At 53.0% G+C, this 57671-nt stretch carries 51 protein-coding genes and 1 pseudogene (1 of these 52 cut by a window edge); 31 read left to right on the forward strand and 21 right to left on the reverse strand.

The annotated features are described in order from the left end of the window. Positions 1-72: 72 nt before the first annotated feature. Complete coding sequence (locus AC6EMZ_RS20165; RefSeq protein ID WP_498404562.1) at positions 73-705, reverse strand: TetR/AcrR family transcriptional regulator; 633 nt, start codon at positions 703-705, stop codon at positions 73-75. 246 nt (positions 706-951) lie between these two features. Here AC6EMZ_RS20165 and AC6EMZ_RS20170 point away from each other — a divergent pair, with 246 nt between their 5' ends. Both AC6EMZ_RS20170 and AC6EMZ_RS20175 read left to right on the forward strand, forming a co-directional pair. After that, a complete protein-coding gene (locus AC6EMZ_RS20170) occupies positions 952-1335 on the forward strand; it encodes a nuclear transport factor 2 family protein (RefSeq protein ID WP_498404565.1) in 384 nt (127 codons plus the stop codon). Positions 1336-1433: 98 nt separating this feature from the next. Beyond that, a complete protein-coding gene (locus AC6EMZ_RS20175) occupies positions 1434-2093 on the forward strand; it encodes an SDR family oxidoreductase (RefSeq protein ID WP_498404567.1) in 660 nt (219 codons plus the stop codon). Between the two features lie 59 nt (positions 2094-2152). Here the strand turns inward: AC6EMZ_RS20175 and AC6EMZ_RS20180 are convergent, their stop codons facing one another. Both AC6EMZ_RS20180 and AC6EMZ_RS20185 read right to left on the reverse strand, forming a co-directional pair. Further along, the gene (locus tag AC6EMZ_RS20180) at positions 2153-2341 is read right to left on the reverse strand and encodes a hypothetical protein (RefSeq protein WP_498404569.1); all 189 of its coding nucleotides are present in this window, start codon (positions 2339-2341) and stop codon (positions 2153-2155) included. A gap of 58 nt (positions 2342-2399) precedes the next feature. Continuing rightward, a complete protein-coding gene (locus tag AC6EMZ_RS20185; protein WP_498404570.1) occupies positions 2400-3389 on the reverse strand; it encodes a 2-hydroxyacid dehydrogenase in 990 nt (329 codons plus the stop codon). A gap of 210 nt (positions 3390-3599) precedes the next feature. Here AC6EMZ_RS20185 and AC6EMZ_RS20190 point away from each other — a divergent pair, with 210 nt between their 5' ends. The 3 genes from AC6EMZ_RS20190 to AC6EMZ_RS20200 are packed head-to-tail and all read left to right on the forward strand — an operon-like array spanning position 3600 to position 6755. Then, positions 3600-6233, forward strand: a complete 2634-nt coding sequence (locus AC6EMZ_RS20190; protein ID WP_498404572.1) for a YdbH family protein — start codon at positions 3600-3602, stop codon at positions 6231-6233. 2 nt (positions 6234-6235) lie between these two features. After that, positions 6236-6427 (forward strand): YnbE family lipoprotein, encoded by a 192-nt coding sequence (locus tag AC6EMZ_RS20195; protein ID WP_498404573.1) that lies wholly within the window; start codon positions 6236-6238, stop codon positions 6425-6427. Positions 6428-6434: 7 nt separating this feature from the next. Next, on the forward strand, positions 6435-6755 hold the full coding sequence (locus AC6EMZ_RS20200; RefSeq protein WP_498404575.1) for a YdbL family probable chaperone protein: 321 nt from the start codon (positions 6435-6437) through the stop codon (positions 6753-6755). A 54-nt stretch (positions 6756-6809) separates the two neighbouring features. Here AC6EMZ_RS20200 and AC6EMZ_RS20205 read toward each other — a convergent pair whose 3' ends face one another. From AC6EMZ_RS20205 to azoR, 3 genes are all read right to left on the reverse strand, one after another. Beyond that, a complete protein-coding gene (locus AC6EMZ_RS20205) occupies positions 6810-7916 on the reverse strand; it encodes a GGDEF domain-containing protein (RefSeq protein ID WP_498404576.1) in 1107 nt (368 codons plus the stop codon). A gap of 252 nt (positions 7917-8168) precedes the next feature. Then, positions 8169-8321: a Hok/Gef family protein gene (locus tag AC6EMZ_RS20210; protein WP_498404578.1), complete on the reverse strand. Its 153-nt coding sequence runs from the start codon at positions 8319-8321 to the stop codon at positions 8169-8171. A 274-nt stretch (positions 8322-8595) separates the two neighbouring features. Continuing rightward, on the reverse strand, positions 8596-9201 hold the full coding sequence (gene azoR / locus AC6EMZ_RS20215) for an FMN-dependent NADH-azoreductase (protein ID WP_498404580.1): 606 nt from the start codon (positions 9199-9201) through the stop codon (positions 8596-8598). Between the two features lie 204 nt (positions 9202-9405). On the opposite strand from azoR, the gene hrpA reads away from it, so the two are divergent. Next, the gene (gene hrpA / locus AC6EMZ_RS20220) at positions 9406-13308 is read left to right on the forward strand and encodes an ATP-dependent RNA helicase HrpA (protein WP_498404582.1); all 3903 of its coding nucleotides are present in this window, start codon (positions 9406-9408) and stop codon (positions 13306-13308) included. Between the two features lie 35 nt (positions 13309-13343). On the opposite strand, the pseudogene AC6EMZ_RS20225 reads toward hrpA, so the two are convergent. From AC6EMZ_RS20225 to AC6EMZ_RS20235, 3 genes and pseudogenes are all read right to left on the reverse strand, one after another. Beyond that, positions 13344-14723, reverse strand: a pseudogene (locus AC6EMZ_RS20225) (efflux transporter outer membrane subunit). Further along, complete coding sequence (locus AC6EMZ_RS20230) at positions 14720-15802, reverse strand: HlyD family secretion protein (RefSeq protein WP_498404585.1); 1083 nt, start codon at positions 15800-15802, stop codon at positions 14720-14722. Before AC6EMZ_RS20230 ends, AC6EMZ_RS20225 begins: the two are co-directional and overlap by 4 nt. Positions 15803-15848: 46 nt before the next feature. Beyond that, entirely contained in the window at positions 15849-17501 is a 1653-nt protein-coding gene (locus AC6EMZ_RS20235; protein ID WP_498404586.1) for an MFS transporter, read from the reverse strand. A gap of 203 nt (positions 17502-17704) precedes the next feature. Between AC6EMZ_RS20235 and AC6EMZ_RS20240 the strand changes: the two genes are divergently transcribed. Both AC6EMZ_RS20240 and aldA read left to right on the forward strand, forming a co-directional pair. Next, the gene (locus AC6EMZ_RS20240; RefSeq protein WP_498404587.1) at positions 17705-18499 is read left to right on the forward strand and encodes a YdcF family protein; all 795 of its coding nucleotides are present in this window, start codon (positions 17705-17707) and stop codon (positions 18497-18499) included. 197 nt (positions 18500-18696) lie between these two features. Further along, entirely contained in the window at positions 18697-20136 is a 1440-nt protein-coding gene (gene aldA, locus AC6EMZ_RS20245; RefSeq protein WP_498404588.1) for an aldehyde dehydrogenase, read from the forward strand. 40 nt (positions 20137-20176) lie between these two features. On the opposite strand, the gene AC6EMZ_RS20250 is transcribed toward aldA, so the two are convergent. Beyond that, positions 20177-21103, reverse strand: coding sequence for an alpha/beta hydrolase (locus AC6EMZ_RS20250; protein WP_498404590.1), 927 nt, complete (start codon positions 21101-21103; stop codon positions 20177-20179). A 170-nt stretch (positions 21104-21273) separates the two neighbouring features. Here AC6EMZ_RS20250 and cybB point away from each other — a divergent pair, with 170 nt between their 5' ends. From cybB to AC6EMZ_RS20270, 4 genes are all read left to right on the forward strand, one after another. Beyond that, positions 21274-21804 (forward strand): cytochrome b561, encoded by a 531-nt coding sequence (cybB, locus tag AC6EMZ_RS20255; protein ID WP_498404591.1) that lies wholly within the window; start codon positions 21274-21276, stop codon positions 21802-21804. 220 nt (positions 21805-22024) lie between these two features. Then, entirely contained in the window at positions 22025-23350 is a 1326-nt protein-coding gene (locus tag AC6EMZ_RS20260; RefSeq protein ID WP_498404592.1) for an MFS transporter, read from the forward strand. Between the two features lie 143 nt (positions 23351-23493). After that, entirely contained in the window at positions 23494-23913 is a 420-nt protein-coding gene (locus AC6EMZ_RS20265; RefSeq protein ID WP_498404593.1) for a translesion error-prone DNA polymerase V autoproteolytic subunit, read from the forward strand. A 2-nt stretch (positions 23914-23915) separates the two neighbouring features. Further along, positions 23916-25181: a Y-family DNA polymerase gene (locus AC6EMZ_RS20270; protein ID WP_498404594.1), complete on the forward strand. Its 1266-nt coding sequence runs from the start codon at positions 23916-23918 to the stop codon at positions 25179-25181. Positions 25182-25225: 44 nt separating this feature from the next. Here the strand turns inward: AC6EMZ_RS20270 and AC6EMZ_RS20275 are convergent, their stop codons facing one another. Next, the gene (locus AC6EMZ_RS20275) at positions 25226-26317 is read right to left on the reverse strand and encodes a glycosyltransferase family 9 protein (protein ID WP_498404595.1); all 1092 of its coding nucleotides are present in this window, start codon (positions 26315-26317) and stop codon (positions 25226-25228) included. Between the two features lie 210 nt (positions 26318-26527). Here AC6EMZ_RS20275 and AC6EMZ_RS20280 point away from each other — a divergent pair, with 210 nt between their 5' ends. Then, entirely contained in the window at positions 26528-26782 is a 255-nt protein-coding gene (locus AC6EMZ_RS20280) for a DUF6246 family protein (protein ID WP_498404596.1), read from the forward strand. A 136-nt stretch (positions 26783-26918) separates the two neighbouring features. Continuing rightward, positions 26919-27200: a hypothetical protein gene (locus AC6EMZ_RS20285; protein ID WP_498404597.1), complete on the forward strand. Its 282-nt coding sequence runs from the start codon at positions 26919-26921 to the stop codon at positions 27198-27200. Positions 27201-27475: 275 nt separating this feature from the next. Here the strand turns inward: AC6EMZ_RS20285 and AC6EMZ_RS20290 are convergent, their stop codons facing one another. Together AC6EMZ_RS20290 and AC6EMZ_RS20295 are read right to left on the reverse strand one after the other, a co-directional pair. Then, positions 27476-27976: a DUF2778 domain-containing protein gene (locus tag AC6EMZ_RS20290; RefSeq protein ID WP_498404598.1), complete on the reverse strand. Its 501-nt coding sequence runs from the start codon at positions 27974-27976 to the stop codon at positions 27476-27478. Next, entirely contained in the window at positions 27952-28443 is a 492-nt protein-coding gene (locus AC6EMZ_RS20295) for an Hcp family type VI secretion system effector (RefSeq protein WP_498404599.1), read from the reverse strand. Before AC6EMZ_RS20295 ends, AC6EMZ_RS20290 begins: the two co-directional genes overlap by 25 nt. Before the next feature lie 196 nt (positions 28444-28639). Between AC6EMZ_RS20295 and AC6EMZ_RS20300 the strand changes: the two genes are divergently transcribed. The 5 genes from AC6EMZ_RS20300 to AC6EMZ_RS20320 all read left to right on the forward strand — a co-directional run bounded on the left by AC6EMZ_RS20300 (position 28640) and on the right by AC6EMZ_RS20320 (position 32997). Further along, positions 28640-28879 carry a DNA polymerase V gene (locus tag AC6EMZ_RS20300; protein WP_498404601.1) on the forward strand — a complete coding sequence of 80 codons (240 nt, stop codon included), beginning with the start codon at positions 28640-28642 and terminating at the stop codon, positions 28877-28879. A gap of 308 nt (positions 28880-29187) precedes the next feature. Next, the gene (locus AC6EMZ_RS20305) at positions 29188-29463 is read left to right on the forward strand and encodes a metal/formaldehyde-sensitive transcriptional repressor (protein WP_150871062.1); all 276 of its coding nucleotides are present in this window, start codon (positions 29188-29190) and stop codon (positions 29461-29463) included. A 28-nt stretch (positions 29464-29491) separates the two neighbouring features. Then, on the forward strand, positions 29492-30610 hold the full coding sequence (locus AC6EMZ_RS20310; protein ID WP_498404602.1) for an S-(hydroxymethyl)glutathione dehydrogenase/class III alcohol dehydrogenase: 1119 nt from the start codon (positions 29492-29494) through the stop codon (positions 30608-30610). Between the two features lie 158 nt (positions 30611-30768). Then, complete coding sequence (locus tag AC6EMZ_RS20315; protein ID WP_498404604.1) at positions 30769-32460, forward strand: methyl-accepting chemotaxis protein; 1692 nt, start codon at positions 30769-30771, stop codon at positions 32458-32460. Positions 32461-32547: 87 nt separating this feature from the next. Next, positions 32548-32997, forward strand: coding sequence for an energy transducer TonB (locus AC6EMZ_RS20320; protein WP_498404605.1), 450 nt, complete (start codon positions 32548-32550; stop codon positions 32995-32997). Positions 32998-33045: 48 nt separating this feature from the next. Here AC6EMZ_RS20320 and AC6EMZ_RS20325 read toward each other — a convergent pair whose 3' ends face one another. Continuing rightward, entirely contained in the window at positions 33046-35430 is a 2385-nt protein-coding gene (locus AC6EMZ_RS20325; RefSeq protein ID WP_498404606.1) for a glucose/quinate/shikimate family membrane-bound PQQ-dependent dehydrogenase, read from the reverse strand. 289 nt (positions 35431-35719) lie between these two features. Beyond that, complete coding sequence (locus tag AC6EMZ_RS20330) at positions 35720-36643, reverse strand: LysR substrate-binding domain-containing protein (RefSeq protein ID WP_498404657.1); 924 nt, start codon at positions 36641-36643, stop codon at positions 35720-35722. A gap of 276 nt (positions 36644-36919) precedes the next feature. On the opposite strand from AC6EMZ_RS20330, the gene hglS reads away from it, so the two are divergent. Both hglS and AC6EMZ_RS20340 read left to right on the forward strand, forming a co-directional pair. Beyond that, positions 36920-38263 carry a 2-oxoadipate dioxygenase/decarboxylase HglS gene (gene hglS / locus AC6EMZ_RS20335; RefSeq protein ID WP_498404608.1) on the forward strand — a complete coding sequence of 448 codons (1344 nt, stop codon included), beginning with the start codon at positions 36920-36922 and terminating at the stop codon, positions 38261-38263. Between the two features lie 42 nt (positions 38264-38305). Continuing rightward, complete coding sequence (locus tag AC6EMZ_RS20340; protein WP_498404609.1) at positions 38306-39814, forward strand: carboxylesterase/lipase family protein; 1509 nt, start codon at positions 38306-38308, stop codon at positions 39812-39814. Here AC6EMZ_RS20340 and AC6EMZ_RS20345 read toward each other — a convergent pair. Together AC6EMZ_RS20345 and ompC are read right to left on the reverse strand one after the other, a co-directional pair. Beyond that, the gene (locus AC6EMZ_RS20345; protein ID WP_498404610.1) at positions 39801-40643 is read right to left on the reverse strand and encodes a LysR substrate-binding domain-containing protein; all 843 of its coding nucleotides are present in this window, start codon (positions 40641-40643) and stop codon (positions 39801-39803) included. The two genes, AC6EMZ_RS20340 and AC6EMZ_RS20345, sit on opposite strands and share 14 nt — an antisense overlap. 112 nt (positions 40644-40755) lie before the next feature. Next, a complete protein-coding gene (ompC, locus tag AC6EMZ_RS20350; RefSeq protein WP_498404611.1) occupies positions 40756-41892 on the reverse strand; it encodes a porin OmpC in 1137 nt (378 codons plus the stop codon). A gap of 348 nt (positions 41893-42240) precedes the next feature. Here ompC and AC6EMZ_RS20355 point away from each other — a divergent pair, with 348 nt between their 5' ends. The 3 genes from AC6EMZ_RS20355 to AC6EMZ_RS20365 all read left to right on the forward strand — a co-directional run bounded on the left by AC6EMZ_RS20355 (position 42241) and on the right by AC6EMZ_RS20365 (position 46098). Then, positions 42241-43410 (forward strand): pyridoxal phosphate-dependent aminotransferase, encoded by a 1170-nt coding sequence (locus tag AC6EMZ_RS20355; protein WP_498404658.1) that lies wholly within the window; start codon positions 42241-42243, stop codon positions 43408-43410. A gap of 11 nt (positions 43411-43421) precedes the next feature. Beyond that, positions 43422-44195, forward strand: coding sequence for an ABC transporter substrate-binding protein (locus AC6EMZ_RS20360; RefSeq protein ID WP_498404613.1), 774 nt, complete (start codon positions 43422-43424; stop codon positions 44193-44195). Between the two features lie 247 nt (positions 44196-44442). Further along, positions 44443-46098 (forward strand): glucan biosynthesis protein D, encoded by a 1656-nt coding sequence (locus tag AC6EMZ_RS20365; RefSeq protein WP_498404615.1) that lies wholly within the window; start codon positions 44443-44445, stop codon positions 46096-46098. Positions 46099-46131: 33 nt separating this feature from the next. Here AC6EMZ_RS20365 and ydcK read toward each other — a convergent pair whose 3' ends face one another. Then, positions 46132-47112 carry a YdcK family protein gene (gene ydcK / locus AC6EMZ_RS20370; RefSeq protein WP_498404616.1) on the reverse strand — a complete coding sequence of 327 codons (981 nt, stop codon included), beginning with the start codon at positions 47110-47112 and terminating at the stop codon, positions 46132-46134. A gap of 122 nt (positions 47113-47234) precedes the next feature. Between ydcK and tehA the strand changes: the two genes are divergently transcribed. Together tehA and tehB are read left to right on the forward strand one after the other, a co-directional pair. After that, complete coding sequence (gene tehA, locus AC6EMZ_RS20375; RefSeq protein WP_498404617.1) at positions 47235-48239, forward strand: dicarboxylate transporter/tellurite-resistance protein TehA; 1005 nt, start codon at positions 47235-47237, stop codon at positions 48237-48239. Beyond that, positions 48236-48832, forward strand: coding sequence for a tellurite resistance methyltransferase TehB (gene tehB, locus AC6EMZ_RS20380; RefSeq protein ID WP_498404619.1), 597 nt, complete (start codon positions 48236-48238; stop codon positions 48830-48832). The genes tehA and tehB overlap by 4 nt, the downstream gene beginning before the upstream one ends. Here tehB and pepT read toward each other — a convergent pair. Then, positions 48829-50058 carry a peptidase T gene (gene pepT / locus AC6EMZ_RS20385; protein WP_498404621.1) on the reverse strand — a complete coding sequence of 410 codons (1230 nt, stop codon included), beginning with the start codon at positions 50056-50058 and terminating at the stop codon, positions 48829-48831. The two genes, tehB and pepT, sit on opposite strands and share 4 nt — an antisense overlap. 112 nt (positions 50059-50170) lie before the next feature. On the opposite strand from pepT, the gene AC6EMZ_RS20390 reads away from it, so the two are divergent. Together AC6EMZ_RS20390 and AC6EMZ_RS20395 are read left to right on the forward strand one after the other, a co-directional pair. After that, complete coding sequence (locus AC6EMZ_RS20390; RefSeq protein WP_498404622.1) at positions 50171-51763, forward strand: ABC transporter substrate-binding protein; 1593 nt, start codon at positions 50171-50173, stop codon at positions 51761-51763. A 138-nt stretch (positions 51764-51901) separates the two neighbouring features. Beyond that, positions 51902-52576, forward strand: a complete 675-nt coding sequence (locus tag AC6EMZ_RS20395; protein WP_498404623.1) for a DUF3313 domain-containing protein — start codon at positions 51902-51904, stop codon at positions 52574-52576. A gap of 43 nt (positions 52577-52619) precedes the next feature. Here the strand turns inward: AC6EMZ_RS20395 and AC6EMZ_RS20400 are convergent, their stop codons facing one another. Then, entirely contained in the window at positions 52620-53516 is an 897-nt protein-coding gene (locus AC6EMZ_RS20400) for a DMT family transporter (protein WP_498404625.1), read from the reverse strand. Positions 53517-53690: 174 nt separating this feature from the next. On the opposite strand from AC6EMZ_RS20400, the gene AC6EMZ_RS20405 reads away from it, so the two are divergent. Further along, positions 53691-54563 carry a helix-turn-helix domain-containing protein gene (locus tag AC6EMZ_RS20405; RefSeq protein WP_498404626.1) on the forward strand — a complete coding sequence of 291 codons (873 nt, stop codon included), beginning with the start codon at positions 53691-53693 and terminating at the stop codon, positions 54561-54563. Here the strand turns inward: AC6EMZ_RS20405 and AC6EMZ_RS20410 are convergent. Then, a complete protein-coding gene (locus tag AC6EMZ_RS20410; RefSeq protein ID WP_498404628.1) occupies positions 54543-55709 on the reverse strand; it encodes a benzoate/H(+) symporter BenE family transporter in 1167 nt (388 codons plus the stop codon). The two genes, AC6EMZ_RS20405 and AC6EMZ_RS20410, sit on opposite strands and share 21 nt — an antisense overlap. Before the next feature lie 91 nt (positions 55710-55800). Here AC6EMZ_RS20410 and AC6EMZ_RS20415 point away from each other — a divergent pair, with 91 nt between their 5' ends. Together AC6EMZ_RS20415 and AC6EMZ_RS20420 are read left to right on the forward strand one after the other, a co-directional pair. After that, positions 55801-56328 (forward strand): helix-turn-helix domain-containing protein, encoded by a 528-nt coding sequence (locus AC6EMZ_RS20415; protein WP_498404630.1) that lies wholly within the window; start codon positions 55801-55803, stop codon positions 56326-56328. A gap of 80 nt (positions 56329-56408) precedes the next feature. Then, positions 56409-57671, forward strand: the 5' portion of a protein-coding gene (locus AC6EMZ_RS20420) for a peptidase U32 family protein (RefSeq protein WP_498404631.1). 702 nt of this gene lie beyond the right edge of the window; only the first 1263 of its 1965 coding nucleotides appear in the window; its start codon is at positions 56409-56411; its stop codon lies beyond the right edge, outside the window.

Consider the following 57671-nt stretch of genomic DNA (forward strand, 5'->3'; position numbering starts at 1 on the left):
TCCATATACTGTAATCAAAAAAACTGACCGGTCGTCTAGTTGTTTCGGTAATTACCTGTGCGACAGTAGCCATCATCGGGGCAACAACCTGACTGCATGTTGTCCAATCATATGCAGGCTCCCCGGTACTGCGCCATCCTTTGCTTCAATCGACATCCCCTCCAGCAGCGTATTCAAAACGGTAGCCAGACCGACGGTGTTCGTATCTTCAGGGAGCTGATTTTCCGTTACTGCCCTGGCAAGCCGCTTTTCAAACAAGTCTTTGCCTTCCTGTCGCAGAATACTCACTGCCCTGACGACGTCTGCCGATTCTGCCGAAACATTAATGGCGGCCAGTACCACCATACAGCCACACGGGGCTGATGGAGAAAGCAGTATATCCGCAGCCTCTCGGAAAAACGCATCAATTGCCTTAGCAATATCCTGCTCTTCTTCAAGTCGCTCCCAGGTCGCTTTCCAGTACGTACGCTCATAGTAGGTTACGGCTTCAATGAACAGTTTTGCCTTGTTTCCGAATGCTGCATACAGGCTCGGAGGATTAATTCCCATTGCCGCACAGAGCTCGGCAACCGAGGAGGGTTCATAGCCTTTACGCCAGAAGAGGTCCAGCGCCTTCAGCAAAGCCTGGTCACGGTCAAAGCTTCTCGGCCTGCCTTTCGGCTTTTCCGCAACGGCATTTAATTCATGACTTTTCATATCTGACATTCAATCATTCTCTTGACAACTTATATAGCGATCACTATACAATGATATCATTATTTAGTGGTCACTACATAAATTGGTGGGTGAATGGCTGAGATCTTCTCATCCCTGAGTTTGTATATGCAGTCAGGAGGCTGGAGAGGAACCGCCATCTAAACAGTGGCTTTCTGTGACACACCAAAACAGCTTTAATACGAAAAAAAACGGGGACCTGAACGGATCCCTGTTTACTTAAACGGAGATAAAGACATGACAAATACTACTTACGTAAAGGATTACAACGCTATTATCGCTGTACTTAATCTGTACAACGAAGGCGGTAAACAGGCGAAGAGTGAGCTGATGAAACCCGCCTTCAGCGATCAGGCCACCATTTTCGGCGTGGATGGAGACGGCAAGCTCACCGGGGGGCCAATCCAGGGACTTTTTGACGTCATTGATACCGCCTTCCGTCCTTCTCCAGACGCTAAAGCTGCCATCGTTCACGTTGATATTGTGGGCACGGCTGCCAGCGCTCGTATCGATACGGACGACATTTCAGGCTTCCGCTTTACCGACTTCTTTAACCTACTGAAAGTTAACGGCCAGTGGATAGTGGTAAGCAAAATTTATCACACCCACGTCGCTCCTTGAGTGAGCTTCCTCGTCAAATAATTTAATCAGCCTGCGTCGCAGCCTGTACGTTTTTGCTGATGTCATCCAGGGCATCATAATTTGAGAAGGAGTCGTTGATGAGCCGTATTTTCATTATCGGTGGCGCAGGCCAGATAGGCCGACGTTTGAGCAAAATTCTGTCCGGGAAAAACCATACTGTCCGTGCCCTGAACCGTAAACCGGAGCAGGAAGACCTTTTACGTAAGCTGGGTGCGGACCCTGTATCGGGGAGTCTGACAGAACTCGGCTCAACCTCTCTCGCTTCGCACATGAAAGGCAGCGATGTAGTGGTATTCACGGCCGGCGCAGGGGGCAAGGGTGGAGCGGAAATGACAAATGCCGTAGACGGCGAGGGCCTGAAAACTGCCGTTGCAGCTGCCCTTCAGGCTGGCGTGTCGCGCTTTCTGCTGGTCTCTGTATTCCCGGAGGCGTTACGGGGAGAGCAGGTATCTGACACCTTTGAAAACTATATGCGCGTCAAAAAGATGGCCGACGTGGCACTGGTACAAAGCGAACTGGACTGGGTGATTTTGCGCCCAGGTACGCTTCGGGACGAGAATGGCACCGGTCTTATCCGGGCAGGCCTTGCCATCCCTTATGGTGATGTTCCCCGCGATGACGTGGCGGCCATTCTGGCAGAAATCATTGAACAACCGGCGGTTAGCCGTGTCATTATTGAGCTAACCGCAGGCGATATTCCAGTACGTGAGGCTGTACAGAAAATAGCAGGGCGCTGACGTGACTTCGTTATTAACACAAAAAACTGAAATCCTGATGTATGGGTCACCGGGCGGATTTAATCAATGGTGAGTTGACTTTTTCTGAGCTTTTTAACTAATAAATAATTGGTAATAGAAGCAAGAGAAACCCCAATAACCCACGGAATGGCGGAGTCAAACATCAGCGATTTATTCACGTTAATGCTGAATGTGATGCAGGCAAAAGAATTTGTTAATACAAACCATGCAAAGAGCATCTTTTTCATTTGGATTTCTCCTGAACGACTTTTTACCGGGTGAACACAGCTTCACCCGGTAAAACCATTACACCAGGGCGTTAGGGCAGTCTTCGCCTTTTTCGATCTGTTGCAGGTTGCCCAGTGTGGTTTCCGAAATGCTGATCAGCGCTTCTGCGGTCAGGAAAGCCTGATGCCCGGTAAACAATACGTTGTGGCATGCAGACAGACGACGGAAAACGTCATCCTGGATAACGTCGTTAGATTTATCTTCAAAGAACAGATCGCGCTCGTTCTCGTACACATCCATTCCCAGGGCTCCAATCTTCTGCGTTTTCAGCGCTTCGATTGCGGCCTGTGAATCCACCAACGCACCACGACTGGTATTGATGATCATCACGCCGTCTTTCATCTGTTCAAACGCCGACTGGTTCAGCAGATGATAGTTTTCTGGCGTCAGTGGGCAGTGCAACGAAATCACGTCGGACTGAGAAAACAGCGACGGCAAATCGACATACTCCACGCCCATCTCCAGCGCGGCGGCGCTTGGATAAGGATCGAATGCCAGCAGACGCATACCAAAGCCCTTCAGAATACGCAGCGTGGCAATCCCGATTTTACCGGTACCAATGACACCAGCGGTCTTGCCATACATGGTGAATCCGGTCAGACCTTCCAGCGAAAAGTTTGCATCACGCGTACGTTGATAGGCGCGGTGAATGCGACGATTCAACGACATCATCATACCTATCGCATGTTCTGCGACGGCCTCCGGCGAATAGGCCGGGACGCGCACGACTTTCAGACCCAGTTCTTTGGCCGCATCCAGATCGACGTTATTAAAGCCCGCGCAGCGCAGCGCGATATATTTAACGCCGTGTTTTTTTAGCTCTTCCAGAACCGGACGACTACCGTCATCGTTCACAAAGATGCAGACAGCTTCGCATCCGTTAGCTGTTTTAGCGGTTCTTTCAGTGAGTAGAAAGTCGAAAAATTCAAGTTCGAATCCGTAAGCCTCGTTAACATGTTGCAGATACTTTTTGTCGTACTGCTTTGTGCTATATACCGCGAGTTTCATAAGACTTTCTCCAATGATGATGCAATCACGTTAGCATGATTAAAATAATCTTACAATTTATAAAATATTATTGAATTCAATAAGTTCCATGAATAATTTTAGAGCAACTATCCTTAAAAAAGGCGTTCTCTTCAACTGAATGGTTAAACATGCCACAATGACGGGCAATGCAGGCTTATTTTTTTCGCTAAATCAGGATATTAACTGCCCATGAAGGGTAAATTCAAAGCCGCACTTGCGCTACTTCTGCTTATTATACTGTTGCCGCTGACGCTGCTGATGACGCTCGCCCAGTGGGTACCAACGCTCGCAGGAATTTGGTTGCCCGCGGGAACGCGAATCGCTTTCGAAAAAAGCCCGCGCCTGTCACGTCACGCGATTGTGATTCCCGATCTTCGCTATCTTGTCGAGGACTGCGAAATTGCGCGAATCGAGAATGCCACGCTGTCGCACCCGAGCCGCTGGAATTTCGCTATCGGCGCGCTGGATCTTAATACCGCGTGTTTGAGCAAATTGCCGCAGACGCAGCCATCAAGCGCAGCACCGAAGACCCTCGCTGAATGGCAATCTCTTCTCCCGAATACCTGGCTGACCATCGACAGGTTAACCTTATCGCCGTGGCAGCAATGGCAGGGCAAATTGACCGCATCGTTAACGCCAGCGATTCAGGACATCACCTATCAGGGCGATCAGGTAAAAGTGCGCGGCAAGCTAAGTGGGCAAAATCTTACCTTCAGCGAATTTGAAATCCAACTTCCCGATCGTCCACAGCCCATTAAACTGGTGGGCGAATTTACGCTGCCGCTGGTATTAGATGGCGCACCTGTTAAAGGCCATGCGCAGGCTACGTTGAACGTCCCACAGATCGAGTCCTTGGTGGATGCCGATCTCGACTGGCAAGACAACCAGGGTCAACTCGTTGTGATGGCGCGCGACAATCCGGAACCGTTGCTGGATTTGCCGTGGACGATCAGCGCTGAACGCCTGACCGTGAGCGACGGACGCTGGAGCTGGCAACAGTCAGGCGTGCCGTTGAGCGGTCGCGTCAGCGCGAAAATCGATAACTGGCAGCAGGGGCCTGAAAAGGCAATCATTGCCGGTCGTCTGAATGTGTTAACCCAAGGGGATGCCGGAAAGGGTAATGCGGTGCTGACCATCGGGCCGGGGAAACTGAGCATGGATCAAAGCGATATGCCGCTTCAGCTAACCGGTGAGGCAAAGGAAAACGATCTGATTCTTTACGCGATACTCCCGGCGCGCCTGACAGGCAGCCTTCTCGATCCCCAGTTGACCTTTGAACCGGGCGCGTTGCTACGCTCGCGCGGTCGGCTGATTGATTCACTCAATATTGACGAAATCCGCTGGCCGCTGGCAGGAGTCAAACTGTCGCAAAAAGGCGTCGACGGGCGTTTGCAGGCAATTTTGAAAGCGCATGAAAACGAAATGGGTGATTTTGTTCTCCATCTGGATGGTCAGGCGAACGACTTCTTGCCCGATAACGGATTATGGCAGTGGCGGTACTGGGGTGAAGGGCATTTTACGCCAATGAGTGCCCGCTGGGATGTGGCCGGAAAAGGAGAGTGGCGCGACAGCGCTATCGAACTGACCTCGCTCTCTACCGGCTTTGATAAATTACAGTACGGCACCATGCTGGTCAGTAAGCCGCGACTGATCCTGGATAAGCCGGTGCGCTGGCAACGCGACTCAGCGCATCCGCATTTTAGCGGTGCGTTATCGCTGGACGCCGGGCAAACCGCGTTTTCAGGCGGAAGCGTACTACCCCCATCGACGCTCAAATTCAGCGTTGACGGCGTCGATCCGACGCTGTTTCAGTTCAAAGGCGATCTTCATGCAGAAGAGATCGGGCCGGTGCAGGTCAATGGACGCTGGGACGGTGAGCGCCTGCGCGGTCAGGCCTGGTGGCCTAAACAGTCGCTTACGGTGTTTCAACCTTTAGTTCCGTCAGACTGGAAGATGAATCTGCGCGAGGGCGATCTTTATGCGCAGATCGCGTTTTCTGCCGCCGCAGGCCAGGGTTTTGAAGCTGGTGGTCATGGCGTTGTCAAAAGCGGCAGCGTCTGGATGCCGGATAACCAGATAAACGGCGTCGATTTTGTTCTGCCATTCCGCTTTAGTGAGGGAACCTGGTCACTCGGCACGCGCGGGCCTGTGACCTTGCGCATCGCGGAAGTGATAAACCTGGTCACGGCGCGAAATATTACGGCCGATCTGAAAGGGGAATATCCCTGGAGCGAAGCCCGTCCTTTGCTGTTAACCAACGTCAGCACCGATGTTTTGGGCGGCAAAATCACGATGCAGCAATTGCGCATGCCCCAGCACGACCCCGCCTTGCTGCGCGTGCAGAATATCTCGGCGAGCGAACTGATCGGTGCCGTTAATCCGAAACAGTTCGCCATGTCCGGCCCGGTGAGCGGGGCGTTGCCGTTCTGGCTGGATAACGAAAAGTGGATCATTAAAGACGGCTGGTTAACCAACCCTGGCCCGATGACGCTGCGTATCGATAAAGACACGGCGGATGCGATCGTTAAAGACAATATGGTCGCTGGCGTGGCGATTAACTGGCTTCGCTATATGGAAATTTCCCGCTCGTGGACGAAAATCAATGTAGATAATCTGGGCGTGCTGACGATGCAGTCGGCGATCACGGGCATCAGCCGAGCTGATGGAAAAAGTAGTACCGTCAACCTGAACTACACCCACGAAGAAAACCTTTTCACCCTGTGGCGCAGCTTGCGCTTTGGGGATAATTTACAGGTATGGCTTGAGCAACACGCGGCGTTACCGCAAGCCCGCTGTCCGACAGGCAAGGAATGTGAGGAATAACGATGAAAAACCTGGCAGGCGCAATCGGTGTGGTCATAGCCGCGATGCTGACAGGCTGTACGCCACGTATCGAAGTGGCGGCACCGAAAGAGCCCATCACCATCAATATGAACGTAAAAATAGAGCACGAGATCCACATCAAAGTGGATAAAGACGTGGAAACACTGCTCAAATCGCGCAGCGACCTGTTCTGAGGATCTCATGAAACGACTCTTTGCAATTTGGCTGTTAACGCTTGGGATCAGTGCGCAGGTTCAGGCGATCACACTAAATGAAGCGCGAACTCAGGGGCGAGTGGGGGAAACCCTGAGCGGCTACATTGCGCCGCTGCGTCAGGATGCCGACACGCTGGCGCTGGTTAACGATATCAACGCAGCGCGTAGCGAAAGCTATCAAAAACTGGCAGACAGCAACAATCTGCCGGTGGATGAAGTGGCAAAAATGGCGGGACAAAAACTGGTCACGCGCGCGCAGCCGGGCGAGTACGTGAAAGGCCTGAACGGCAAATGGTTTAAAAAGTGACCAGCGGTACGGTCACAAGGTTGCGCGACAATTTCTGAGCGCCACTCACTTCCATTAACTTAACCATCGGTTTCGCCCAGTCTCTTTAGCGCGATACAACGCGGCATCTGCCTGGGCAATGATCTGGCTGGCGGACATGCCCGGCGCGAAACCGGCAATTCCCATGCTCACCGTCACGTATTCGCTTACCGTTGAGGCCTCGTGCGCAATCGCTGCGGTACGCAGGCTTTCCTGAATACGCGCCGCCACCTGCGTCGCTAATTTCTCTGGGCAATCAAAGAGGATCACCACGAACTCCTCGCCGCCGTAACGTGACACCACATCCTCGGGCGTGCGCACCGATTGTTTAAGCACCTGCGCGACGCGGGTTAAACAGTCATCGCCCGCCTGATGGCCGTAACTGTCGTTGTAGCGCTTGAAAAAATCGACGTCCAGCATGATGACGGTGAAGGTTTTTTTCTGCTGAATCGCGCTCACAAGCACGTTTTCCATTGCCCGACGGTTGGCAGTTTCGGTCATGGGATCCGTGTGGGCGAGCGCGTCAAGACGGGCAATCAGCAGCTGATTTTGTTGGTTTCGCTGCCAGGCCTCGTTAAACCAGCGCAGCAGAATGAAACGTCCGCAAATCAGGATCAGCGTAAAGACAAGCCAGACGACGGCGAAACGAATATTGATGCCCTGATTCAGTACCACACTCGCCATCGGCAGCGTGAGCCAGAGCGGTAAAACGAAGGCTAACAGACCCGCTGGGTGGAAATAGAGTGCGGCCATTGCCGACAGCAGCAGGATGACGCATAACGGCCAGGCATGCGGCAACTGCCAGTCGGTGATAAACCAGTAGCAGGATATCGACCACAGCAGGCCGGTGATGAAAAGGACGAAACCGATACCGTGCTTTTGTCTCCACGCCATCAGCGTGAAAACCGCCGAGAAAAGAATAATGCCCAGCATCAAGGCATCAATCATCTGCGTGAGGCGTAAACCCGCATGATAAATATTGTCGATATTATGAAACAGCACGTTACGCAGCAAAATCATCAGCGCAAAGCTGACGTTGACGAAAGCCAGCCAGGGCAGGTTGATAGCCAACCCGTGGGAAACCATGGCTTCACGAGTGGGCCATGACGTTAATTCGAAGCGGGGTAACTGCCTGTTATCCATTAACGGGACGTCTTCATTCTGGGGCGCGGATGCGCAGAAAATAAAGGGCGGACATTCCACCCACGATGTACCAATATCATGACATCATTATTTTAAACCAGAATAAAAACTTAACCATATGCGCTATCAGCTGATGATGGCGCATATAGTTGACAATTAGCGTTAGCCCTCTCTGGCGAGAGGGCTAAACAAGGTGCATTGAGATCCATTACCTTTCTGCCAGATACGCGGGGATTGCTCCCCGCGTTTTAGCTACTTCTTCGATTCGTAGGCGAGAACAGCTTTAAACTCCATACCCCTTTCCTTCAGGCTCAATTCGCATAGCGTCTCGCGCACTAAAAGCGTGAATCCCAGTACTGTAAAACACAGCACTACAATGGCCACCAGGGCGTACTTTGTCAGCATGTTATTGCCTCCTTGCTCAGAAGGGGCTAACATCCAACTTGTGAGGTTTTTGGATGGTAGCCCCAGGTTGATAGAAATATCTCCTGGGGCTTTTCACTTTCCAGCCTCCTGCAAGTTTGCCTGAAACTGGTCAGTCTCAAGCACCCGCCGGCATCATAGGGATTTCTTTCTGGACATGCTGGTTTCGTAGCAGATTTTACGAGGAATCTCGTAAAGTTGTGACGTGAGCGGGGAAAGGAAAACCCCTCCCACCGGGCGGTGAGAGGGGGAAATCTTATGCAGCCACCAGGCTGTCGATTGCCGCTTTCGCGTCAGTCTGTGCTTTGGTCGCCACTTCCGGACCGTAAGCGATACCTTCAGCGAAGACAAAGTTCACATCGGTGATACCAATGAAGCCCAGGAACAGGCTCATGTATGGGGCAATCAGGTCGGTTGGGGTATCTTTGTGAATACCGCCACGGCTTGACAGCACGATAGCGCGTTTACCCTTCACCAGACCTTCTGGACCATTTTCGGTGTAACGGAACGTTACGCCAGCACGCGCCACCAGGTCGAAGTAGTTTTTCAACTGAGTAGGGATGTTGAAGTTATACATCGGGGCGTTAATCACGATAATGTCGTGGGCCTGCAGTTCAGCAATCAGCTCATCGGACAGCGCCAGTGCTTCTTGCTGACGTGGCGTCAACGGTGCATCGCTTGGACGCAGCGCACCCACCAGCTCACCATCCAGTACTGGAATAGGCTGGGCCGCCAGATCGCGTACGGTGATTTCGTCAGCGGAATGCTGTTCACGCCACTGCTCAACGAAATAATCAGACAGCTGACCAGACTGAGAGTACCCTGCCAGAATACTGGATTTGAGAACTAATACTTTGCTCATGGGTGATTCCTTAATTAATTGTATTTGATTGGGGTTGCCCCGTTGCTTGATGACACTCTATTCACAATCCTGTCGCAGGGATAGCGCAATATATCGAATCCAATGTTCGAAATTTTTGAATAAGGCAGGAGAAGTGCCGTTGTGGTACTCTACACCTATCATTAAAACGAGATTTCACCCGGCAGAGCACTGCCCGCTAACGCTATGACAGAACAACAAAAACTCACCTTCCCGATGCTGCAACGCCAGCTTGATTCGCTGATGCTGCGCGACAAACAACGCTTTGCGCGCCGCCTGCAGGGTATTAAGAAGGTTAAAAATCCTGAATCACAACAGGCCATTTATCAGGAGATGGCGAAAGAGATTGAACAGGCCGCAGGTAAGGTCGTGCTGCGCGAAGCCGCACGTCCGGACATTACCTATCCGGAAAACCTGCCCGTCAGTCAGAAAAAACAGGAAATTTTGGAAGCCGTACGCGACCACCAGGTGGTGATCGTGGCGGGGGAAACTGGCTCGGGTAAAACCACGCAGTTACCCAAAATCTGCATGGAGCTGGGGCGCGGAATCAAAGGTTTGATCGGCCATACCCAGCCGCGTCGTCTGGCGGCGCGAACGGTCGCCAACCGTATTGCCGAAGAATTGCAAACCGAGCCGGGTGGTTGTATCGGGTATAAGGTGCGATTCAGCGATCACGTTAGCGATAACACCATGGTCAAGCTGATGACCGACGGTATATTGCTGGCGGAGATCCAACAGGATCGTCTGCTGATGCAGTACGACACCATCATCATTGATGAAGCGCACGAGCGCAGCCTGAACATTGATTTCCTGCTCGGTTACCTGCGGGAACTTCTACCGCGTCGCCCGGATCTGAAAATCATTATTACCTCGGCAACTATCGATCCCGAGCGTTTTTCACGCCATTTCAACAATGCTCCGATTATTGAAGTGTCGGGCCGAACTTACCCTGTCGAAGTGCGTTATCGCCCGATTGTGGAAGAGGCAGATGATACCGATCGCGATCAGCTGCAGGCTATTTTCGATGCGGTCGATGAACTCGGACGCGAAAGTCCAGGCGATATTCTGATCTTTATGAGCGGCGAGCGCGAGATCCGCGACACCGCCGATGCGCTCAACAAGCGTGACTTACGCCTTACCGAGGTGCTTCCTCTGTATGCGCGACTGTCGAACAGCGAGCAAAACCGCGTGTTCCAGTCACATAGCGGGCGACGCATCGTTCTCGCGACCAACGTCGCGGAAACCTCGCTCACCGTGCCTGGCATTAAATACGTTATCGATCCGGGTACGGCGCGCATCAGTCGCTACAGCTATCGTACCAAGGTCCAGCGTTTGCCGATTGAGCCGGTGTCTCAGGCCTCGGCTAACCAGCGTAAGGGCCGCTGCGGGCGTGTCTCGGAAGGTATCTGCATTCGTCTGTATTCCGAAGACGATTTCCTGTCGCGTCCAGAATTTACCGATCCAGAAATTCTGCGAACTAACCTGGCATCGGTCATTCTGCAAATGACCGCCCTGGGCCTGGGTGATATCGCGGCGTTCCCGTTCGTTGAAGCGCCGGATAAACGTAACATTCAGGACGGGGTGCGCCTGCTTGAAGAGCTGGGTGCGATCACCACCGATGAGCAGGTGACCGCCTATAAGCTGACGCCACAGGGCCGCCAGCTTAGCCAGTTGCCGGTGGATCCGCGTCTGGCGCGTATGGTGCTGGAAGCGCAAAAACACGGCTGCGTGCGCGAAGCGATGATTATCACCTCGGCGCTTTCTATCCAGGATCCGCGTGAGCGTCCGATGGACAAAAAGCAGGCGTCGGACGAAATGCACCGTCGTTTCCAGGATAAAGAGTCTGACTTCCTGGCGTTTGTGAACCTGTGGAATTACCTCGGCGAGCAGCAAAAAGCGCTGACTTCGAATGCCTTCCGCCGACTGTGCCGCACCGAATATCTCAATTACCTGCGCGTGCGTGAATGGCAGGATATTTACACTCAGCTTCGTCAGGTGGTGAAAGAACTCGGCATTCCGGTGAACAGTGAACCGGCAGAATACCGGGAGATCCACGTCGCCTTGCTGACCGGGCTGCTGTCCCATATCGGCATGAAAGACGCCGATAAGCAGGAGTATACCGGCGCGCGCAACGCCCGTTTCTCGATCTTCCCAGGGTCTGGTTTATTCAAGAAACCGCCCAAATGGACCATCGTGGCGGAGCTGGTTGAGACCAGCCGCCTGTGGGGTCGCATTGCCGCGCGGATCGATCCGGAATGGGTTGAGCCGGTAGCGCAGCATCTGCTTAAGCGCTCCTACAGCGAACCGCATTGGGAACGCGCGCAGGGTGCGGTGATGGCGACGGAAAAAGTGACCGTCTACGGCCTGCCGGTTGTTGCCGCGCGCAAGGTCAATTACAGCCAGATTGACCCGGCGCTCTCTCGCGAGCTGTTTATTCGTCACGCGCTGGTGGAAGGCGACTGGCAGACGCGTCATGCGTTCTTCCGCGAAAATCTTAAGCTCCGGGCAGAAGTCGAAGAGCTGGAGCACAAGTCTCGCCGCCGCGACATTTTGGTGGACGACGAGGCGCTGTTCGAGTTCTACGATCAACGCATTAGCCATGATGTGGTATCGGGCCGTCACTTTGATAACTGGTGGAAACAGGCCAGTAAAGAGACGCCAGATCTGCTCAATTTTGAAAAGAGCATGCTGATCAAAGAGGGAGCGGAGCAGGTCAGCAAGCTGGACTACCCGAACTTCTGGCATCAGGGCAATCTTAAGCTGCGTCTGACCTATCAGTTTGAGCCGGGCACGGATGCGGATGGCGTTACCGTCCATATCCCGCTGCCGCTGCTGAACCAGGTGGAAGAGGCGGGCTTTGAATGGCAAATCCCAGGCCTGCGCCGCGAGCTGGTGATTGCGCTGATCAAATCGCTGCCAAAGCCGGTGCGTCGCAACTTTGTCCCGGCACCGAACTATGCCGAGGCGTTCTTAGGCCGCGTGACCCCGCTGGAAATGCCGCTGCTGGACGCGCTGGAGCGTGAATTACGCCGCATGACGGGTGTCACCATCGACCGTGAATCCTGGCACTGGGATCAGGTACCCGATCACCTGAAAATCACCTTCCGGGTGGTGGACGATAAAAACAAGAAGCTGAACGAAGGCCGTTCGCTGACCGAACTGAAAGACGCGCTGAAGGGCAAAGTGCAAGAGACGCTCTCGGCGGTGGCAGATGACGGTATCGAACAGAGCGGGCTGCATATCTGGAGCTTCGGTAATCTGCCCGATCACTACGAGCAAAAGCGCGGCAACTATAAGATGAAAGCGTGGCCAGCGCTGGTGGACGAACGCGACAGCGTGGCGATCAAGCTGTTTGATAATCCGTTGGAGCAGCAACAGGCGATGTGGCGCGGTCTGCGCCGATTACTGCTGCTGAATATCCCGTCGCCCATCAAATATTTGCACGAAAAGCTGCCGAACAAAGCCAAGCTCGGGCTGTACTTCAACCCGTACGGCAAGGTGCTGGACCTGATTGACGACTGCATCTCCTGCGGCGTCGATAAGCTTATAGACGAAGCGGGTGGTCCGGTCTGGACGGAGGAGGGCTTTGCGAAGCTGCACGAGAAGGTGCGCGCCGAGCTTAATGACACCGTGGTGGTCATTGCGAAGCAGGTCGAGCAGATCCTGACCGCGGTGTTCAATATCAACAAACGCCTGAAAGGGCGCGTGGATATGACCATGGCGTTGGGCCTGTCGGATGTGAAGGCGCAAATGGGCGGCCTGGTGTATCGCGGGTTTGTCACCGGTAACAGTTTCAAACGTCTGGGCGATACGCTGCGTTATTTGCAGGCGATTGAAAAACGCCTCGAGAAACTGGCTATCGATCCGCATCGCGATCGCGTGCAAATGCTGAAGGTCGAGAGCGTCCAGCAGGCGTGGCAGCAGTGGCTAAACAAGCTGCCGCCCGCGCGCCGTGACGATGAAGACGTGCAGGAGATCCGCTGGATGATTGAAGAGCTGCGCGTCAGCTTCTTCGCACAGCAGTTAGGTACACCGTATCCGATTTCGGATAAACGTATCTTGCAGGCCATGGATCAGATTTCCGCCTGACGACCCTGCCGGGCGGAGAATACTTCGCCCGGCGCTTACCCTTCAGACCACCCGCCACCTAGCGCTTTATACAAATCTATCTGCGCCAGCAGCAGGTTATTTTTCACCTGAACCACGCTGGTTTGCACCGAGTACAGCGTGCGTCGAGCGTCCAGCTCATCCAGATAAGACGAATAGCCGTTACGATAGCGATTTTGCGCGATACGCAGGGTTTCCTGCGCTACATCCTGCTGAGCCCGAAGTTCGTTTAACTACTCCTGATAGCGCGTGATCGCGTCCAGGCTGTCGTTCACTTCTCTAAACGCATTGCGCACGGTTTTCTCATAACCGTACAAAGCCTGATTGCGCTGTGACTGCGAAATATCCACCTGTGCGTTTAGCGCCTGGCGATTAAGCAACGGTGCAAGAATGCTGCCGCCAACGCTCCAGAGCTGCAATGGGTTATCCAGCAGGCCGGGAAGCGTGCGATCCTGTATCGATCCGCTGGCCGTCAGGTTGATCGACGGCAACAGGCTGGCGCGGGAGGCGGCAAGTGTGGCGTCCGTTGCAATGAGCTGACGCTCTGCCTGCACAATATCTGGACGTCGATTGAGCAGCGAGGAGGGCAGTTGCGACGGCAGCTTTAGCGGCGTAAGCGTATCAAAGTTTGCACTGCGCACGACGGCACCAGGGTTATCTCCCAGCAGGATGCTGAGCGCGTTTTCCTGCTGGGCAATCTGGTGCTGGATCAGCGGGATTTGCGCGCGGGTGGCGCGCAAATCGGAATCAGACTGCATCAGTTCCAGACGCGAGCTGTATCCGGTTTCAAACTGACGCTTTGCCAGTTTCCATGCCTCTTCGCGTGAGGCGAGCGTCGATTGCGTTACGCGCAGCTGTTCATCCAGCGACAGTAGCGTGATGTAGCCCGACGCGACCGACGACGCGACGGTCAAATCCGCGGCGGCGGCGGCTGCTTTTTGCGCCTCAAGCGATGCCTGTGCCGCGTTGGCAGTGCTGCGATTGACGCCCCAGATATCGACATCGTAACTCGCGGTCAGGCTGCCTTTGTACAGTGAACCATAGACTGGCAGGCCGGTGGCGGCCGACTGAGAGCGCGCGCGCGTACCGCCGACGCTGGCATCGAGCGTGGGGAAAAGGCTGCCGTCAGCGGCATAAACTCGCGCCTGATATTCGTTAACTTGCTCGCGAGCGATGAGCACGTCGCTGTTATTTTGCAGTGCCCGCTCGACGTAGCGGTTGAGGTTATTGTCGTGAAAATTACGCCACCAGACCTGCTCCGTTGGGCTAATGGGGCCGGATGCTTCGCGCCACTGCGCGGGGATTTGCAGCGTCGGTTTAGCCGGGGCGATATCCGCGGACTGACACCCTGTCAGCAGCGCCGCGATCGTAAACCCCGCTACGGCGCAAAGCCTCATTGTTTGGCCTCCCGCGTATCAATATTCACCTGAACCGACATGCCCGGACGCAGCAGCGCGGCGTCCTCCGGCTTGCCGAGCACTTCGATACGCACCGGAATGCGCTGGGCGATTTTCACAAAGTTACCCGTGGCGTTGTCCGGCGTAATGGCGCTGAACTCCACACCAGTGGCGGGAGAAATGCTCTCCACACGGCCTTCAAAGGCTCTGTTGTTCAGGGCATCCACCGTGAATTTAACCGGCTGGCCGACGCGCAGATTCGCGAGCTGCGTCTCTTTGATATTGGCGATGACCCAGTGCTGTGGCGGAACCAGCGTGGTGAGATGGGTGCCCGCGGTAACATAAGCGCCTAACCGCACGGCAATTTGTCCCAGTTGACCGTCGCGCGGGGCGACGATGCGGGTATTTTGCAAATCGATCTGCGCCAGTTCCAGTGCTGCTTTGGCGCTTTCAACGTCGGCCTCCAGCGAGCCGCGATTCACAATCACGGTTTGCAGATCCTGGCGCGACATCTCAAGTGTGGCTTTGGCCTGGTCGATATCCGCGCTGCCCTGAGCGGCGCTCGCCAGTGCCGCGTCGCGCTCGCGAATCGAAAGCGATCCGTCGGTGGTCAAATCCTTCACGCGTTTCAGGTCGGCCTGGGTTTTCAGGTTTTGCGCCCGAGCGTTTTTCAGCGCCGCATCGTTACGGGCTATCACCGCTTCGGCGCTTTTACGCTGCTGTAGGTTATTGTTCAGCGCGGCAATTTTCATTGCCAGCTGTGCTTCGGCCTGATGAACGCGCTGGCGATAAATACGATCGTCGATTTGCAGCAGCAGCTCGCCTTTTTTCACCTGCACAAAATCTTGCACTTTCACGTCGGTAATATAGCCATTCACCTGCGGGCTGATAAACGTAGTCTGGCCGCGCACGTAGGCGTTATCGGTGAACTGCGTATGGCGAGTGAACGGTGGTAACTGCCAGGCGTAGAGGATCACCAGGACCCCGACAATCCCAATCGCCGCGGCGGCAAATAGTGAAACCACGCGCAAATTATTGCGGGTGTGGGCCTGCTCTTTGGCGGCATCCTGCTGACTCATAACGTCTCCTGGGGTAACGCGATAACCATTAGTGTTTCGATATCCATTATTTTATGCCGGTGGCCTTTTTAAGTGCCAAATGGGCGGTGATTCTCAGCCGTAACAGACGCCATAAAATCCACACCAGCGTGGCGGTCGCAATGCTCGCCGTCAGCAGATAGGTATCATTGTATGCCAGAATATTGGCCTCAAGCGTGGTGACCGTTTGCAACTGCGTGACGGCCTGGGTACCCAGCAGTGCGCTATCGCCAATCAGACTCCGGTACATCTGGGTATAGAGCTGTATCCGCTCATTCACCAGCGGATTGAGCGTAGTGATCTGGTCGGCCAGCATGCTGGAGTGATATTTCTCCCGCCAGGTCTGAAAAGTACCCAAAATAGCTGAACCCATCAGCCCGCCAATATTCTGGCTCATACCAAACAGCACCGAGAAACTCACCAGATTGCGCGGGTCAGCGATCACGCCACCAATCCCCGCCAGCATGGCAGGCGCCAGGAAAAAGGCGCTACCGAATCCGAGCAAAAACTGGCTCAGCATCAACTGGTCAGGGCGGGTGAGGTTGTTGGACTGGCTGTCCAGCAGCGAGGCGACAATCATCAGTACCAGCGAGGTGACAATCGGCCAGGCCAGTTTTGTCGGCTTGATGGTCAGACAGCTGGCGACAATCCCGCAGACGATACCGGCGAAAATTGACCATGCCAGATGTGTCATCTGTTCGTTCTGTAATCCAACGTATTGTAACCAGCCAATCACCCCGGTGTTTTGTTCCGCCAGCACGATACGGATCAGCAACATGATCAGCCCCAGACGCAGGATGCTGCCGCTGGAGAGCCAGCGGGTGTTGAGCAGCGGGTTGTTCCGATTATGCTCAAAGACGATGGCCGAGACGATCAGCACCAGTGATAATGCCAGCGACCAGCCAATCCACGGTGCTTCAAACCACCAGTCCAGACGCCCGAGCGACAACACTGCGCAAAGCAGCGCCATCCCCGGAGCCAGTAAAAAGAAGGTGATGAAATCCTTTTTTTCAAACACTTTTCGTCTGTCACCGGGCGGGAGTTTTAGCGCAATCACGCAGCCGAGTGATATCAGCGCCAGGCCAAGCTCGAAGAAGTACAGCCCCCGCCACTCGTCCAACTGGAGCAGTTCGGTAGAGAACAGACGCGCAATGGGAATAGCCAGCGATGAACCGGTGATCCCAATGGTCAGCGCTTTTAGACGATGCTTCGCGGGCCACGCCTGAATCTGATAGTAAATGCCCAGCGAGCTTAACGCTGCGGCCACCATGCCGTGTGCGGCGCGGACCATCAACGCCGAGCTGAGATCGTTGACGAACAGGTGGAAAAAGGTGACCAGCACGTAAAGCACCAGAAAACCTTCGGTAAATGCCCGCAGACCATACTGCTGGCGAAACTTTACCAGCAACAGGTTAATCGAGACGTTGGTCATGACATAAACGGCGGGCAGCCAGGCGATTTCAGTCGACCAGACCGCAAAGGTACCCTGCAAATTTTGCAGGTTGGCGGCAACCATCGCGTTACCGAGCGCGCCGGTCAGGCACACTAATAAGCCGACAATGCCGTAGGCAAAACGTTTAGGTGTACTATGCAGCGGCGTTGACGGTGAGCCCAGCAGCGCGGGTTTTTCGTGTGGCTGCCACTCGCGAGGAGCATAAGGATCGCGTTGGGGCAGGCGCATATCGTCGGTTACCTTGGAAAAATCTAATAATTAGTGGGCTAAGGATTTTACGTCTGACGCAATTCATAATTCAAGTGAATATGAAATGCGTCGTTAAATCAAATATGAATGTCGGGTAATGGGCGAATCGGCTTTCGGAGAGATCCTCTGTTTTGTCATGATGCACGCGTTACTCTGAATGGACTCGATGGAGGGAGGTACTGATGACAATGACAATCTTTCCGTGTTTGCCGGAAACCACGCTGGTGGCAATGAATACCGTAGGCGAATGGTTGGCGCAGGATGATTACCAGCCTGCCCAACCGGTTGATGCTGTCGTACTGGCCGGAAATGCAGTGATCCCAAGCATTGATGCCGCCTGCCGCGTAGCGTCTGAAGAGGGCGTCCCGCTATTGATTAGTGGGGGTATCGGCCACTCGACCACGTTCCTGTATGCTGCCATCGCGCGTCATCCACGTTACAACACCGTGCCGACGACGGGGCGTGCTGAAGCGACCATTCTCGCGGCTATTGCACGACAGTTCTGGAACATTCCAGAAGAACGCCTGCTAATTGAAGACCAGTCAACCCACTGCGGTGCCAACGCGCGCTTTAGCTGGGAGATCCTCAGGCAGCATCAGCCCGTACCTGAGCGTGTGCTGGTGGTGCAGGATCCCACCATGCAGCGCAGGACGATGGCGACGTTTGCCCGGGTGACGCGCGATGAGGCCAGTGCACCACGCTGGATTAGCCATCCGGGCTTGCTTGCGCGACTGCAAAACAGTGAAGACGGGTTGGTATTTAGCGGCAGCAGTGAAGGGCTCTGGCCCGTAGAACGCTATTTGTCGCTGGTCCTTGGCGAGCTACCGCGCCTGCGGGACGACGTTGAGGGCTACGGCCCGATGGGACGTGATTTTATCGCCCACGTTGATATTCCAGCCGATGTCGAAGCGGCATGGCAAATCTTGTATCACGACGCCATTCTGACTGACGCACTGGTCAGTCGTTCTCTCCTGTAAAGTGTGCCCGTTTGCGCTGGTATTTTCGCAAACGGGCAATTTATGTTGCTACTTTGTAATTCCGCGGTTTTGCTGACCCGCTTCTTTTATGAGATGACTCACAAATACCACGCGACAGAGTGGGAAAGTTAGCCTGTGATTGTAATTTTTAACAATAAATTTACGTGTTAAAAACAATGCAATTACAGGAGCAGGTCATGACAGTACCCGTACAGCATCCTATGTATATCGATGGACAGTTCGTTGCCTGGCAGGGTGATGCCTGGATTGATGTTATCAACCCGGCAACCGAAGCGCTCATTTCCCGGATCCCCGACGGGCGTGCTGAAGATGCTCGCAAGGCAATAGATGCCGCCGAGCGCGCACAGGCTGGCTGGGAAGCTCTCCCGGCAATTGAGCGCGCCAACTGGCTGCGTAAAATATCTGCGGGGATCCGCGAGCGCGCCAGCGAGATCGGTTCTCTGATTGTGGCGGAAGGTGGCAAAATTCAGCAACTGGCAGAGGTAGAAGTTAACTTTACCGCTGACTACATCGATTACATGGCCGAGTGGGCCCGGCGCTACGAAGGTGAAATCCTCCAGAGCGATCGTCCGGGTGAAAATATCCTGGTCTTTAAACGTGCGCTGGGCGTGACAACCGGCATTCTGCCGTGGAACTTCCCGTTCTTCCTGATTGCCCGGAAGCTCGCCCCTGCGCTGCTGACCGGCAACACGATTGTCATCAAACCGAGCGAATTCACACCAAACAACGCCATTGCTTTTGCCAAAATCGTCGATGACATTGGCCTGCCAAAAGGCGTATTCAATCTGGTGCTAGGGCGCGGCGAAACGGTAGGGCAAGAGCTGGCGGGGAACCCGAAAGTGGCGATGGTCAGCATGACCGGTAGCGTCACGGCCGGTGAGAAAATCATGACGGCGGCGGCGAAAAATATCACGAAGGTGTGTCTGGAGCTGGGCGGTAAAGCGCCTGCCATCGTGATGGATGACGCCGATCTGGAGCTGGCGGTGAAAGCGATCGTCGATTCTCGCGTCATTAATACCGGGCAGGTGTGTAACTGCGTCGAGCGCGTATATGTGCAGAAAGGGATTTACGATCGCTTTGTTAATCGCCTCGGTGAGGCAATGAAAGCGGTGCAGTTTGGCAATCCGTCCGAGCACAATGATATCGCAATGGGACCGCTGATTAACGCCGCAGCCCTTGAGCGCGTGGAGCAGAAAGTGGCGCGTGCGGTGCAGGAAGGGGCCAGCGTGGTGCTGGGCGGCAAAGCGGTGGAAGGTAAAGGCTATTATTATCCGCCAACGCTGCTGCTGGACGTGCGTCAGGAGATGTCCATCATGCACGAAGAGACCTTTGGCCCCGTGCTGCCGGTAGTGGTTTTTGATACGCTGGAAGACGCGCTGGCAATGGCAAACGACAGCGAATACGGCCTGACATCCTCGATTTACACCCAGAACCTGAACGTGGCGATGAAAGCCATTAAAGGGCTGAAGTTTGGTGAAACGTACATCAACCGCGAGAACTTCGAAGCGATGCAGGGTTTCCACGCGGGATGGCGTAAATCCGGGATTGGCGGAGCGGACGGTAAACACGGTTTACATGAGTATCTGCAAACCCAGGTGGTGTATTTGCAGTCTTAAAAGGTTAAAGCCCGGCGGCACTCGCCCGCCGGGCAATCATTCACACTTTCGTGGCGATCCAGTTCATCATCAGTTCCGGCCAGACGGCGACGGGCAATCCCTGCGCATCGCGAATACCAAACCCGTGCTTGCCACGTTCAAACAGATGCATTTCCACCGGTACGCCCAGGCGTCGTAATGCGCTGAACAGCACCAGGCTGTTTTCCACTTTCACCGCCGGATCGTCGATCGCATGCAGTAAGAAGGTGGGCGGAGTGTGACTATCAGCCCGATCCTCCAGCGAATAGTGCCGGATTTGCGCGGGCGTCGGGGTATCGCCAATCAGCTCATGACGCGAGCCCGGATGGTCGATATCCGCATGCATGGTAATGACCGGATACACCAGTGCCATAAAAGCAGGGCGTGCGTTAAATTCGTCAGCAGCGTCTATCGGTGCGTAAGCTTGCTCATGATGACGCGTCCCCAGGCTGGCGGCCACGTGTCCTCCCGCCGAAAAACCCAGCACCCCGAGACGTTCGGGATCGAGCTTCCACTCATGCGCGTTGGCGCGGATACAGCGCATCGCGCGTTGCACGTCGGCGAGTGGGGCATCTGCCCCTTCCTCGTGTCCATCGGCGGGCATTCGGTAGGTCATCACAAACAGGGTGTAGCCGCGAGCGTTGAAAAAGGGGGCGATGGCACTCCCTTCTTTATCCAGCACGACGCGGCGATAGGAGCCGCCCGGAGTGACCAAAATCCCCACGCCGTTGGGTTTGTCAGGCGCATAAACGGTTATCTCTGGTGCGCGAACGCCGGTGACCGAGCGATCGTATTCTGATGTGCCGGTATGGCGTGGTTCGGGCGTAAAAATGGCGTCACTGCTTTTGGCACCGGGCGCTTCGCCATCGGGCCAGACGGTGAAGGTAGCGGAACGGGAAACGGCGTCGGCCATCATTTTTTCTAGTGCGTCGCGACTCAAAGCGTCCATTTAATGACTCCTTCAGGGGGAACCAGAGGTTATAGCACAGTTAAAAAATGGGAACCGGGACGGGCTTTGTGCATGGGCGAACTTTTTGAATAACCTTAAAGAAAAGTTAATGAATTTTTAAGGAAAGCCCGTTATGTTTGCACTTTGTTTGTATTTATCCAGGAAATGATATGCGTAATAAATATACCGGCCTGCAGATTGGCATTCACTGGCTGGTGTTTCTGTTGGTGATCGTGGCCTACTGCGCGATGGAGTTTCGCGGTTTCTTTCCGCGTACTGCCCGCCCGATTATCAACATGGTTCATGTCTCCTGCGGGATTTCTATCCTGGTGTTAATGGTGGCGCGTCTGCTGGTGCGCCTTAAGTTCCCGGCCCCGCCTATTCAGCCAAAGCCAAAAGCGATGATCACCGGTATGTCGCATCTGGGACATCTGATTGTTTATCTGTTGTTTATCGCGCTGCCGCTGATTGGTCTGGTGATGATGTATAACCGGGGTAACGACTGGTTTGCCTTTGGCATGGTGATGCCTCACGCGGCTGAAGCCAACTTTGACCTGGTGGACATGATGAAGTCCTGGCATGTGACGCTGGCAAACCTCGGCTACTTCGTTATTGGTTTACACGCCTTCGCGGCGCTGCTGCATCATTACTACTGGAAAGACAACACTCTCCTGCGCATGATGCCGAAAAAGCGGTCCTGATATCGCGTCTGCTCCTGCTCAACCCGCTGCCAGTCAGCGGGTTTTTTGTGATCGCTATTCTCTTTCTGCGGTGTGATTCCGCGCAACGTCACATTTTCTTATCTGGGTTGAGTGAATTTTGCGCATTAAGTATATCTATAATAGAAACACTCAGCGCTATTGTCCTTATCGGCGTCTGCGCAATACCCGTGGTTAACTGGCATAATGCAAAGGAGAGAGAATGAATCATTCAGCTCAACAATCACTCGACAGTTCAAAAGCGGCCAGCGAGATCTCTGTAGTGCGTAAATTACGAAAAGTGTTGCTTGCGACCGGTATCGGCCATTTTGTTGAATGGTTTGACTTTGGCCTTTACGGCACGCTGGCTGCGATAATTGGCATGCAGTTCTTTCATGCTGAAACGCCTTCGATGGCGCTGCTCTCCTCGTTTGCCGTGTTTGGTGCCGGGTTTATTATGCGTCCGCTGGGCGGTTTATATTTTGGCTCGCTGGGCGATCGCATTGGACGGCAGAAGGTGCTCGCGACCGTCATACTGCTGACGTCTGGCGCGACGTTCGTCATGGGACTGTTACCGACATTCTCGCAGATAGGCATTGTTGCTACGGTGCTGCTGGTCATTACTCGTCTGATACAAGGTTTCGCCGCAGGCGGAGAGAGCGCAGGGGCAACGACATTTTTAGCAGAATATGCCCCTGCGGAGCGCCGTGGTTATTTTACCTGTTGGATAGATAACTTCGGCTTTATGGCCTTTGTTGCCGGATCGGGCCTGGTGTTTTTACTGACGGCCTCGCTGGGTGAAACGGCGATGAACGACTGGGGCTGGCGCATTCCTTTTCTGATCGCCGGACCGCTTGGCTGTGTGGGGCTTTATCTACGAACTCATCTTGAGGACTCACCGGAGTTTCTTGAGGCCGCCAAAAGCGGGGCTACCACGAACACACCGCTGCGCACGGCACTAACCACCGCCTGGGGCGCGCTGTTCTTTTGCGTGGGATTTGTGGTGATCAAGGCGGTCGGACACTGGACGCTGCAAACGTTTATGCCGAGCTATCTGTCCACCGAGCTGCACTATTCAAAACTCGATTCCTACGCCATCACCACGATTGGCCTGTTTGCGATTGCCGTGATGGTGCCATTTATGGGTTATCTTTCCGATAAATTTGGCCGTAAACCGCTGATGCTGGCGGGCTGCGCCGGATTCATTCTCTTTACCTATCCGGCGATGATGCTTATGGCGCGCGGAGATATGCTCTCCGCGGTGCTGGCGATGCTGCTGTTAGGTGCGTTCATCGCCGCATTTGACGGCGCATGCAGCGCAGCAATGGCTGAGCTGTTCCCAACGAGCATCCGCTATGGCGGGATGGCGATTGCCTATAACGTTGCGGTGGCCTTCTTTGGTGGTATCACACCGTGGTTCTCGGCGTATCTGTTAACCGCGACCGGTAACCCGTTTTCGCCAGCGTACTATGTGATGGGCGCAGCGCTGATCACCTTCCTGACGGTGCTGCGAGCGAAAGAGACGGCTGGGCAACCGCTGCGACGTTAAGCGTGCCGGGACCGCGCCAGGTCCCCGGCAACTAAATTTCCCTACGTATCATTGTGATGTTTTAGCCCTGCTAATATATTCTTGATCCTGCGCCTCATCACAATTACTGTATATAAATACAGTAATTATTCGTGGTGATTATTATGCAGTTTTTTACCCTGGCCGAGCTTCGTCAAATCGTTCCTATTCCTCTCTTTAACGATCTGGTTGCCTGTGGTTTTCCTTCCCCGGCGGCAGACTATGTCGAACAACGTATTGACCTCAATGAGCTGCTGATACAGCACCCCAGCGCAACGTATTTCGTCAAAGCCTCTGGTGACTCGATGATTGACGGAGGGATCAGTGACGGCGATTTGTTGGTCGTCGACAGTTCTCGGAAACCGGGTCACGGTGACATTGTGATTGCGGCCGTGGAGGGGGAATTTACGGTGAAAAGACTTCAGCTTCGTCCCACCATCCAGCTCAACCCAATGAATACGGCCTATTCGCCCATTATTGTGGGAAGTGAAGCGACACTAGATATCTTCGGTGTTGTCACTTTTATCGTCAAATCAACGAGCTAGCTATGTTTGCGCTCTGCGATGTTAACTCATTCTATGCGTCCTGCGAGACCGTCTTTCGACCCGATCTGAAAGGCCGTCCCGTCGTTGTACTATCGAATAACGATGGCTGTGTGATCGCGCGCAGTGCTGAAGCCAAAAACCTGGTCACGATGGGAGAGCCTTATTTCAAACAAAAAGAGGCATTCCGTCTGCATGGGATTGTTGCTTTTAGCAGTAACTACGAACTGTATGCCGATATGAGCGATCGCGTCATGACCACCCTGGAAGAGATGGTCCCGCGTGTCGAAATTTACAGTATTGATGAAGCATTTTGCGATCTGACGGGGGTCAGTAACTGCTGCAATCTGACCGAGTTCGGCAAAGCCATCCGCGCAACCGTTATGCAACGTACACACCTGACGGTCGGTGTCGGTATCGCCCAGACTAAAACCCTGGCAAAATTGGCCAATCACGCGGCGAAAAAATGGCAACACCAGACAGACGGTGTGGTGGATTTATCCACTCTTGATCGACAGCGCAAATTGATGGCCGCATTACCCGTAGACGAGGTGTGGGGGATTGGGCGTCGTATCAGCAAAAAGCTGGATGCGATGGGTATCAAAACGGTACTGGAGCTGGCCGATACGCATATTGCGGTGATCCGTAAACACTTTAGCGTGGTGCTTGAGCGTACGGTGCGGGAGCTGCGTGGCGAACCTTGTCTTGGGCTGGAAGAGTTTCCTCCTGCAAAGCAGGAGATTATCTGCTCACGATCTTTTGGCGATCGCATCACCGAATATGAGCAGATGCGCCAGGCAATTTGCAGCTATGCTTCGCGGGCTGCGGAGAAATTGCGCGGAGAGCATCAATATTGTCGGTTTATATCGACATTCGTCAAGACCAGCCCGTTCTCGCTAAACGAACCTTATTACGGCAACAGCGCGTCGGTGAAGCTGCTTACGCCAACTCAGGACAGCCGGGATATTATCAATGCGGCCACGCGCAGTCTTGATGCCATCTGGAGAGAAGGGCACCGATACCAAAAAGCCGGCGTAATGCTGGGTGATTTCTTCAGTCAGGGCGTGGCGCAACTAAACCTGTTTGATGATAACGCGCCCCGCCAAAATAGCGCAGAATTGATGGCGATACTCGATCATCTCAATAGTAAAGAGGGCAAAGGAACGCTCTATTTTGCAGGCCAGGGCATTCAGCAACAGTGGCGAATGAAACGTGAAATGCTTTCGCCACGGTATACCACGCGCTATGCCGATTTGCTCAGCGTCAGGTGACAAGGCGTTCGCTGATTCAGCCTCTTTGCCTTCTTATATGAGAATTATTCCGAGATAATTCGCAGTTCTTCGTCGATTAGCTCAAGTATGGGTCTAACATCAGCATCCATGACGCGACGTTCTTTTAGTCTCACCTGACGCGCTAATTTATAGTTTGGCCCCCAAATATCGGCATTGTCTGCTTGTGATACGAGTAACTTAAAGGGATAGATGCAGATTAGTCTCTTCTTGAATGCTCTCGATACATGCACAAATGAAGTGTCTGGTGAAATGACCAATGCACTCTCTTTTATAATTTGTGCGGCAGAAAAGAACGATGGCGTTGTATTTTTTGTGACGTTTTCTGAATCGGGGATGGATTTGATCTTATGCTGCTCCCCGAGAATAATGACGTGAAATAAATGGTGGTATTTAGCCATGTGCTGGGTAACGGCTTCGATTTGCGCATCTGAGAAAAAACGCTCGCTAACACTACCGTAAGGAATAAATGCCACAATTTTTTTATTGGTGGTGTTCTTGATGAATTCCCTTGCCGTTTTCGCGTCCTCATCAGGAATGAAAACAGAGTAATCGTAGTCTGTTGCAGGGATCTCAAGGTGTTCTAATAAATCAATGTATCTGGTGCTGATATGAGCCAGAGGGTTTTTGATGTTAACGACATCATCATACAGGCGATATTTTTGTGTGAAACCAATGGTTCTATGAGGTTTGACAACCCGAATCAAATTAAAAACATCGACATTCGAGTGAGTGATCTCGTGTGAGTCAATAAGGACGAAAGGATTGAGTTTTTTAAGCGCGCGCATCAATGGCTTTTTATTATTAGGGTCATAGAAATGCAGGCTTTCTAAATTTCTCCATTCTTTGAATAAGAAGTACGTTCTCTTGTCGGCAATGACAGACACCCGGAAATTATGTTTCACGAGAGTCTCAATCACACCACCTATAACAATAGCATCGCCGATACCTTTCCCGATAAAGGGGATGATTAAGTGGTTTGTATCTGGTGCTCGCCCGGCCTTATGGCTGCGTGTAAGAGCCGTCGCCGTGCTCAAAAGATTAAGTTTTAACCGTAATTTTGTTCTCTTCAGAACATAATTTTTAGACCTGTTTACTTTCCTGAGCCATTTGATCATGAGAATCTTCCTGGGGGATTTTTTTGTTTTAATTTCGTTCATCGTCAATGACGCGCATTTTATCGAATTACGTGGATATAAAAAACAAAATAGTGCGGGAAAAATGGAGGGGGCAGTAAAAAATCTCTTCGTGTTTACCCTGACGTCAACTGGTGCGGTCGTTACTGTAACTGTCGGGGCCGAACGGGGGAGGGGCTTCGGCTCCTGTTTATGATGATCATCACCGATATCGGGCATCTTGAAGCTCTGGTTGACGGGCGTTTGCGCGCGCTAAAACCCACTTTTCAGGCGATGACGCGCATTGGTAGCCCTGAGCAAATAGTCACGGTCATGGCCACGGTGTATGGTAGCCACTATCTGACTCACAACGAGAGTTCTGGTCAACGAAGAACCCTGCTGCTGAATATGATGTTGTCGTTATCTCGCACCCCTGCGTTCGACGGTCCTATCAGGTTGGTACGGTAATCTGCGTATTGGCTCCAGCCCGGTAAAACAATTTAGCGGCAATGCCAGCGCTTACAACACGCTCGGCCTTGATATAGTTTCGGACCTGAACAGCATCGTTGACGAGTCATATCTCGACGTGGGAGGTTATCTTCACATGGGATCCACGCCGGGTACTCTTGCATACAATGCTATCCCAACCGATAAAAATAACATCATTGCAGTACAGACAACCGGGTTGACGAAACCGCCGGCAGAGGGCTGTAAATTGTCTCAGAAGATTTATCTGCAGGGCCAGAAGCAAGATGCTGTCACGTCACAGTTCAACGGAGGCACGCTCTCATACGAGCAGTTCAATGTAGTTACAAATTTCAGTTCAGGAAAAAGTGGGGGAGAACTGGCTGGGTTACAGGTTATTATTAACGCAGCAAAAACTTAGCCAACATGGTGGGGTTTACCCCACCATTTGTTACTTCCTGATGAATTTTAACGTTAGATATGTGAAAGCGAATGCGGCCACAAATGAACCTATGATAAACACGTCTCCAGCGAGGTCATAAATTCGTTCATCACCAAACTCATGGCTCCCCCATATTCTTATCCCGTTTGATGTCAAAAAATCGTCGAAAGATACAATCAAGTCAAACGGAATAATTCTGGGCAACAGAAACATGCTAACAACCAGCCAGCATAAGAACACAATAACTTTACGTATCATGTTACTGTTATCGTCCCGTATGCTCTGAAGCTACTGCATGGCACTTGAATCATTGTTGTGTCCAGCAAAGCATTCCGTAAATATTCAAAATCTGAAGGCTGGCACAAAGTTATGCATCCCTCACTTAAGCCCGCCGGTCCTATTGGGTGCAGTCTGAATTCACCCCGCTTTAATCCCTCTATGAAAACCGTATCATCTATCTGAAGGTCCTCCTTGTACAATGCGAACCATGAATCTCGATCAGTACCGTAAATATTGTTCAGATAAAAATGTCTGATTGCTCCCAGCCTTCCTCCGCTTTCTCGACCCACTATAAAGTATCGTCCAGGAGGTATTGGACCAATCTTCTCCCGGCTTGCCATCGTGACATTATTACGCCCAAATTTTTGCCCCGAAAAAGCAGGAAAATTTCCAACCCCTGCGACGCTTAATATTGAAGAAGGTAGACCATTAAGCGTAAACCTTGCGTTAATCACGCAGTAACCCTCATATTCCATCCATCTGTGAATTGAACGTTGCCGTCGCAGTATTTCCAGGTGATTTTTTCGTAACGCAATTCGACAGACTCATTGTGATTATGCTTTTCCATTGCTGGATTCTTAACATTATGCATAACAGGAGTAACGGCAACGACCTTCACGCCTTCGAGAAGCATGTTGAAGTATTCAACTTCCTGACCAGCATCATTGATCCGGTACCATTTTATTTCTGCCGATTTCAATGTTTGTCCGGTAGCGACTGCGCGGTAAAAATACGGACTTGAGCTGTCGAACTCCTTTTCTATCGTAAGTGGTGAGTGAACACGCGTGCCCGTAAGCTTTCCGGTATTGCTATCCGTCGGGATGTTAAGGCTATGGCCAAACGAGAGGATTTCGATACTCCCCTCACGATCCATTACATCTACCGAACCCTTTATGTCTGCACCACCGTCGTCTTTAAGCCATAGATAAGCGGGAATTGCCATTTTTTAAATCTCTATTTTGATTAGTTTATTTAATTTCAGGAACCGTTAATAAACCCGCTGCTAATCATGGGGTTAGGTAAATCGTGTTATACAAAATTGATATATTTCATGCGCCTATAAATGGATGCTTAAAGATTGATGTTTAGGATGCGCGATAACACTGTATATGCATACAGTTTTATCGGAGGGCGGATATATGCCGCGTTGGTACGAAATTAACTGGGCGTTCCGCGCCGCTGTTAAGTTTGAATCGAGTGGGCGAAGAACCGTGACCACAAAAGATTTTGTCAACGAGCTTGAACGAGTGAACTGGCACTGGTCGCTGAAAAAGGCGAACGCCTGGATCGACTGCTACGTGACGACGTTCAAAGACATATCTGCACATGAAGGCGAAGAACGCACCTTCATGTTATTCAATCCGAACGGAGGGCGCTGATTTGCTATGTCCTTCACCTGCGGCCGCTACGTTGGAATGCACTACGGGGCTGATATTTAGATTATAAATGTGTTTTTTCTAAGGAGGGTTCGACTATGCAGCGAGTGAATTGAATTCTGCATGGCCGTTTTTACAGCAGGGAGGTAGCAAAGGTGCAGGACACCCATTTTGGGGCAGTAAAAGTCTCTTTATGTCCTGTAGTGTCTTTTAGCAGTTTCGGCTAAATGCATGATAACCATGAAAAACTTAATGTTTACATAGGGATGATAAAAAAGTTACTATACCCCCCTACAGTATTGGGAGGGCGCATGCCACATTCACCCGAAGACAAAAAGCGCGTTCTGACTCGCGTGCGTCGTATTCGTGGGCAGGTCGATGCCCTTGAACGTGCGCTGGAGTCCGGCGAACCATGCCTGGCTATCCTGCAACAGATCGCCGCCGTGCGCGGTGCGGCGAACGGTTTGATGGGCGAGATGGTCGAAATTCATCTCAAAGATGAGTTAGTGACGGGGGAGACGACCTCCGATCAGCGTGCAGTTCGCATGGCGGAAGTCGGCCATTTGCTACGCTCTTATCTAAAATAATAACTGGCATCACATAAAGGAAAGCAATATGAAATCACGTGCAGCCGTAGCATTTGGCCCAGGCCAGCCGCTAAAGATTGTTGAAATTGACGTCGCGCCGCCGAAAAAAGGCGAAGTGCTGATCAAAATTACCCATACCGGCGTATGCCACACTGATGCGTTCACCTTGTCTGGTGACGATCCTGAAGGCGTGTTCCCGGCAGTATTGGGCCACGAAGGCGGCGGTGTGGTGGTTGAAGTCGGTGAAGGCGTCACCAGCCTGAAGCCGGGCGATCACGTCATCCCGCTGTACACCGCTGAATGCGGCGAGTGTAAATTCTGTCAATCCGGTAAAACCAACCTTTGTCAGGCCGTTCGCGCCACCCAGGGTAAAGGCCTGATGCCGGACGGTACCACTCGTTTCTCCTACAACGGCGAGCCGATTTACCACTACATGGGCACCAGTACCTTCAGCGAATACACCGTTTGTGCGGAAATTTCTCTGGCGAAAGTAAATCCACAGGCACCGCTGGATAAAGTCTGCCTGCTGGGCTGTGGCGTCACCACCGGTATTGGTGCTGTACACAACACGGCGAAAGTGAAAGAAGGCGATACGGTCGCGGTCTTTGGCCTGGGTGGAATTGGTCTGGCGGTGATTCAGGGCGCGGTACAGGCGAAAGCCGGACGCATCATCGCTGTGGATACGAACCCGGAGAAATTTAAGCTGGCGGGCGAAATGGGCGCGACCGATTTCGTGAACCCGAAAGACTCCGATAAGCCCGTTCAGGACGTGATTGTTGAACTGACCGACGGCGGCGTGGACTTCAGCTTTGAATGTATCGGCAACGTGAACGTGATGCGTTCCGCGCTCGAATGCTGTCACAAAGGCTGGGGCGAAAGCATCATCATCGGCGTGGCGGGTGCGGGTCAGGAAATCAAAACCCGTCCGTTCCAGCTGGTGACCGGGCGTGTATGGCGTGGTTCCGCATTTGGCGGCGTAAAAGGCCGTACCCAACTGCCGGGCATGGTCGAAGACGCGATGGCGGGAAAAATCGATCTCGATCCGTTTATTACGCACCGTCTGCCGCTCGAGCAAATCAACGAGGCATTCGACCTGATGCACGAAGGTAAGTCCATTCGTACCGTCATACATTTCGGCGACAAGTAATTATTCTGCCAGCGGTTTTTACCGCTGGCGTTTCTTGAATAATCTTCTCTAAAGTGTGAGCTATCTGGCGATTTTAGCCGTAATCAAATTTCCTGCCGTGCCGATGACTACTTTACAGGCGTGTTTTTACGCATCTACCTATAAGAGAGTCGACGGTCATGGACAACACAACATCGATGCGCGCCCAGCAAAAGCTGAGCTTCTTGCATCACATCCGCCTAGTTCCGCTGTTTTCCTCAATTCTCGGTGGCATCATTCTGTTATTTGCCTTGAGTTCGGTGCTGGCAGGGTATTTCCTGCTGAAAGCCGATTCAGACTTGCAGGATGTGACATCTGAAATCCAGGTTCGAACGGGTTTATCGAACAGTTCAAACCATCTGCGCACGGCGCGTATCAATATGATTCATGCGGGAGCGGCCAGCCGTATTGCGGAAATGGACGCGATGAAGCAGAACATTGCTGAAGCCGAAACTCGCATCAAGCAATCACAGCAAAGCTTCGCGTCTTATATGGGTCGCACGGTACGTACGCCTGCGGATGAAGCGCTGGATGGCGATTTGAAAGCACGGTTTGATGCCTATGTTGCAGGCCTACAGCCGATGCTGAAATATGCTAAAAACGGAATGTTTGAAGCGATTATCAACCATGAGAATGAGTCAGCGCGTCCGCTGGACGATGCCTATAACGAGATCCTGTTAAAAGCGATTAAAATTCGCACCGACCGCGCCAATGCCCTGACCGCTGATGCACATAAACGTACCCAGCTTGGGCTGATGTTTATGGTAGGCGCGCTCGCTCTGGCGTTGATGTTAACGGTGATAACCTTTGTGGTGCTGCGTCGTACCGTTATTAGCCCGTTACAACGCGCAGCACGTCGCATTGAACTGATTGCAAAAGGTGACCTCACGCTGGCTGATGATCTGACAGGGCGCAGTGAAATTGGCCGTTTGACCCACGACTTGCAAACCATGCAGCATTCACTGGTGCAAACTGTCGGTACGGTACGTGAGGGGGCGGAGCAGATCTATCGGGGAACTAGCGAGATTTCGGCGGGTAATACCGACCTGTCTTCGCGTACCGAACAGCAGGCAGCTGCCATTGAACAGACGGCGGCCAGCATGGAACAGTTGACCGCAACGGTGAAACAGAACGCCGATAACGCGCATCACGCCAGCAAACTGGCGGGCGATGCCTCCGGTAAAGCCAGCCGTGGCGGGCAGATGGTCTCCGGCGTGGTCAAAACCATGGGCAATATTTCTTCAAGCTCTAAAAAGATCTCTGAAATCACCGCCGTGATTAACAGCATCGCGTTCCAGACTAATATTCTGGCGCTGAACGCCGCTGTAGAAGCCGCGCGTGCGGGCGAACAGGGCCGCGGATTTGCCGTTGTCGCCAGCGAAGTGCGTACGCTGGCAAGCCGTAGCGCCAACGCAGCCAAAGAGATTGAAGGGCTGATTAACGAGTCTGTCACGCTGATTGACCAGGGTTCTGGCGAAGTGGTCGCCGCGGGTAATACGATGAATGAAATCGTCGAAGCGGTTAAACGTGTCACCGATATCATGCTCGAAATCGCCGCTGCGTCTGATGAGCAGAGCCGTGGCATTGAGCAGGTAAGCCAGGCTATCTCGGAGATGGACAAAGTGACTCAACAGAACGCCTCGCTGGTGGAGGAAGCTTCAGCCGCGGCGGCGTCTCTGGAAGAGCAGGGCGCACGACTGACCGAGGCCGTCGGGACGTTCCGCTTGAAAGGAGCGACAAAACAGCGTAGCGCAGTATCAGTGCCAACCACTCCATCTGCGCCGCTGCGTCCGGTAGCGGCGAGCAGCGGTGAGAACTGGGAAACGTTCTGATCCGCGCAGCATTGATTGACTGGTTTTAAAACCGGTGTAAAAAGGGTTCATGCTTGTACATGAACCCTTTTTAATGGTGGTAACGCGATGATTTCAGCAAAACGTTTAACCGTACTGTTTGCTTTTTCAGGCCTGCTGACCGGTTGTTCGGTGGGCGTGGGCGGCATCGGGATTGGCGGGGGAAGTAACGGCGTTGGCGTGGGCGCTGGCCTGTCCTTCCCGATAAGCGGCTCCACCTCGACCAAAGAGAGCGCCACCGATTCGTCCCAGCCGGACTGTAATGGGGAAGTGTACCAGGTACAGCCAAACTATCCCGCGCAGGCGATGGCCCAGGAGTTTGAAGGTAAAGTCGCGGTGACGTTCGATGTAAAATCCGATGGACGGGCAACGGGCTACAGCGCTAAAGGTGATAAAGCGTTTTTCGCAGAAACCTGGAAAGCGGTGGCTCGCAGCTGCTGGACGCCAGGAGTACGAAAGGATTTGGTCGTGACGTTTAAGATGAACAAGCCAATCATGTTTGAGCCTACTGCACCCTAAAAAAACGGCCAGTCATGAAAGTGACTGGCCGTTAAACGTTATGCCCGATTACTGCTTGTCGGGTAACGCATAGGCAATAATGTAATCACCACGGTCCGGCGACTGACGTGCGCCGCCCGCATTAATGATGATGTACTGTTTGCCGGTTTTCGGCGACACGTAGGTCATCGGGCCAGACTGGCTGCCGACTGGCAGACGGCTTTTCCAGATCTCTTTCCCGGTTGCGGTATCAAATGCGCGCAGGTAGAAGTCCTGAGTGCCCGCAAAGAACAGCAAACCTGACTGCGTCGAGAGAGACGCGCCCAGCGTCGGCATGCCGATCGGGATTGGCAGATGCATACGAATACCCAGCGGGCCGGTGTCTTCTACGGTTCCCACCGGAACCTGCCACACCAGCTTGCCGCTTTTCAGATCGACGGCTGACATGGTACCAAACGGTGGTTTCTGGCACGGAATGCCCAGCGGAGACAAGAAGCGCTCGCGCATGGCACCGTATGGCGTACCGTCCATTGGGACAATCCCCATCTCAATCCCGCTGGCGTCTTTGGCGACGTTGGCACGTGGCACCATGTAGTTTGCCAGCCCCAGACGCATGTCATTCACAAACATCAGGCCGTTATTAGGATCGACTGAGACACTGCCCCAGTTCATACCGCCGAGCGAGCCCGGGAACTGCAGAGAACGATCGAGTCCAGGCGGAGTGAATACGCCCTGGTGGCGCATCTCTTTGAACTGAATACGACACAGCAACAGGTCGACAGGCGTCGCACCCCACATGTCGGATTCGGTCAGCGTCTGGTTGCCAATCATCGGCATACCAACGGAATACGGTTGGGTTGGGGAGTAGCGTTCACCCGGAATGTGACCCGCAGGGACCGGACGTTCTTCAACTTTCGCTACCGGCTCGCCAGTTTCACGATTGAGCATAAAGATCATGCCCTGTTTACTGGTTTGCACCAGCACCGGCGTGGTGCCGCCTTTACCATCTGGCAGATCGTAAAGCAGCGGCTGCGAAGGCAGGTCAAAGTCCCACAGGTCATGGTGGGTGGTTTGATAATGCCAGCGCACCTGTCCGGTGGTTGCATCAACGGCCACAATCGAGGAGCTGTATTTATCGTCCAGCGCGGTGCGTTCGCCAGCGTAGAAATCAGGCGTGGCGTTACCGGTTGGCAGGTAAATCAGGTTCAGCTTGGCGTCGTAAGACATGGCAGACCAGACGTTTGGCGTACCGCGCGTGTAGGTCTGGCCTTCTGGCGGTTCGCCGGTCAGGGCTGGATTGCCCGGATCCCATGCCCACGCCAGCTTGCCGGTGCGAACGTCATAAGCTCGGACCACGCCCGGCGGTTCACCCGTCGAGAAGTTATCGGCAACGCGTCCACCAACAACTACCACGTTTCCCGCCACCAGTGGTGTGGATGTCTGCTGGTAGTAACCTGGTTTGATTTCGCCCATGCCTATGCTGAGGTCAACGATACCGTGGTTGCCAAAGTCTTCACACAATTTGCCGTTGTCGGCATTGATGGCAATCAGGCGCGCATCGATGGTCGGCAGGAACAGACGACGAGGACAGGCGGCTGGCTGGGTCTCATTTTGTGACGTTGTCACTGATTGATGGTCTTCAAAATAACCCAGACCACGACAGCGCTGCCAGTTAGGGGCCGTGGCTTTGGAATCGTAGCGCCACTTCTCCTTGCCGGAATCAACATCCAGCGCCAGCACTTTACTGTATGGCGTACAGACAAACAGCGTGTCGCCGATTTGCAGCGGGGTGTTCTGATCTTCCGCACCGGAACCGTTGCTTAGCGGAATATCGCCCGTATGCGCGGTCCATGCCACTTTCAGTTCATTGACGTTCTGCTTATTGATCTGATCAAGCGCCGCAAAGCGGTCACCGTGGGTGGTATTGCCCCAGTGTTCCCAGTTTTTCTGCTGTTCGCCAGAAGCAACTGGTTTGACCGGAACGGATTCATTCGCGCTCACCAGCGTTTGCGGTTTGAACATCCAGCCTAAGCTCACCAGCATGGCGACGGCGAGGATAGCTGCAATACCAAACGCCGGTTTCTTATTTACCGGTGCGCTGTGGTTTGCCGCACGCAGGAATGGCCAGACGATAGCGCACAGGAATGCCAGCACGGCCAGCGTGAACAGGCGCGAGAATAACGGCCAGAAATCCCAGCCCGCGTCGCTAACGGCCCAAAAAATCGAGGCGATAAACGCGATGGCATACAGGACGATACCGCTGAGGCGATTCGTGAAGATTAAAAAGGCGGAGACGACCATCACTACGCCAACGATCAGGAAGTACCAACTTCCGCCTACGGTGGCGAGCTTAAAGCCCAATCCACCGATTGCCAGACCGACGATTGCCATCAGTCCGATCAGGAGCCACTGCAGGATCCTTGCTATCCCGCGCGGCGCGCTGCCAAATGTCATTTCTATCTCCTTAGAATGCCTCGACGTCTTCCGGTTTGTGCTGTGCTGCATCTGTACCAAATGGGTAAATAGATTCGAGGTGAATGATGATTAATACGGTTATTACCGATTTAAAGGCAAAAAAATTCACGGGGTAATGGTTTGGTGAACCATTTGGTGAATTGGTCAGTATGATAAATCTGTTAAATTGTTTTGCGCAATTGTTAATAAAAAATTTCGCATTAATTGATTAAAAGAAACAAAAAACCCGTCAATGAGACGGGCTGGTTGGCAAATAATGGGCAGAGAATCAGATTGGCATGGATTTGCGAATGGCGCTGAGTAGCGTTTGTGCGGCAGTTGAAAGCGGGGTATCAACGCGCGTTAAAATTCCGATAGGTTCCCCTGCTCCGGGCGAGGTAACGGGTAGCGCCACCAGGCAACCCTGGCGTAAGTCTTCTTTCACGGCGCCCGATGGAACGAACCAGACGTAATCATAATCCACCGTTAACTGGCGAGACAGCGATGCCGACAGCGTTTCGATACAGCCGGACGGGAGTTTGCAGCCCTGCATCTGAAGCATCACTTCAGCGTTATGGCGCGGTGCCGTCCCTTTGGGTGACACCACTACCGGCCATTCCATCACTCGACTCAGAGTAACGGTATCCCGCAAAAGAGGGTGATGGGGCCGAACGACCAGTTTTAGTGATTCGAGGAATAACAGTTCGTAGTTTAGACCCACCATCAGTTCCGGGTCGGACATCCGACCGATGCCTAAATCCAAATCGCCTGATTTCAACCCCGACAGGATCATGGGGTTATTCATGGTGGCAACCTGTAGCGTGGTGTTCTTTTGTTGCTTATGAAACTGGCCGATAACGGACGGTAAAATCCCCAGGGCTGCCGTAGGGAGAGCTCCAATTCGCACGATATCGACGGCGTGATCGTGTTTGCCATTCAGCGACTGACCTGCGGTGTTGATGGCATCAAGGACTTTGACGGCGTGCGTCAGAAACTGCTCGCCGACCAACGTAAGCTGAGCGCCAAGGCGGCCACGGTTAAACAGGCGCGTTCCAGTAAGTTGTTCCAGTTCGTTCAGCGTTTTTGAAAGTGCAGGCTGGCTGAGGTTAAGAGTTTCAGCCGCGCGCCCCAGCGTTCCCTGTTGAGCGACGGCTACAAAAGTGTGCAAATGGCGCAAGCGTATGCGCTGACTAAACAGACCATTTTTTTCCATATGCGATGTTAAAAACAGAGCCATGCGGGTGACAAGTGAAGTTATCTAAATTTGATAACTTGATAGCAAAATATTATTAACATTTGATCTATTTGAGTTACAAGAGGATTTTTACTCAAGGTGATTTAATCGCCTTATGATCACGATCCTGTGGCATAAGGACAAAAGTACAGGGAATGTGCAGTCGCCCATCAGGATCACAAATCCGAAATTCTTCCCCCCAACGAAGACGGCCTTCTCTACACTCCAGATATTATTCACTGGAGGCATGACATCATGGCGAACACCATCACGGCTGATGATATTCGGGAACTTTTTTCGCAGGCTATGTCAGCAATGTACCAGCAGGAAGTTCCGCAATACGGCACATTGCTGGAACTGGTTGCAGATGTGAATCTGGCGGTGCTGGAAAATAACCCGCGCTTGCATGAACAACTGGTGAACGCAGATGAACTGGCGCGACTGAACGTCGAACGCCACGGTGCCATTCGCGTAGGGAGCGCAAAAGAGCTGGCAACTTTGCGGCGGATGTTTTCCATTATGGGAATGCATCCGGTGAGCTATTACGATCTCTCCCAGGCCGGTGTGCCGGTACACTCGACGGCGTTTCGTCCCGTCGATGACGCGGCATTATCCCGAAATCCTTTCCGCGTGTTTACCTCGTTGCTGCGCCTTGAACTGATCGGCAACGTTGCCTTGCGCGAACAGGCGGCCAACATTCTGGCAACGCGCACTATCTTTACCCCGCGCTGTCTGGAATTGATCGAACAGCATGAGTCCGAAGGCACATTCACCGAGAGTCAGGCGCGCGAGTTTGTTAAAGAGGCACTGGAAACGTTCCGCTGGCACAGCCACGCTATTGTCGATCAGGAAACGTATCAGGCGCTGCATAATGAACATCGACTCATCGCTGACGTTGTTTGCTTCCCTGGATGCCATATCAACCATCTTACGCCGCGCACGCTGGATATCGACAGGGTGCAGGAATTGATGCCTAAGTATGCTATCGAACCCAAAATTCTCATTGAGGGCCCGCCGCGCCGTGAGGTGCCGATTCTCCTTCGGCAGACCAGCTTTAAAGCGCTCGAAGAACCGGTGCTTTTTGCGGGTGAACATCGAGGTACACATACCGCGCGCTTTGGCGAAATTGAACAGCGCGGCGTGGCGCTTACGCCGAAAGGCCGTGAACTGTACGACAGGCTGCTGGGAGAGGCCGGGACGGGCAAAGATAACCTGACCCATCAGCTGCACCTGCGGGAAGTGTTCCAGCAATTCCCCGATAGCGAGATGTTCCTGCGCCGTCAGGAGTTGGCCTATTTCCGCTATCGGCTGACGCCTGCGGGCGAATCGCATCGCCAGGCATTTCGCCCTGGCGACGATCCGCAGCCGTTAATTGAGCGCGGGTGGCTGGTTGCTCAACCGATAACCTACGAAGATTTTCTCCCGGTCAGTGCGGCAGGCATTTTCCAGTCCAATCTGGGAAATGAAACCCAGGCACGTTCGCATGGAAACGCCAGTCGGGATGCCTTTGAGGTCGCGCTAGGCTGTCCGGTTCTTGACGAATTTACGCTTTATCAGCAGGCGGAAGAACGAAGTAAACGCCGTTGCGGTTTGCTCTGAAAACGTTACTCTGCTGGGGTGTGATGGAAACAGAAGGTCAGGATGGAAAACTCCTCAACTCCAATAGTGAATACGCGCCAGGGTGCGCTGATCGGTTTTATCGAGGATGACGTGCATGTCTGGTGCGGCATTCCCTATGCTGCGCCGCCAGTGGGACCGCTGCGCTGGCGTTCGCCGCAACCGTCGCCATGCTGGGACGATGTGCGCGAAGCCACTACGTTTTCAGCTTCCAGCTGGCAGAGCAGTGAATATTGTCAGGCGCTGGGCGGCGGCGATCCGGGTCGGTTCTCTGAGGATTGCCTTTATCTCAATATCTGGTCGCCCGTAACGCGTCAAACGCCACTGCCGGTGATGGTGTGGCTGCACGGCGGCGGTTTTACGATTGGCGCAGGTGGCTTGCCGCCTTATCAGGGCCACGCGCTGGCGAGACGCGATGTCGTGGTGGTGACGCTCAACTATCGTCTCGGGCATTTGGGCTTTTTTGCCCATCCTGCGCTGGAGGGGGAAGAGGATCGCGTGGTGCATAATTTTGCGCTGCTCGATCAAATCGCCGCGCTACAGTGGATACGCGACAATATTGCCGCCTTTGGCGGTGATCCGGACAACATCACCCTGTTTGGTGAATCTGCCGGAGCCCGCAGCGTGCTGTCATTGCTTGCCTCGCCGCTGGCGAAAAACTTGTTTCATAAAGCGATTGTGCAAAGCGGCTATACGCTACCGGACACACCGCGTGAACAGGCGCTGCAAAACGGCGACGCGCTGGCAACGCATTTAGGGATTGAGCATGCCACCGCAGAGCAGTTGCGAGCGATCCCCGCAGAAACCTTTTGGCCGTTGACGGCTCCCTATAACATTGCACCGACGCCCATTGTTGGCGACTGCGTGCTACCCGAGCCCATGCTGGACGTCTTTTTCGCGGGCCGGCAGCATCCTGTTCCGCTAATGATTGGCTCGAACAGCGACGAGGCCAGCGTGATGGCGGTGTTTGGAGTTGATCTTGCCGGACAAATTGAAAAGCTCCGCCGTGAACGTCGTTTTGGCTTAGGGATTATCAAGCTGCTTTATCCTGGCGTAAAAGGGGATGAGGAGCTGGGCCGTCAGGTGTGCCGCGATATGGCGTTTACGACGATGGGATATGTGGCGATGCAGGCCCAGCAGCGCGTGGGTGAGCCGTGCTGGCGCTACTGGTTTGATTATGTTGCTCAAGCCGAACATGAAACGTATCCCAACGGCGCGTGGCACGGGAACGAGGTGCCTTACGTGTTTGATACGCTGGGTACGGTAGAACCCTCAAGGCGCTATGTGAACGAACATGATCTTGCTTTTTCAGCGCAGGTGGCCGACTACTGGGTCAACTTTGCCCGCCATGCCAGTCGGACCTGTGATGCGTTGCAAGGTCCGACAAGATGGCTTGCCTGTCGAAAAGGGCGAGACGTTTTACTGCGTATCGGATTGAATAAACATGCAGGTTTTAAGCTAGAAAACCGTTTTATGCGCGCCAGAATGAGCTTATTTAAACGGGTCATGAAGCATCACGTTAGTCTGGATTAAGCAGACAGGCACGAAACGCGGCAAGCCCGGCGGCTTTGCCGCGTGATTCACGTAGTACCAGTCGGTAGCTGGCCCCGGTTTTGACGCTGGTGTCATAAGGACGGGCCAGGCGGCCCGCGCGAATATCTTCTTCCACCAGCGTTTCGTCGGCAATGGCCACGCCAAGCCCCTGCATAGCCGCGGTGATGGCCAAATCCATCGTGTCAAAGTGCTGGTTTTTTTGCATGACAAAGGCGGTGCCAGCCTGTTTAGTCAACCACAGCGACCAGTCCGTTTTATCTCGCGTAGGATGCAAAAACGTTAGCGTATCCAGCGCTGCCCCCAGTCGTGTTGGGCTGACGACCGGCGTTAGCGCTTCTTCAAAGAGTAAATCTCCGGCATTCATATGGGTGCCAAACACAATCGCCGCATCATAGGATTCCGTTTTGAAGTTAACGGTGTGATCGGTCGTGGCCGTGAGCGAGATCTGTAACTCTGGCTGTTCGCGCTCCACCTGGAGAAGACGAGGAATGAGCCAGCGCATGGCGCAGGTTGGTACTTTCAGGCGCACGACGGTTTGCAGCGCGCGAGCTTGTTCCGCCACCGTTAATAATTGTTCGAATGCGGATTGTAAATCGGGAAGCAGGGCGCTGCCTTGCGATGAAAGGCGCAGGCCGCGGGCGTGTCGCTCAAAGAGGGGAAAGCCGAACCAGGCCTCAAGGGTGGCAATCTTACGGCTGACAGCACCCTGAGTCAGACAAAGTTCTTTTGCCGCGTGAGTGAGATTCAGATGACGCGCGGTGATCAGAAAGGCGTCTACAGCATTGTGTGGAAACGAGCGACGCGACATAAACACTCCAGGCATGCGTTTTTATCATGTCGGCTATCACACAACACCTGATGGAACGTGTCAATCAGCTAAAAAAAACCCGCCAGGCGGCGGGTTAGTGTCATGCAGGTTCTTAGAACTGGTACACCAGGCCTAAAGCGACGATGTCATCGGTAGAGATGCCCGCGTCTTTATAGAACTGATCGTCGCCGTCCAGCAGGTTGATTTTATAATCCACATAGGTGGACATATTTTTGTTGAAGTAATAGGTCGCGCCTACGTCAACATATTTCACCAGGTCTTTATCGGCATTCGCGGCGTTATAGGTTAAATCTTTGCCTTTTGATTGCAGATAAGAAACCGCAGGGCGCAGACCGAAATCGAACTGATACTGGGCAGTGACTTCAACGTTCTGCGTTTTATTCGCTACGCCGCCAACATCGCTGTTAGACGTGCTACCGTAGGTAGTCATATTACGGGTTTCTGAATACATGGTTGCCAGATAGATATTATTGGCGTCGTATTTCAGGCCAGCGGTCCAGGCGTCGGCTTTATCGCCGTCAGCCATATAGGCGCTGGTGGAATTTTGCTGTGCATTGGTACGGTCAGAGGAGGCATAAGCTGCGCCTGCACTAAAGCCCATGCCAAAGTCATAGGTGGTCGAAATACCAAAGCCGTCGCCATTTTCATGACGCACGTCGCGACCATTGTTGGTGCCTTCGTTACCGTTGCCAGCATCTTCGTTATTGCCCTGATACTGAAGAGCAAAGCTCAAACCGTCTACCAGGCCGTAGAAGTTGTTATTACGGTACGTTGCCACGCCGTTTGCACGGCTGGTCATGTAAACGTCTGATTGTGAATAGGAATCGCCACCGAACTCTGGCAGCATATCGGTCCAGCCTTCCACGTCGTACAGTACGCCGTAGTTACGACCGTAATCGAATGAACCGTAGTCACCAAATTTCAGGCCGGCGAAGGCCAGACGGGTCCAGGACTGGTTTTCGGAGCCTTCGGTATTGTTGGCCTGAACGTTGTATTCCCACTGGCCGTAACCGGTCAGTTGATCGTTAATCTGGGTTTCGCCTTTGAAGCCAAGACGGACATAGGACTGATCGCCATCTTTTGACGAATCATCAGAGAAGTAGTGCAGACCGTCTACTTTGCCGTAGAGATCTAATTTGTTGCCGTCTTTATTATAAATTTCTGCTGCATGAGCGGTGCCTGCTGCCAACAGCGCGGGGATGACGATTGCCAAGACTTTTCTTTTCATTTTTCGATCCTTAAAAAGGTTTTTATTATGCTTTGGAATGAACTTTTGCACATATCATGAGTCGAATGAATCCTAATATTCTTTCGATCGTTTCGGCAAATATTATAAATATTTTAAATGTTAAGAATTGATTCATTATTAATTAAATGAAATCTTGATTGGCTTGATGAATAATTGATAATTAATTTATTCATGAGGCGTATTTGTATTTCACAATACGTGACTGACGAACAGTCACGCCTCATGGCCCATGCATTTTACTCATAGCTCCCATGACAACAATTCGGTTGTCGTTCATCACCCCTTCTTGTTGAATAGTTATGCAATATCCACCTGAAAGGATTGATGATGACTCTGCGTACTCCGGTGCACACTCGCTCGAAACTGCCTGATGTCGGCACGACTATTTTTACGGTGATTGGCCAGCTTTCTGCCCAACATAACGCCATCAATCTTTCTCAGGGAGCGCCTAACTTTTCCTGCGATCCTAAGCTCATCGCGGGCGTAACGCGTGCCATGGAAGCCGACCATAATCAGTATGCGGCGATGACCGGTTTGCAGCCGCTGAAGGCGCGCATTGCAGATAAAATCGCTTCGCTATACGGAACGCGCTATGACGTGGACAGCGAAGTGCTGATAACCGCCAGCGCCAGTGAAGGGTTATATTCTGCCATTAGCGGCCTCGTACATCCCGGCGATGAAGTTATCTATTTCGAGCCATCGTTCGATAGCTACGCGCCCATCGTGCGGTTGCAGGGCGCAACCCCGGTGGCGATTAAACTGACGGTGCCGGATTTTGCTGTTAACTGGGATGAGGTCCGCGCGGCGATATCGACGCGCACCCGGATGATCATCATTAACACGCCACACAACCCGAGCGGGCAGGTCTTCTCGGCAGACGATCTGCAACAGCTGGCGGCGATTACGCGGCATACCGATATCATTATTTTGTCTGACGAAGTGTACGAACATGTCGTTTTCGACGGCAAGCCGCACCATGGAATGGCCACACATCCGCAGCTGGCGGAGCGCAGCGTGATCGTGTCGTCATTCGGAAAAACCTATCATGTCACCGGCTGGCGCGTAGGGTATTGTGTTGCACCAGCCGAACTGATGGATGAGATTTGCAAAGTACATCAGTTTTTGATGTTTTCTGCCGATACTCCTATGCAGTACGCGTTTGCTGAGCATATGGCCGATCCGCAAACCTGGCTTACGCTGGCTGCGTTTTATCAACGCAAGCGCGATCTGCTGCAAAATTTGCTGGCCGAATCACCGTTTACGTTATTACCCAGCGCAGGGTCGTTCTTCCTGCTGGCCGATTACAGTCACTTTAGCGATGAAAGCGACGGTGAAATGGTCAAACGGCTGATAACAGAATGCGGTGTTGCCACTATTCCGCTGTCGGCGTTTTATGCCGACGGTACGGATAACAAATTGATCCGTCTCTCTTTCGCTAAAGATGAGGCAACATTACGGGCAGGCGCGCAAGCCCTGTGTCGGATTAAAGCACGCTAAGGAGTTTTGCTATGAAATTTAACGCGTTAGTTGTCGGCCTGGGAATGCTGTGTTCATTTTCTTCATTTGCGGCTACCGAGCTTCGTTATGGACTTGAAGCCGAATATCCACCCTTTGAAAGCCGCAACGCGTCTGGTGAGCTGGAAGGGTTTGATATCGAGCTGGGCAAGGCGATTTGTCAAGCCGCTGCGCTGAAGTGCAGCTGGGTCGAAACCTCATTCGATGCGCTTATCCCAGGGCTGATGGCGAAAAAATTCGATGCGATTAACTCGGCAATGAACATTACTGACCAGCGTCGCCAGAGTATCGACTTTACCCAACCTATTTATCGCATTCCTTCGCAGCTGGTGGGAAAGGCGGGTAGCGGTGTCGAAGCGACACCGGAAGGTTTAAAAGGTAAATCTATCGGCGTCTTGCAGGGCTCCATTCAGGAAACCTATGCTAAAGAGCACTGGGAAAAACACGGTGTCACCGTGGTGTCTTATAAAGATCAGAACATGGCATGGGCAGACTTGCTGAATGGCCGTATTGACGCCTCGCTGGTGATGTCGGCGGCTGGACAGGCAGGTTTCCTCAGTAAACCGCAGGGGAAAGGGTTTGGCTTTATCGGCAAGCCCGTGTCTGACGACACGATCCTCGGCAGTGGGATCGGCTTTGGGCTGCGCAAAGGTGACGAGGCCACTAAAAAACAGCTTGATACCGCCATTGAGAAAGTCCGCGCTGACGGAACGATCGATAAGCTGGCTCAGAAGTACTTTCCAGGTATCGATGTCAGCGTAAAATAACAATATTGCGCCTTATTAGCCCCTGATGACGATGTCCATCGGGGGCTTTTTTATAGTGAGTTATACGTAACTTTACCCGTAATTCGGGTCATTCCCCTCGACAGAAAATATTTCTCACTTTGCTCATATAATCACCGCTCAACAATTGGATTCTTAACCATTTTTGTTTAGTCTGTGCGTTCTTTCCTGCCGTCGTTTCGCCGTACGCGAAACTCATTCACACGACCATAAGGACGTTTTCTCAGGCATGAATCGCAGACATTTTTTACAAGGCTCGCTGGCAATGGCAGCGCTGAGCGGCACAGCCGGACTGTCATCGCTCTTTTCCCGTGCGGCGTTTGCCGCTGACTCGGACATTGCCGACGGCCTGAGCCGTCGTTTTGACTTCTCTGTACTGCAATCCATGGCTCACGATCTGGCGCAAACCCCGTGGGGCGGTGCGCCGCGTCCATTGCCAGAAACGCTGGCAACCATGACGCCGCAGGCCTACAACGCCATTCAGTATGACGCCAAGCAGTCGCTGTGGAACAACATCGAAAACCGTCAGCTAGACGTACAATTCTTCCACATGGGGATGGGATTCCGTCGCCGCGTGCGCATGTTCTCTCTGGATTCCGGCACCTCTCAGGCGCGCGAAATCCATTTTCGCCCGGAACTGTTTACCTACAATGATACCGGCGTGGATACCAAACAGTTGCAGGGGCAAAGCGATTTAGGTTTTGCCGGTTTCCGTGCGTTCAAAGCGCCTGAACTGGCGCGCCGTGATATCGTCTCTTTCCTGGGAGCAAGCTATTTCCGTGCGGTAGATGATACCTATCAATACGGTCTTTCCGCGCGTGGCCTGGCTGTTGATACCTTTACCGATACGCCGGAAGAGTTCCCCGATTTCACCTCGTTCTGGTTCGAAACGGTTAAACCAGGCGATACCACCTTTACCGTCTATACGCTGCTCGACAGCCCAAGTATCACTGGTGCCTACAAATTCGTGATCCATTGTGAGAAGAGCCAGGTGATCATGGAGGTGGACAACCACCTGTACGCGCGTAAGGACATCAAACAGCTCGGCATCTCCCCGATGACCAGCATGTTCAGCTGTGGCAATAATGAGCGCCGCATGTGTGACACGATTCACCCACAAATCCACGACTCCGATCGTCTGGCGATGTGGCGGGGCAACGGGGAATGGATTTGTCGTCCGCTGAATAACCCGCAAAAGCTCCAGTTCAATGCTTATCAGGACAAAAACCCGAAAGGATTTGGCCTGCTGCAACTCGATCGCGATTTCTCGCACTACCAGGACATCATGGGCTGGTATAACAAGCGTCCAAGTCTGTGGGTTGAACCGCGTAACCAGTGGGGCAAGGGCAGCGTGGGCCTGATGGAGATCCCGACGACGGGTGAAACGCTGGATAACGTCGTTTGCTTCTGGCAGCCGGAAAAAGCGGTGAAAGCGGGTGATGAGCTGGACTTCAAATATCGCCTGTACTGGAGCGCGCAGCCGCCGGTTCGTTCTCCGCTGGCTAACGTTTACGCCACCCGCACGGGCATGGGTGGTTTCCCGGAAGGCTGGGCACCGGGCGAAAATTACCCAAAAACCTGGGCGCGTCGCTTCGCCGTCGACTTCGTGGGCGGTGATCTCAAAGCCGCGGCACCAAAAGGTATTGAACCGGTGATTACGCTCTCCAACGGCGAAGCGCGGCAGGTCGAAATCCTCTACGTTGAACCGTTCGATGGATACCGCATTTTGTTTGACTGGTATCCGACGGATGATTCCACCGATCCGGTGGATATGCGGATGTTCCTGCGCTGTCAGGGCGATGCCATCAGCGAAACCTGGCTGTATCAGTATTTCCCGCCTGCGCCGGATAAACGTCAATACGTTGACGATCGCATTATGCGTTGATGGCAACTTCCTCTCCCCGCACGGGGAGAGGTTTTAAATGGCCCCCAGCAGTGGCGTGCGGGTAATACGCTGCTGCCCGTTTATCACCTTTTCACCGCGCAGATGAATGTTTTCTCCGGCGAACGCTTCAATGACCGCATCGTCGGTGATCTCTACCCGGTGTTCGATCAGCACATCGCCGCTGATTCGGGCGCGTCCCTGAATGACGACTTTATCGTCAATCATGATGGGCCCCCCGCGCAGCCACGCCTGGCCGCCAATCAGGACATGATGTTTAATGACGCAGTTACCTTCCACCACCGCGTTTTCCGCCACCTGTGAGCTGTAGCGTAGGGTTGGAATGGCGTCTTCTTCTCGGCCCGCAATCAGCCTGGCATTACCGTAGACTTTTGCGCAGTCGCAAATCCAGACGTTGTTCAGTTCATTACCTTCGATCAACGCGTTATCGAATATCTCGGCTCGATGTTCAACAAACGCATTATTCACAATGGCATCACCGTATATCTGCGCCTGATGCACGATGCGAGACTGGCTGACGGTGGCGTTATCGAAGATCTTCAGGATCTGCTCGTGATCCGGCGTGAGGCCGGTGGCAGCGACGATTTGGCTCTCGTGCAGAATGCGCGCATTGCCGTAAAGATGGCACACCCCGCGCACATCAGAGCGCTGCACTGTAACGTGACCGCCAAGCTTTGCACCATGACTAACCTGTGACGCATCGACCCAGCTGTTATCACCGATGCAGGCGGCATGTCCGATGACGCAGGGTTGAGTGATACGCGCGTTATCGCGAACGCGCGCGCCTGCATAAACCACGCTATTTTCATCGTAGATCCAACAATGACCGTCGTGGGCGAGCGCGTTTTCGTCGTCGATCCATCCGCCTTTGGTTCCGGCGCTGATATCGTTGAAGTCGCGGGTGGCGATAATTTGTCGCAGCGTGACGGCGGTTTTGGTCTCGCCATTTTGCCAATGCCAGATACGGGTTTCATCGCTGAGCCGGTATTTTTTCATCACACTATTCCTGAGGGGCGTCTTCACTAACCGTAGCAAACTTTACGACTTTCGAAGTACTGGCAACCGTTCTCGAAACCCCTTAAACTAGCATTTCAAATATTATTTATAATTTAAAATCAATGCATAAAAGCAACAATTCCCAACAAGTTCTTAACCTACCCTTTGGCTACTTTGGTATGGTGCTCGGCACCATTGGTATGGGTTTCGCCTGGCGATATGCCAGCGTCATTTGGCCGGTCCCCCATTGGCCTGGTGAGACGTTGGTCGCGCTGGCGGTATTGATATGGTTTTTGTTAAGCACTGCAACGGTCGCGCGCGCCGTGCGTTTTCCTCGCAGCGTGTTAGCAGAAATGCGCCACCCGGTGATGAGCAGTTTTGTGAGCCTTTTCCCGGCCACCACGCTGCTGGTAGCAATTGGTTTTGTGCCCTGGTTTAGGCCCGTCTCGCTGGGGTTATTCACGGTAGGCGTGGTGGTTCAATTAGGATATGCCGCCTGGCAAAGCGCAGGGCTGTGGCGGGGGAAACATCCAGAAGCCGCTACCACGCCAGGTTTGTATCTTCCTACGGTTGCCAATAATTTTATCAGTGCGATGGCCTGCGGTGCGCTCGGCTTTCATGATGCCGGACTGGTGTTTCTGGGCGCAGGCGTCTTTTCATGGCTTAGCCTTGAGCCGGTTATTCTTCAGCGTTTGCGCAGTGCCGGAGAGCTTGCTCCTGCGTTACGGACCTCATTGGGGATTCAGCTTGCACCCGCACTGGTCGCCTGTAGCGCCTGGTTTAGCGTCAACGGAGGGGAGGCGGATACCTTTGCCAAAATGCTGTTTGGCTACGGTCTTTTGCAACTGTTGTTTATGCTGCGCCTGATGCCATGGTATCTCTCACAACCCTTTAATGCGTCTTTCTGGAGCTTCTCGTTCGGTGTTTCCGCCCTGGCGACGACGGGGCTACATCTTGGGCAAAGCAGTCCATCCGGCTTCTTTCATGCTATTGCGCTCCCGTTGTTCATTTTGACTAACGGCATCATCGCGCTCCTGCTGGCGCGTACGTTTATTTTGCTGATGCAGGGAAAATTATTAGTTCGTTCAGATAAAGCCACGCTTATGCACACTGAGGAAAAAGAATGACTGTCTTTGATGAAAATTACTTCACCGGGAAATATGGCCTGACGCAAACGCATTCTGACGTGGTTTACAGCGCCGGGATCGTAAAAGCAGGCAACACGCTGGATCTGGGCTGCGGCAACGGTCGCAACAGCCTGTATCTCGCGGCCAACGGCTTTGACGTGACGGCGTGGGATAAAAACCCGGCGGGTATCGAGAATATCGAACGTATCAAGGCGGCTGAAGGAATTGATAATTTAAAAGCCGATATTAAAGATTTGAACAGTCTGAGCTTTGAAGGGGAGTACGATTTTATTCTCTCCACCGTGGTGATGATGTTCCTGGAAGCAAAAACGATTCCGGGTCTGATCGCTAATATGCAGCGTTGCACCAGGCCTGGCGGTTACAACCTGATTGTGGCGGCAATGGATACCGACGATTTTCCGTGTACCGTTGGCTTCCCGTTCGCGTTTAAAAGCGGCGAACTGAGCCGCTATTATGACGGTTGGGAACTGCTGAAATACAACGAGGACGTCGGCGAGTTACACCGCACCGACGCCAACGGTAATCGCATCAAACTGCGCTTCGCCACGATGCTGGCGCGCAAACCCGCTTAACGGGCGGCCAGCAGGCAAATTTGCAGTGCGGTGTTGTAGGAGGCCTCGAATGACGACAGCGGTAAAAACTCAAACTTCGAATGGAAGTTATGAGCGCCGGTGAAGAAATTCGGGGTCAGCAGACCTTTTGCCGATAACGCTGCACCGTCTGTTCCCCCGCGCATTGGCGTCGGTTTGGGCGTGATGCCGAGTGACTCCATCGCCTCAAACATCAGGTCAATTGCGCGGCGATCTTCGCCAATAGCGTTGCTGATATTGCTGTAGGTATCCTCAATGTGGTGCTCGACTTTTGCTGTTGGATGCTGGGCGGCGATTTTGCTGGCGACATCGGCAATCTGCTGTTTACGGGCGGCAAAATTCGCTTTGTCGAAATCACGAATGTTGGCTTTTAGCACGGCGTCGTTTTGTCCCGCCTGAATACCGTTAAACCAGATATAGCCCTCACGCCCTTCGGTACACTCAGGCGTTTGCTGGCGATCGAAGTGGCTCATAAAATCAACCGCCATCAGCAGCGGATTCACCAGCACGCCTTTTGCCGACATCGGATGGGCGGTCACGCCGGTAAAGCGGATTTCTGCTGCGGCAGCATTGAAGTTCTCATAGACAATCTCACCCAGTTCACAGCAGTCGATAGTCCAGGCAAAATCAACGTCGAAACGTTTGAGATCCAGCGCTTTCGCGCCGTTTAGGCCAATCTCTTCGTCTGGCACAAACGCGACCACAATATCGCCATGCTGATGTTCTGCCGTTAAGTTTTCCAGCACCGTCATCACCACGGTGACGGCGGATTTATTATCTGCGCCTAATACGCTGGTTCCGTCGCTAAAAATAATCTCTTCGTTGGGGTAAGCCAGAATTTCAGGGTGCTCATTAATGCGTAACCAGATCGCTTTCTCTTTATTCAGACAGAGATCTTCTCCGGTAAAGGTGAGTATTTGCGGATGAATATCCGGTGATAATCCCACGTCCACCGTATCAATATGGGTAATAAAACCAATACGTGGAGCGTCAGGCACATTCCCTTTTTTAACGGCGGTGACGGTGGCAAATTCGTCGATCACTATGTCGCTTAAACCCAGTGATTTCAGCTCGTTAGCTAACTCTTTGGCCATCTCATGTTGACCCGGCGTGGAGGGCAGCGTTTTGACCTTTGGATCGCTCTGGCTGGTTATTGCAAGATAGCGAAAAAAGCGTTGGGTTAATTGACTGGAGAGTGTTGAAGCCATAGTGATTCCTTCTTTATTTGTATTATCAGGTGTTTGCAATGTCACTTTAATGTTATTTATGGATTGGCAAAAGAATTAATTAGCCGTCGAATTAAAAAGACAGGAAAACGCGATGAATAGCAAACTTACCACTTTAGCCCTGGCGTTTGCCGCACTGACGGTCAGTTCCGCCGTGGCGGCCAAAACGCTGGTGTATTGTTCCGAAGGTTCGCCGGAGAATTTCAATCCTCAGTTGTATACCTCTGGCACCAGCGTGGATGCCAGCGCCGTGCCCGTTTATAACCGTCTGGTCGATTTCAAACCTGGAACGACCGAGCTGGTGCCAAGCCTGGCGGAAAGCTGGGACGTCAGCGAAGACGGTAAGGTTTACACCTTCCACCTACGAAAAGGCGTTAAGTTCCAGAGCAATAAGTTCTACAAACCGACGCGCGATTTTAACGCTGACGATGTGGTCTTCTCGTTCATGCGCCAGAAGGATGTCAATCATCCGTATCACAACGTGTCAAACGGCAGCTATTCCAACTTCGAAAGCCTGGAGTTTGGCAGCCTGATTACCGCTATCGATAAAGTAGACGACCATACGGTGCGCTTCACGCTGGCGCATCCTGAAGCGCCGTTTGTCGCCGATCTGGCGTGGTATTTCGCCTCCATTCTGTCCGCTGAATATGCCGATGCCATGCTAAAAGCAGGCACGCCTGAAAAAGTGGATATGAACCCGATCGGCACAGGACCCTTTACGCTGACGCAGTATCAAAAGGATTCGAGGATCCTGTTCACCGCGTTCCCGGAATACTGGCAGGGCAAGTCTAAGCTCGATCGTCTGGTGTTCAGCATTACGCCAGATGCCTCTGTGCGCTACGCCAAAGTCGAGAAAAATGAGTGTCAGGTGATGCCGTTCCCAAACCCGGCTGAACTGCCGCGCATGAAGGCGAATAAAGATATTAACCTGATGAGTAAAGCAGGGCTGAACACCGGTTTCCTGGCCTTTAATACGCAAAAGCCGCCGCTGGATAACGTCAAAGTTCGTCAGGCGCTGGCCATGGCGATCAACAAACCGGCCATTATTGATGCGGTGTTCCATGGCACAGGAACCGCTGCCAAAAATCTGCTGCCTCCCGGCGTGTGGAGTGCGGACAGCGAGCTGAAAGACTATGAATACGATCCTGAAAAAGCCAGGGCGTTATTAAAAGAGGCGGGATTTGCCAACGGCGTAACCGTGGATCTATGGGCCATGCCGGTGCAGCGTCCGTATAACCCGAATGCGAAAAGAATGGCCGAGATGATTCAGGCCGATTGGGCAAAAATCGGCGTACAGACGAAAATAGTCACCTATGAATGGGGCGAATATCTGAAGCGGGTGAAGGGCGGTGAACACCAGGCTGCTCTGATGGGCTGGACCACCGCAACGGGCGATCCTGATAATTTCTTTGGCCCGCTGTTTACCTGTACGTCGGCCAACGGTGGCTCGAATTCGGCAAAATGGTGCTATAAGCCTTTTGATAATCTTATCGCCGAGGCGAAATCGATAACCGATCATGAAAAACGTGCGGCGCTATACAAACAGGCGCAGCAAATGATGCACGATCAAATGCCGGCGGTGATGATTGCTCACTCCACTATTTTTGAGCCAGTGCGTAAAGAAGTTACTGGTTACGAAATTGACCCGTTTGGTAAACATTTATTCTGGCAAGTGGATATTAAATAACCATAAAAGACTGTCCGGCCCGCTGTCGGGCAGTCTTTTTGCAATTTGTGCTCGCTACCTCATTTTTTGTCACAACAGCCCCCCAAATCTTTTGCTATAACTTCAAGTGCATATCTGCAAATAACATGGAATACCATCATGCGTACTCAAGCTTTTTTTAAAGTTGCAGTGCTCTCTGGCTTGCTGGCTTTAGCAGGCTGTGCGTCCAAAGTGGCGCAGCCCGATCAATTCTCGGGTTTTTTGAAAGATTATTCAGGCTTGCAGGAGACCACCTCAGCGACGGGTAAACCGACGTTACGTTGGGTTGACCCGTCATATGACCCGGCAAAATACGACAGCATTGTCTACAACCCAATTACCTATTATCCGGTACCAAAACCAACCACCCAGATTGGTCAAAAGCTGCTTGATGACCTGCTGGCTTATACCAACACCAAAATGAAAGCCGCTATTGGGCAGAAAAAACCGATTGTGGCGACCCCAGGGCCACGTAGTTTGATCTTCCGTGGCGCAGTGACTGGCGTCAGCTCCAAAAAAGAAGGTTTGCAGTTCTATGAAGTCGTTCCTGTCGCGCTGGTCATCGCCGGGACGCAGATGGCATCAGGCCACCGTACCATGGATACCCATCTCTATTTCGAAGGGGAGTTGATCGACGCTGCAACGGGTAAACCTGTTATCAAAGTCGTGCGTAAAGGTGAAGGTTCCGAACTTAACAATGAAAGCTCGCCAATGACCGTGGCGACGCTGAAGAAAGTGGTTGATGACATGGCGACAGATGCCACCATGTTTGATGTGAATAAAACGCAGAAATAATCCTCACCCGGCCTGCATTATGCAGGCCGGGCTCTTGACGTTCTTATGCCGTGCGCAGCCGTTTAAACCAGGTTTCGGGTTTTGCAAACATCACCATATTCCCCGTCAGAATAAGCAGTAACCCCATCACGGCGTTCATATGCCAGACGTAACCTTCGTAAACCGTCGAAATGGATAACGCCACGATCGGGAACAGTAACGTGCTGTAAGCCGCTTTACCTGCGCCGATGCGTCCCACCAGGGTGAAGTAAGCACCAAAGGCAATGACAGACCCAAACAGCGCCAGATAGAGCAGTGCGCCAATGTAGCTTACCGTCCATTCAGGCATAAAGTTATCGCCGCGAATCACCGCGATGGCACCCATCACCAGCGTGCCGTACAGCATCGCCCAGGCGTTGGTGGTCATGGTTTCAAGCCCGTTACGCTGATGGCGCAGGCTAATCATGTTCCCCAGCGAAAACCCGTAAGTCCCCAGCGCCGATAGGCCAATACCCCATAACAATTCAGGACGCCAGCCGCTGTTAAGCAGATCGTCCCAGAAGAGAGTGATGATACCCAGCAGACCCAGCCCTGCGGCTGTCCAAAAGCGAGTTGGCGGGCGCTGGCCGAAGAACATGAAGCTATTAATGGCGTTATACAGCACGGCCATCGAGAAAATCACCGACTCCAGGCCGGTATTGATCCAGGATGCCGCAGTGTAAAAACACCAGAAGTTAAAGCAAAAAACGCAGCAGCCCTGGACCACACAAAATAGATGATCGCGAAGTGCCAGTTTGCGTAGGCGTTTTAGCGCCAGTAGCACCAGCATAATGGTGGCGCTGGCGACGGCAAAACGCCAGAAGATCGATACGGGTGCCGCAACGGAACCCTGTTGAAGGAAAATAGCAATCCAGGTCGTTCCCCAAATTACCACCACCAGCCCGTATAACAGTGCGTTCATTTTGTTCTCGTTATTCCACCTCAAAGAAGAGGAGTGTGGCCTGACGTGGCGCGCGGCGCTTTCATCGTTTTGCTCTCGACTTGCATAATCTTGCGCTTTTTTGTTTCACCAGCGCTGGTATCGGCATGCAACTCTTCATAGACTAACGATCTGATTAATTATCCCTTAACGGTTATGTCTCGCGCTTACGACACCTTTGAAAAACTCCGCCAACAAAATGCCGTGCTGCGGGAAACGGTCGCGCTTAATTCAGGCATTCAGCTGGCGGCGTGGTTCAACAAGCACGACACGGTGACGGTCAAAAGTAATCACCATACCCTGAGTCTGTATGTGGCGGACGGCTATGAGAGCTACCATAAAACGTCAAACGGCTGGAAGAATGGCGGCGGGCCGGATCGTTTTTGCCTGATGCCGCAAGAAAGTGAGTCGACTTGGGATATTCGTGACGATTTGTCCTTTGTGCATCTGTACTGCACCGATGAACATTTACGCGAGATCGGTGAAAAGATTTGGGACAAAAGCCCGGCCTCCATCGTCCTGGACGAAAAAACCTTCGCCAGCGATGCGAAAATTGCCATGCTTTACCGCCAGTTTTTGCTGGGCTGCGACTGGCAGCAGTCGGCCAATCAACTGACGCTAAGTACCGCCAGCACGCTGCTTCTGACGCATCTTGTCCAGAATTATTCCAACGTACAGTGGAAGTTACCGGTCGTGACGGGCGGTTTATCGCCGTTTGTGCTGCGCAACATTCTGGCGTATATCGACGCCAATCTGTCGCAGCCGTTAACGCTTTGTGACCTGGCGGGTCAAGCCTCACTGAGCGAATACCATTTCGCCCGCATGTTCCGCCAGTCGATGAATATGGCTCCGCATCAGTACGTCATGCAGCAGCGCATGGAAAAGGCGAAAGCACTGGTTCAGTTTGGTCGTGAGCCTTTGACGGATATCGCGCTGGCCTGTGGATTTAGCTCGGCCAGTCACTTCAGCAACAGGTTTAAATCCTCGACCGGTGTTACCCCCTCGCAGCTACGCACGGCGAAAGCGTGAGAACATGGCGTAGCATATGCCGCCTGCAATAAGCCCCCAGAATGCGGAACCCACGCCCGCAAGCGTCACGCCGCTGGCGGTGACCAGAAACGTAACCACTGCGGCATCCCGCTCAGTTTCATGATGTAGCGCCTGAAACAAACTTCCTCCGATCGTCCCAAGTAATGCCAGTCCGGCGAGCGTTTGGATCCAGCTTAAGGGGAGCGATGCCATCAGCGCGGTAATCGAACCGCCAAAAACCCCGGCGAGCAGATAAAACACGCCCGCTGCGGCAGCGGCAATCCACCTTTTATCGGCGTTTGGGTGCGCATCCGGACTTTGACAAATAGCAGCGGTAATGGCGGCAATGCAAATGGAGTACACCCCAAACGGAGAAAATAGCAGGGCCAGGGCTCCGGTAAAAATCATTAACGGTGAAACGGCAATCGGATAACCCGAGGCCTTCATGGTGGCAAATCCCGGCGCGTTTTGCGATGCCATGGTGACCAGGAAGAAGGGGAGACCGACGCTGATAAGCGTGGTGAAGCTAAATGTTGGCATGATCCACTGCGGCATCACTACGGCAACATGAAGATTTTCGGTGACAACGTCACCTCCAGCCCAGGCGGCAATACCGCCAACTACTAGCGTAACGACAATGGCATAGCGCGGCGCGAAGGCTTTAGTGATAAGCCACGCCAGCAGCATGCTTCCGCACAGCAGAAAATGCCCCTCAAGATTACTGAAAGCCTGCAATCCAAAGCGTAACAGCACGCCTGCCAGCATCGCTGCCGCCAGCGTATGGGGGATGATTTTCATGAGACGGGCGAACAGACCGGTCAGGCCGCAGAGCAGTATCAGTGCGTTAGCAAAAATAAAAACACCCACGGTTTCTGCCAGCGAAATGCCCTGCAAGCTGGTGGCGAGCAAGGCCGCGCCGGGCGTTGACCATGCGGTTAAAATAGGGGCTTTATACCAGACTGACAACGCAAGCGTACTCACCCCCATACCGATACCGAGCGCGGTCATCCAGCCTGCAATTTGTTGCGCATTGGCTCCTGCGGCTGCGGCTGCCTGCCATATCAAGGCCGCTGAGCTGGCGTAACCCACCAGCACGGCCACAAATCCGGCGAGTACCGCAGGAAAAAGTTGAGTTGAAATGCGCATATTTTCTCCGTTGTGCGTTATAACGCTCGCGGCAATGTAGCACTGTGCGCTATAGCGTACAAGTGGTACACTTCACGCCATGGGAGAATCAATGAATATCACTCAACATCTTGCATCAACACTGAAAACGCATCGTCAGGCGCGAGGCTGGAGTTTGTCGAAGCTGGCAGAAGAGACGGGCGTGTCAAAGGCGATGCTGGGGCAAATCGAGCGCAATGAGTCCAGCCCGACGGTCTCCACGCTGTGGAAAATTGCCACCGGGCTGAACGTGCCTTTCTCGGCGTTCATCACGCCGGAGGAGCAAGCGCAGGCTATCTTCGATCCGCAACAGCAGTCTATGGTTGTGAAACCCTTATTCCCGTGGGATGACACGCTCAAATTCGATCATTTCTCGATTACCCTGGCCCCGGGGGCGCTCAGTGAATCGACGCCGCACGAAGCGGGCGTGATTGAACATGTGGTCGTGATTAGCGGTGAGCTGGAGATGTGTATAGAGGGCGTCTGGCGCACTATTTTGGCCGATTCAGGCGTTCGTTTCGCGGGTGATAAAAGTCACGCTTACCGCAACAGCAGCGGCCAACCGGTACACTTTCATTCACTCATACATTATCCCGGCTAAAGGTACGCAAAACGGTTCCGTTGCCGTAGACTTCTGACTACAATAGCCGCCATTTTGACCCTAACGGATAACGACGACGTATGCGCCTGCAATCCCATCATCTTGAACTGTTAAGCCCGGCCCGCGATGCCTCCATTGCTCGTGAAGCGATTCTTCACGGCGCGGATGCGGTCTACATCGGTGGCCCTGGTTTTGGTGCTCGCCACAATGCCAGCAACAGCCTACGCGATATCGCCGAGCTGGTGCCTTTCGCTCACCGTTTTAGCGCGAAGGTGTTCGTGACCCTTAACACGATCCTTCATGATGATGAACTGGAACCTGCGCAGCGCTTAATTACCGATCTTTATCAGACGGGTGTGGATGCGCTCATTGTGCAGGATATGGGGGTTCTGGAGCTGGATATCCCCCCTATTGAACTGCATGCCAGTACCCAGTGCGATATCCGTACCGTCGAGAAAGCGAAGTTTCTTTCTGATGTGGGCTTCACCCAAATCGTGCTGGCGCGCGAGCTGAACCTGAACCAGATCCGTGATATTCACCAGTCCACCGACGCGAATATTGAGTTCTTTATTCACGGCGCGCTGTGCGTGGCCTATTCCGGGCAATGTAATATTTCCCACGCGCAAACCGGGCGCAGCGCCAACCGCGGCGACTGCTCCCAGGCCTGCCGTCTGCCGTATACCCTTAAGGACGATCAGGGGCGCGTAGTGGCATTTGAAAAACACCTGCTGTCGATGAAAGATAACGACCAGACTGCAAACCTGGCGGCGCTTATCGACGCGGGCGTACGCTCCTTCAAAATTGAAGGGCGCTACAAAGACATGAGCTATGTGAAAAATATCACGGCGCACTACCGTCAGATGCTGGATGCGATTATTGACGATCGCGGCAATCTGGCTCGCGCTTCTGCGGGGCGGACTGAGCACTTCTTTATCCCGTCGACGGACAAAACCTTTCACCGCGGCAGCACGGATTATTTCGTGAATGCGCGTAAAGAGGATATTGGCGCGTTTGATTCACCGAAATTTATCGGGTTGCCGGTGGGCGAAGTGCTCAAGGTGTATAAAGACCACCTGGATGTCAACGTGACCGAAACGCTGGCTAACGGCGATGGCCTGAACGTGATGATCAAACGCGAAGTGGTAGGATTTCGTGCCAACACCGTCGAGAAAATCGCGGAGAACCGTTATCGCATCTGGCCGAACGAAATGCCGGCCGATCTGTACAAAGCTCGCCCGAACGCAGCGCTTAACCGTAACCTCGACCATAACTGGCAGCAGGCGTTGCTGAAAACATCCAGTGAGCGTCGTATTGCGGTCGATATCGAGCTGGGCGGTTGGGAA

The sequence above is a fragment of the Enterobacter sp. SCRI0065 genome (genome assembly GCF_059766475.1).

Coding starts and splice junctions, on each gene's coding strand:
- AC6EMZ_RS20165 (WP_498404562.1), bottom strand. CDS start 705: ATGTCAGATATGAAAAGTCATGAATTAAATGCCGTTGCGGAAAAGCCG.
- AC6EMZ_RS20170 (WP_498404565.1), top strand. CDS start 952: ATGACAAATACTACTTACGTAAAGGATTACAACGCTATTATCGCTGTA.
- AC6EMZ_RS20175 (WP_498404567.1), top strand. CDS start 1,434: ATGAGCCGTATTTTCATTATCGGTGGCGCAGGCCAGATAGGCCGACGT.
- AC6EMZ_RS20180 (WP_498404569.1), bottom strand. CDS start 2,341: ATGAAAAAGATGCTCTTTGCATGGTTTGTATTAACAAATTCTTTTGCC.
- AC6EMZ_RS20185 (WP_498404570.1), bottom strand. CDS start 3,389: ATGAAACTCGCGGTATATAGCACAAAGCAGTACGACAAAAAGTATCTG.
- AC6EMZ_RS20190 (WP_498404572.1), top strand. CDS start 3,600: ATGAAGGGTAAATTCAAAGCCGCACTTGCGCTACTTCTGCTTATTATA.
- AC6EMZ_RS20195 (WP_498404573.1), top strand. CDS start 6,236: ATGAAAAACCTGGCAGGCGCAATCGGTGTGGTCATAGCCGCGATGCTG.
- AC6EMZ_RS20200 (WP_498404575.1), top strand. CDS start 6,435: ATGAAACGACTCTTTGCAATTTGGCTGTTAACGCTTGGGATCAGTGCG.
- AC6EMZ_RS20205 (WP_498404576.1), bottom strand. CDS start 7,916: ATGGATAACAGGCAGTTACCCCGCTTCGAATTAACGTCATGGCCCACT.
- AC6EMZ_RS20210 (WP_498404578.1), bottom strand. CDS start 8,321: ATGCTGACAAAGTACGCCCTGGTGGCCATTGTAGTGCTGTGTTTTACA.
- azoR (WP_498404580.1), bottom strand. CDS start 9,201: ATGAGCAAAGTATTAGTTCTCAAATCCAGTATTCTGGCAGGGTACTCT.
- hrpA (WP_498404582.1), top strand. CDS start 9,406: ATGACAGAACAACAAAAACTCACCTTCCCGATGCTGCAACGCCAGCTT.
- AC6EMZ_RS20230 (WP_498404585.1), bottom strand. CDS start 15,802: ATGAGTCAGCAGGATGCCGCCAAAGAGCAGGCCCACACCCGCAATAAT.
- AC6EMZ_RS20235 (WP_498404586.1), bottom strand. CDS start 17,501: ATGCGCCTGCCCCAACGCGATCCTTATGCTCCTCGCGAGTGGCAGCCA.
- AC6EMZ_RS20240 (WP_498404587.1), top strand. CDS start 17,705: ATGACAATGACAATCTTTCCGTGTTTGCCGGAAACCACGCTGGTGGCA.
- aldA (WP_498404588.1), top strand. CDS start 18,697: ATGACAGTACCCGTACAGCATCCTATGTATATCGATGGACAGTTCGTT.
- AC6EMZ_RS20250 (WP_498404590.1), bottom strand. CDS start 21,103: ATGGACGCTTTGAGTCGCGACGCACTAGAAAAAATGATGGCCGACGCC.
- cybB (WP_498404591.1), top strand. CDS start 21,274: ATGCGTAATAAATATACCGGCCTGCAGATTGGCATTCACTGGCTGGTG.
- AC6EMZ_RS20260 (WP_498404592.1), top strand. CDS start 22,025: ATGAATCATTCAGCTCAACAATCACTCGACAGTTCAAAAGCGGCCAGC.
- AC6EMZ_RS20265 (WP_498404593.1), top strand. CDS start 23,494: ATGCAGTTTTTTACCCTGGCCGAGCTTCGTCAAATCGTTCCTATTCCT.
- AC6EMZ_RS20270 (WP_498404594.1), top strand. CDS start 23,916: ATGTTTGCGCTCTGCGATGTTAACTCATTCTATGCGTCCTGCGAGACC.
- AC6EMZ_RS20275 (WP_498404595.1), bottom strand. CDS start 26,317: ATGATCAAATGGCTCAGGAAAGTAAACAGGTCTAAAAATTATGTTCTG.
- AC6EMZ_RS20280 (WP_498404596.1), top strand. CDS start 26,528: ATGATGATCATCACCGATATCGGGCATCTTGAAGCTCTGGTTGACGGG.
- AC6EMZ_RS20285 (WP_498404597.1), top strand. CDS start 26,919: ATGGGATCCACGCCGGGTACTCTTGCATACAATGCTATCCCAACCGAT.
- AC6EMZ_RS20290 (WP_498404598.1), bottom strand. CDS start 27,976: ATGGAATATGAGGGTTACTGCGTGATTAACGCAAGGTTTACGCTTAAT.
- AC6EMZ_RS20295 (WP_498404599.1), bottom strand. CDS start 28,443: ATGGCAATTCCCGCTTATCTATGGCTTAAAGACGACGGTGGTGCAGAC.
- AC6EMZ_RS20300 (WP_498404601.1), top strand. CDS start 28,640: ATGCCGCGTTGGTACGAAATTAACTGGGCGTTCCGCGCCGCTGTTAAG.
- AC6EMZ_RS20305 (WP_150871062.1), top strand. CDS start 29,188: ATGCCACATTCACCCGAAGACAAAAAGCGCGTTCTGACTCGCGTGCGT.
- AC6EMZ_RS20310 (WP_498404602.1), top strand. CDS start 29,492: ATGAAATCACGTGCAGCCGTAGCATTTGGCCCAGGCCAGCCGCTAAAG.
- AC6EMZ_RS20315 (WP_498404604.1), top strand. CDS start 30,769: ATGGACAACACAACATCGATGCGCGCCCAGCAAAAGCTGAGCTTCTTG.
- AC6EMZ_RS20320 (WP_498404605.1), top strand. CDS start 32,548: ATGATTTCAGCAAAACGTTTAACCGTACTGTTTGCTTTTTCAGGCCTG.
- AC6EMZ_RS20325 (WP_498404606.1), bottom strand. CDS start 35,430: ATGACATTTGGCAGCGCGCCGCGCGGGATAGCAAGGATCCTGCAGTGG.
- AC6EMZ_RS20330 (WP_498404657.1), bottom strand. CDS start 36,643: ATGGAAAAAAATGGTCTGTTTAGTCAGCGCATACGCTTGCGCCATTTG.
- hglS (WP_498404608.1), top strand. CDS start 36,920: ATGGCGAACACCATCACGGCTGATGATATTCGGGAACTTTTTTCGCAG.
- AC6EMZ_RS20340 (WP_498404609.1), top strand. CDS start 38,306: ATGGAAAACTCCTCAACTCCAATAGTGAATACGCGCCAGGGTGCGCTG.
- AC6EMZ_RS20345 (WP_498404610.1), bottom strand. CDS start 40,643: ATGTCGCGTCGCTCGTTTCCACACAATGCTGTAGACGCCTTTCTGATC.
- ompC (WP_498404611.1), bottom strand. CDS start 41,892: ATGAAAAGAAAAGTCTTGGCAATCGTCATCCCCGCGCTGTTGGCAGCA.
- AC6EMZ_RS20355 (WP_498404658.1), top strand. CDS start 42,241: ATGACTCTGCGTACTCCGGTGCACACTCGCTCGAAACTGCCTGATGTC.
- AC6EMZ_RS20360 (WP_498404613.1), top strand. CDS start 43,422: ATGAAATTTAACGCGTTAGTTGTCGGCCTGGGAATGCTGTGTTCATTT.
- AC6EMZ_RS20365 (WP_498404615.1), top strand. CDS start 44,443: ATGAATCGCAGACATTTTTTACAAGGCTCGCTGGCAATGGCAGCGCTG.
- ydcK (WP_498404616.1), bottom strand. CDS start 47,112: ATGAAAAAATACCGGCTCAGCGATGAAACCCGTATCTGGCATTGGCAA.
- tehA (WP_498404617.1), top strand. CDS start 47,235: ATGCATAAAAGCAACAATTCCCAACAAGTTCTTAACCTACCCTTTGGC.
- tehB (WP_498404619.1), top strand. CDS start 48,236: ATGACTGTCTTTGATGAAAATTACTTCACCGGGAAATATGGCCTGACG.
- pepT (WP_498404621.1), bottom strand. CDS start 50,058: ATGGCTTCAACACTCTCCAGTCAATTAACCCAACGCTTTTTTCGCTAT.
- AC6EMZ_RS20390 (WP_498404622.1), top strand. CDS start 50,171: ATGAATAGCAAACTTACCACTTTAGCCCTGGCGTTTGCCGCACTGACG.
- AC6EMZ_RS20395 (WP_498404623.1), top strand. CDS start 51,902: ATGCGTACTCAAGCTTTTTTTAAAGTTGCAGTGCTCTCTGGCTTGCTG.
- AC6EMZ_RS20400 (WP_498404625.1), bottom strand. CDS start 53,516: ATGAACGCACTGTTATACGGGCTGGTGGTGGTAATTTGGGGAACGACC.
- AC6EMZ_RS20405 (WP_498404626.1), top strand. CDS start 53,691: ATGTCTCGCGCTTACGACACCTTTGAAAAACTCCGCCAACAAAATGCC.
- AC6EMZ_RS20410 (WP_498404628.1), bottom strand. CDS start 55,709: ATGCGCATTTCAACTCAACTTTTTCCTGCGGTACTCGCCGGATTTGTG.
- AC6EMZ_RS20415 (WP_498404630.1), top strand. CDS start 55,801: ATGAATATCACTCAACATCTTGCATCAACACTGAAAACGCATCGTCAG.